The organism is Corallococcus sp. CA053C (assembly GCF_003611675.1).
Classification (GTDB): domain Bacteria; phylum Myxococcota; class Myxococcia; order Myxococcales; family Myxococcaceae; genus Corallococcus.
Map to the genome: position 1 here is coordinate 1 of NZ_RAWA01000009.1, position 57,671 is coordinate 57,671.

Consider the following 57,671-nt stretch of genomic DNA (forward strand, 5'->3'; position numbering starts at 1 on the left):
CCTCCGCGGCACCCATGGCCCACCCCGCCCAGCCGCTCCCGCCGGAGCCTTCCGTCCCCCTGTCGCCGGCGTCCGAAGCCGTCACGCCGCGCTTCCGCTTCCTGCCCGCGGTGAACACGTGGAAGTACCACCTGCTGCTCGCCACGGTGGCCATCCTCATCCTGGGCCCGCTGGGTGGCGTGGCCGCGTCGTACATGAACTTCAGCCTGGGCTTCTTCGTCGCGAGCCAGGTGCTCTCCGGCATCCTCGGCAGCGTCGTCACCTACGGCTACGGCGCGGAGGGCAAGCACGGCGCCAACTACATGCAGACGATGGCCGCGTCGGTGGCCTCGCTGTGCGCCATGTCCGTGCTCATTCAAGCCATGGTGTGGCTGGGCATGCCCCAGCCGCCCGCGTGGCAGCTGATGCTCTTCGTCGGGTGCGTGGGCATGTTCGGCGTGGGCGTGGGCATGCTCTACACGCCGCTGCTCGTGGACCGGCTCCAGCTGGACTACCCGTCCGGATACGCGGTGGCCAACATCCTGCGAGCCCTCACCGACAAGCGCCTGCTCAAGGCCTCCATCGCGAAGCTGGGCGGCGGCACCGGCCTGGGCATCCTCGCGGCGTTGCTCACGGAGAAGGTGGCCCAGGTGGCCGCGCTGAGCGTGAGCACCTCCACGGTGGGCGCCGGCATGGTGGTGGGCAGCCGCATCACCGTTCCCGCGATGTGCATGGGCCTGCTGGGCTTCGCGCTCACGCAGGACCTGCGCGACATCGGTTGGCTGGGGCCCGATGATCCGTACCGGAAGATTGGCTTCCTCATCTCACTCGCGATGATCTGCGGCGCGGCGCTGGTGGACCTGGCGCTGCTCGCGGTGCAGGCGGTGGCGCGCATCCGCGGCCGGGCGCAGGCGCCGGTGGACGACGAGCCCTCGTGGAAGAAGGTCAACGTACCCCGGCTCGTCGCCTGGGTGCTGGGCTGGGGCGCGGCCGTCGTCGTCGTGGCCACGCAGGTGCTGCACCAGCCCGTGGGCTTCATCGTCTTCGGGCTCGCGCTGTCGCTCCTGTTCGTGCTCATCAACGGCATCGCCTACGGCATCAGCGACAACAACCCCATCTCCAGCGCGTTCGTGATGTCCGTGCTGCTGATGTCGCTGTTGGGCCTGAAGGATCCGCTGGTGGGCCTGATGGCGTCCTCCATCCTGCTCATCTCCACGTCGGTGGGCTGTGACATGCAGCAGGACCGCTCCACCGGCTGGCGGCTGGGCACCAACCGCGTGGTGCAGTTCCGCTACCAGGTGCTGGGCATCTTCATGGGCGCGGTGCTGTGCGTGGGCCTGGCGCACGTCTTCATGAGCGCCTACCCGGTGCTGTCCGTGAACCAGCTGGACCATCCCGATACGAAGGTGGGCCAGTGGGGCTCCGCGATGACCTACAAGTTCGTGGGCGCCATCCGCGACCTGGGCACGCTGTCGGACCACAAGGTGAAGGCGCTGTTCATCGGCCTGGGCATCGGCTTCACGCTGGAGGTCCTGCGCAAGGTGGTCCGCCGCCATCCCCGCTACCTGCGCTTCGTGCAGGGCTCGCGCACCGGCTTCGCGGTGGGTTACGCGATGGATTCGGTGGTGCTGGCGAGCCCCTACGCGTCCGCGTTCGGCGGCTTCATCGCGCTGCCAGCGGCGCTGTGGTTCGGCGCGGGTGGCATCCTCACGTCGCTGTTCAACACCGCCGCCAAGCGCTTCGCGCGACCGCCCGCCCCGGGCGAGACAGTCCTCCCGGAGGACATGAGCACCATGTCCCTGGTGGGCGGCGGCCTCATCGCGGGCGAGTCGCTCTTCTACCTCTTCGTGGGCCTGTACGGCCTGCTCGCGCTGCTGGGCTGAAGCCCACCCTGCCCCGGTGCACGGCTTGACTTTCCGTGCGACCGGGAGCACTTCTTGTCCCGTGAACCTCGTCAACACCACCACCGCGACCACGACCACCACCGCTTCGGCGGGAGTGGGAACGGTGCGCGTGTCGGTGGTCTGACGAGCGCACGGTTTCCCGCCCCGCCGAGTTCCGGCCGGGGCGACCGTGCAAGCAGCATTCACGTCCCGTGTCCGGCCCCGGCTTCTTCACCCGACCGACACACGGAGTCACGACGATGCTCGACGAACACGACCACCGCGCGCTGGGCCAGCGCCTCGACCTCTTCCACCTGCAGGAGGAGGCCGCGGGCATGGTGTTCTGGCACCCGCGCGGCCTGATGCTGTACCGACTCCTGGAGGAGCACGTCCGCCAGCGCATGCGCGACGAGGGCTACCAGGAAGTCCGTACGCCGCAGCTGTTCTCCCAGCCGCTGTGGGAGCAGAGCGGCCACTGGGAGAACTTCCGCGAGAACATGTTCTGCCTGCCCGAGGGAGAGCGGCACCTGGCCCTCAAGCCGGTGAGCTGCCCGGGCCACATCCACCTCGTGCAGCGCATGGCGCCCAGCCACCGCGACCTGCCCCTGCGACTGGGGGAGTTCGGGCTGGTGCACCGCAGCGAGCCCAGCGGCGCGATGCACGGGCTGTTCCGCCTGCGCCAGTTCACGCAGGACGACGGCCACATCTTCTGCGCGGAGGAGCAGGTGGAGGCGGAGGTGGTGCGCTTCGTGAAGTCGCTGCGCGCGTTCTACGCGGGCTTCGGCTTCGACCACGTGCAGGTGGCCTTCTCCAGCCGTCCGGCCCAGCGCGCCGGCAGCGACGCGGTGTGGGACCAGGCGGAGGCGTGGCTCCAGTCCGCGGCAAGGCAGGCCGGGCTCCAGTTCGTGGAGCAGCCGGGCCAGGGCGCCTTCTACGGGCCCAAGCTGGAGTTCGTGCTCAACGACAGGCTGGGGCGCGCGTGGCAGTGCGGCACGATCCAGCTGGACCTGGTGCTGCCGGAGCGCTTCGACCTGCGCTACGTCGACACGTCCGGCGCCCGCCTGCGCCCGGTGATGCTTCACCGCGCGCTGTTCGGCAGCCTGGAGCGGTTCATCGGCATCCTGCTCGAGCACCACGGGGGCGCGCTGCCCGCGTGGCTCGCGCCCGAACAGGTGGTCGTGGCATCCGTGGGCGCGGGGGCCGCCGCGTACGCGGAACGACTGGTGGCCCGGTTGAGACAGGCAGGTTGTCGCGCCCGGGCGGACGTGCGGGACGAGTCGCTGTCGCGCAAGGTCGCCAGTGCGCACCAGGACAGCGTTCCCTTCCTGGCGGTGGTGGGCGGCCGTGAAGTGGAGGGAAACAACGTCCGCCTGCGCCAGCGCGACGGTAGTCAGCGCGACCTGCCGTGGGATGAGGCCGTGGCGTGGCTGTCCGCCGCGTGCCAGCCGGCCGTGGCGGGCTGATCAGGAGTGAAGGCCCGGTGTTCCCTTCGCGCGAAGGGGATGCCGGGCCCTTCCGGCGCTCACGAGTAGAGGCTGAGGTGCTCCAGCAGCTCGCCGGGGCGCAGCAGCTTGCCGGGCACCGAGGCGACGTCGTCCATGCTGAGGATGCCCACCGCGTGGTGCTCGTCGTCGACGACGACCAACCGGCGCACGTTCTTGTCCTCCATCAACAGCTCGCCGACATCCAGCGTGTCGTCTTCAGAGCAGGTGATGACGGTGGGGGTCATCGCCTCCCGCACCGGCGTGACGTTGGGGTCCTTTCCCAGGGCCGTGGAGCGCACGGCAATGTCGCGGTCGGTCAGCATGCCCACGAGCTCGCCGTTTTCGGTGACGGGCAGTGCTCCCAGCGAGTGGGCGCGCATGCGTTCCGCGGCGGTGCGCAGGCACTCATCCGCGTCGATGGTCTCCACGTCCTTGTGCATCAGTTCCGAGATCCGCATCGGTACCTCCCCCGGGGGTGACGAGCTCCCACCGTGGAGTAGAACCGCCGTGCCGGGCCCCCTTCGTCGGCCCCGTCCCAGGGCCTGGAAGGCCGTGCCTGGGGGCACCGGAGCGCCGGGCCCCCGCCTGTTCCCCTGCTATATGGTGCGACGGGAAACGCGCCGGGGCATCCAAGGACGCGCTCCAGGCAGCAGCCCGAAACGTGGAGGAGGACCCATGGCGGACAAGCTCAATCTTTCCAATGACGAGTGGCGCAAGCGCCTCACCCCCGAGGAATTCGACGTGCTGCGCCGGCACGGCACCGAGTACCCCGGGACGGGCTGTTTCCTGGCCACCAAGACGCCGGGAACCTACGTGTGCGCGGGATGCAACAACCCCCTGTTCAAGTCCGGGACGAAGTTCGAGTCCGGCACGGGCTGGCCGTCGTTCACCCAGGCGCTGTCCCCGGACTCGCTCACGGAGATCCGCGACGTGTCCCACGGCATGGTGCGCACCGAGGTCCGCTGCGCACGGTGCGACGGACACCTGGGCCACGTGTTCCCGGACGGCCCGGCTCCCACGGGGCTGCGCTACTGCATGAACTCGGTGGCCATGAAGCACATCCCCGAAGGCAGCCCCATCGAGCTGGTCCGCGCCTGAGCAGGTCGCCAGAAGCTCGTTGACACATCCGGCGAGCAAGCGCGGCGCGGACGGCTGCGTCTGAGGTCCAGCGACGCAGGCGCTTCCCCTCAGGAGGCGTGCGGGGCTTCCTGGTCGAAAGAAGAGGCGAAGGGCTGTCGCTGCTCACGAAGCCGGGGGTCCTTGGCCGTGGGCAATGGAGGAGTCAAGCGGCCCACCCTCCACGCAGGTGTGTCCGCGAGCGCCTATGGGTGGAGGCTTGGACTGGAAGCCCCCTTCCGGAGACAAAGCGCCACAACCTGTCCGACAGTCGGACAGGTTGCCCAAGGCCGCACCCGACACGTCCCCTCTGGCGCACTCACCACCAGGGTCGCTGGGGTTGAGCCCAGGGGCGACCTGGAACCGCAGCGCCTCGCGGTCCGGCTCCACGGGAAGGGCCTGCGCATGGGGCCGGGGTACAGCCCCGAGCGCCTCGGTGTCCTCGGCGGCTGGCGCGAGGCCGCCGAGGCCCTGCGCCTCCACGCAAGGGTGTACCTCCAGCGCAGCGTCCTGCTCGGAGGCTGACGCGAGGTCGCCGACGGGGCACGCCCGGGCGCGGTGGGCTTCTGGAGCGACAGTCTGGGGGGCGGGGGCGAAGTCGTCGAGCACGCGCTCATCGCGCGTCCTCAGCAGCGCCGGCAACTGGTGCTGGAGCGCCCGCGTGTCGCGTTCCCGCAGGGCCTCCATCGCACAGCTGGCCCACTGGCGCAGCGGCTCACCGCCCATGAAGGACAGGAGCCGGGCCGCGCCGCCGTGCAACGCCCGCTGCAGCGATTGAATGAGGAGCAGGTGACCGGGACGGGCCGCCGCCTGGGCCGCCAACCGCAGCAACTCGAATTCCAACTGCGCGCACCGGGCACCCGACTCCCAGCGCGCCGCGTCCCAAAGCTTGAAGCAGGCTTCTCCCAGCCTGCCCAGGGCTGCCTCGGAAGCGCTCGCGCAGCAGTCCGCCAGCAGTTCCACCAGCACCTGCCGCTTGAGGCAGAAGTATCCCTCAAGCAGCCACCGACCTTCCGGGGAGCGCGCGTCATGCAGCGCTAGGCCCAGGTTCTCCAGCGTCAGCGATTCGTCCAGCGCCACCGCGCGCGTCTTGCGTCCGGGGTGCTGCACCACCAGGCCCCGCGCCGCCAGCCGTCGCAGCGCCTCACGCACGGTGCCCCGGGATACCCCATAGCGACGTGCCAACTTCTGCTCCGAGCCCAGCTGCCCGCTCTCCGGCAGCCTCTCCAGCGAAATCTCACGCTCGAGTTGCTCCTCCACGTACGCAACCAGCCCTACCCGCTCCATCACCATCGCCCTCCTCGCCCCAGTCGCTCCCACCAAACCAGAGGGGTCTGACATGGACGCGAGGGACACCCGTCCTCGTCTCCTGCCGGGCCGGGGCGGCTGCGGCCTCATGCGGCGCGAACCTGTCCGACAGTCAGACAGGTTGGGCGCGAAGTGCGCCTCCCGAAGGCGCGCGTCCTCGCGGTGGACTTCGGGTCACAGGCGTTGTTGACGAACTCCTGGCGACCTCCTCGCTCTCCCGAAGCAGGACGCGCCTCCTCTGCCTCTGCGAGGATGGGAGGCCATGCGACGACCTCCGGCCGGACTCCGGGTGCTGCTCACCGCGCTGTTGCTCGGCGGTGTTTCCCAGGGGGCCCCACCCCCGAAGGCCGTACCGCCCACGCCATCCCAGGTGACGTGGCTCTATCAGGACCGGCTGGCGTCGCCCTGGGAGGACCTGACGTGGGCTGGCGCGCACGCGATGAGCGCCACCACGCCAGGGGCCTCAGGCAGCCACGCGATCTCCGTGACGCTGGGGCCGTGGGAGGCGCTGTACTTCGGCCACCCGGGCTTCGACGTGTCACCGGAGGACACGCTGGTGCTCAAGGTGAATGGCGGAAAGGACGGCTCGAACGCGGCGGTGCGCGCGCGCGTCGTCATCGGCGCCGAGCAGCCCGTGGGCGTGCCACTGGGCTCCACCTGCGAGGGCGGCGCCATCCCGGCTCGCAAGTGGACGACGTGCCGCGTGTCGTTGGCGAAGCTGCTGCCCGAAGGCCGCACGCGCATCACCGGCTTGTGGCTTCAGGAGGACAGCGGCAGGACGCTGCCGCCCCTCTTCTTCGACGACATCGGCATCGAGCAGGGCCCCAGGCCGGTGAGGCTCACGCTGGAGACGCCCGCGGTCTTCCTGGCTCCGGGCGCCACGCACGTTTTCCGAGCCACCGTGACGAACAGCACGGACACGGAAGTGACGTGGAGCGTGGAGCCCGGAAACGAGCGCGGCACCCTCAGCGCCACCGGCGTCTACACCGCGCCCCGCAAGCCGGGCACGTACCGGGTGATGGTCCGGAGCAAGGCCGACCCGAGCCAGCTGGCCGTGGCCAGCGTGGTGGTGGGCGCATCCCCGGCCGTGAGGGGTTCCCCGGGCCAGGGCGGCAAGTGGGTGTCGGGCTACTACACGGGCTGGAACGCGGACGACTATCCACCGGAGAAGGTGGACTTCAGCGCGCTCACGCACATCCTCGTGGGCCGCGTCACGCCGAAAGCAGACGGCACGCTGAGCACGAAGTTCGACAACGACCGGGGGCCGGAGATCGCCCGCACGCTGTCGAAGCGCGCGCACGCCTCGGGCCGCAAGGCGCTCATCATGGTGGGCGGCTCCGGTGAGCACGACGGCTGGGTGGGCGCCGCCTCCGACGAGAACCGAGCGAAGTTCGTCCGCTCGCTGCTGAAGGCGATGGATGACTTCGGCTACGACGGGCTCGACCTGGATTGGGAGCCCGTGAAGCCGGAGGACCGGCCCCAGTTGCTGGCCCTCGTGAAGGCCCTGCGCGAGGCGCGGCCGACGATGCTCCTCACCTTCCCGCTCCATTGGATCAACACCAACTTCCCCACCGACGCCGACCCCTGGTTCGCGGAGCTGGCGACGCACCTCGACCAGATGAACCTGATGTCCTACGAGATGATTGGCGCGTGGGACGGCTGGAAGTCCTGGCACACGTCCGCGCTGAAGGGCGAACAGGGGCTGCACCCCACGTCCATCGCCTCCAGCCTGGAGCTGTGGGTGAAGGCGGGCATCCCCAAGGCGAAGCTGGGCCTGGGCATCCCCTTCTACGGCCTCGCGTGGCGCCACATCACCGGCCCCTACCAGCCCTTCACCGACTGGTCCGACTACGTGGGCGGGGACAACTCGTTCACCTACAAGAAGATCCTCCGCTATTCGAAGCAGGGCACGTACCACTGGGACGAGAGGGCCCAGGCCAGCTACGTGACCTTCGCGAAGGACAAGTTGGTGGAGGACGGGACGGTGACGTGGATCTCCTACGACAGCCCCCAGGCCATCGCCGCCAAGGGGGCCTTCGTGAAGCAGGAGGGCTACGGCGGCGCCATCATCTGGACCGTGAACCAGGGCTGCATCGACCCGGCTACCGGCGCCAACCCGCTGCTGGACGCGATGAGGGAGGCCTTCCTCCAGTAGCAGGAAGGCCCCTCGGCCTGCTTCACCCCAGCGCGGCGCGGGCGTTGCGGAACATGCGCATCCACGGGCCGTCCTCACCCCACGCCGACGGGGCCCAGGAGTGCTGCACGGTGCGATGCACGCGCTCCGGGTGCGGCATGGTGATGGTGAAGCGCCCGTCCTTCGTGGTGAGCCCCGCGATGCCGTGCGGCGAGCCGTTGGGGTTGGCCGGGTACTTCTTCGCCACCTGTCCGCGGTTGTCCACCCAGCGCGTCGTGACGAGGCCCAGCCCGTTCACGCGCGCGGCCTCCTCGGCGCTGGAGAACTCCGCGCGCCCCTCGCCGTGCGACACGACGATGAGCATCCGGCTGCCCTCCATGCCCCGGTAGAACAGCGAGGGCGACGGGGACACCTCCACCGTGCCCAGACGCGCCTCGAACTGCTCGGACGCATTGCGCACGAAGCGCGGCCACGCCTCCGCGCCGGGGATGAGGTCGCGCAGCTGCGCGAACATCTGGCAGCCGTTGCACGCGCCCAGGCCGAAGCTGTCCGGCCGCGCGAAGAACTCGGAGAACGCGTCGCGCGTGCGCGGGTTGAAGAGGATGGACTTCGCCCAACCGCCGCCCGCGCCCAGCACATCGCCGTAGCTGAAGCCGCCGCACGCCAGCACGCCGTGGAAGTCCTTCAGCGACACGCGGCCCGCCAGCAGGTCGCTCATGTGCACGTCCACCGCGGTGAAGCCCGCGCGGGTGAACGCCGCCGCCATCTCCTGCTGACTGTTGACGCCCTGCTCGCGCAAGACCGCCACGCGGGGCCGCGCGCCCTTGCCAATGAAGGGCGCCGCCACGTCCACCGTGGGGTCGAACGTGAGCACCGGCGACAGGCCCGGGTCTCCCGCGTCGCACTTCGCCGCGTACTCCTCCTCCGCGCAGGTGGGGTTGTCGCGCAGCTTCTGCATCTCGTAGCTGACGCGCGACCAGGTGCGCTTGAGCGACACGGTGTCCTCGGCGAGCAGCTTCTTCTTGCCGTGCCGCACGCGCACCGTCTGCGCCACCGTGGGCCGGCCCAGCTCGTGGACATGCGCGCCCAGGCCGTGCCGGGCGAAGACTTCGCGCACCCGGGCCACGTCGGCCGCGCGCACCTGCACCACCGCGCCCAGCTCCTCGTTGAAGAGGGCCGCCACGGCGTCACCGCCCAGGGGCGCCAGGTCCACGTCCACGCCGCAGTGGCCCGCGAAGGCCATCTCCGTGAGCGTGGCCCAGAGCCCGCCGTCGGAGCGGTCGTGGTAGGCGAGCAGCACGCCCACCGCCTGGAGCTCCTGCACGCCATCGAAGAAGCCCTTGAGGCGCGCCGGGTCGTCCACGTCCGGGCACTCGGGGCCCACCTGCTGGTGGCACTGCGCCAGCACGGAGGCGCCCAGGCGCTGCCGGCCCGCGGCCACGTCCACCAACAGGAGCCGCGTGTCGCCCGCCACATCCACCGGCTGCGGCGTCAGCGCGCGGCGCGCGTCCAGCACCGGCGCGAACGCGGTGATGATGAGCGACAGCGGCGACGTCACGGCCTTCTTCGCGCCGTCGTCCTGCCACTGCGTGCGCATGGACATGGAGTCCTTACCCACCGGGATGGCGATGCCCAGCGCGGGGCACAACTCCATGCCCACCGCGTGCACCGCGGCATAGAGGTTCGCGTCCTCGCCAGGGCTGCCCGCCGCCGCCATCCAGTTGGCGGACAGCTTCACGTCCGACAGCTTCGCGATGCGCGCTGCCGCCAGGTTGGTGAGCGCCTCGCCCACCGCCATCCGCGCGGAGGCCGCCGCGTCGATGAGCGCCAGCGGCGTGCGCTCGCCCAGGGCCATGGCCTCGCCCGTATTGGAGAGGATGGACGACAGCGTCACCGCGCAGTCCGCCACCGGCACCTGCCACGGGCCCACCATCTGGTCGCGCGCGGTGAGGCCGCCCACGGTGCGGTCACCGATGGTGATGAGGAACGACTTGTCCGCCACCGTCGGGTGCGCGAGCACGGCATGCGCCAGGGCCTTCAGGTCCCCGGGGATGTTGAGCGGCGCGTGCCTCAGCGGGCGCGACACGTGCTCGCGGTGCATGCGCGGCGCCTTGCCGAAGAGCACGTCCATGGGCAGCGCGATGGGCGTGTCCCCCAGCTCGCGGTCGCTGAGCGTGAGGACCTCTTCCTGCGTGGCCTCGCCCAGCACGGCGAAGGGGGCGCGCTCGCGCTCGCACAGGGCGGCGAAGCGCGGCAGGTCCTCCGGCGCCACGCCCAGCACGTAGCGCTCCTGCGCCTCGTTGCACCAGATCTCCACCGGCGACATGCCCGGCTCGTCGTTGGGCACGAGGCGCAGCTCCAGCCGGCCGCCCAGGCCGTTGTCGTGCGCCAGTTCCGGCAGCGCGTTGGACAGGCCGCCCGCGCCCACGTCGTGGATGGAGCGCACGGGGTTCGCGTCGCCCAGCATCCAGCACTGGTCGATGACCTCCTGACACCTGCGCTCCATCTCCGCGTTGTCACGCTGCACGGAGGCGAAGTCGAGGTCCGCCGCGCTCGTGCCCTGCGCCATCGAGGACGCCGCGCCGCCGCCCAGGCCAATGAGCATCGCAGGGCCGCCCAGGACAATCAGCTTGTCGCCCGCGCGCAGCAGGGCCTTCTTCACGTGGCCCGCGCGGATGTTGCCCAGGCCGCCCGCCAGCATGATGGGCTTGTGGTAGCCGCGCACCTCCACGCCGTCCGCCGTGGGCACCTGCTGCTCGAAGCTGCGGAAGTAGCCGCACAGGTTGGGCCGGCCGAACTCGTTGTTGAACGCCGCACCGCCCAGCGGGCCGTCAATCATGATGTCCAGCGCGGACACGATGCGGTCCGGCTTGCCGTACGGCACCTCCCACGGCTGCGCATGGCCCGGGATGCGCAGGTGGCTGACGGAGAAGCCCGTGAGCCCCGCCTTCGGCTTCGCGCCGCGCCCGGTGGCGCCCTCGTCGCGGATCTCGCCGCCCGCGCCCGTCGCCGCGCCCGGATACGGGGAGATGGCGGTGGGATGGTTGTGCGTCTCCACCTTCATCATGATGTGCGCGGGCTCGCGCACGGCGCCCCACTCGCGCGCCTCGCCTTGCGGGAAGAAGCGGTCCACCTCGAAGCCCTCGATGACGGCGGAGTTGTCCTTGTACGCGGACAGCACGCCGCCGGGGCTCACGGCGAAGGTGTTCTTGATGGCCTGGAAGAGCGAGCGCTCCTGCTTCTTTCCGTCCAGCGTCCACGACGCATTGAAGATCTTGTGCCGGCAGTGCTCGCTGTTGGCCTGCGCGAACATCATCAGTTCGACGTCGGTGGGGTTGCGCTGGAGCTCCGTGAAGCGCGCGACCAGGTAGTCGATCTCATCCTCCGCCAGCGCCAGGCCCAGCTCGCCGTTGGCCTTCACCAGCGCGGCACGGCCTCCGCCCAGCACGTCCACGCGCGTGAGCGGCCGGGGCGCGTGCGTGGTGAAGAGCACCGCCGCGTCGTCCAGCCGGGGCAGCACCGCCTGCGTCATCCGGTCGTGCAGCACCGCCTCCACGCCCGCGGCTTCGTCCGCCTCCAGCGCGCGCCCGCCGGGGCCGGTGAGGAAGAACGCGATACCGCGCTCCATGCGGCGCACCTTCTCCAGGCCGCAGTGGTGCGCGATGTCCGTCGCCTTCGACGACCAGGGCGACACCGTGCCCGGACGCGGCACGACGAGCAGCAGCGTGCCGGTGCGCTCGCGCTTCGCCGCGTGGGGGCCGTACTCCAGCAGGCGCGAGAGCCGCTCCCCTTCCGCGTCCGTCAGCGGCGCCGACGTGTCCGCGAAGTGGACGTACTCCGAATAGAGGGTGGCCACCGTAGGCACCCGTTCCCGACAGCGGACGAGCAGCTTGGCGAGCCTGAATTCGGAGAGGGCCGGAGCCCCGCGCAGCGTGAGCATGGAGGACCTTGCGAACGGGTGACGGGAGGTAACAGCGGGGCCGTCCTTATCACTGCGCCCCGCGTCACAAGGCCCGGACTTCGCGTCTGGATGGCTGCCCCCCGGCCGGGGTGGGTGCACCGCCGCTGACGTGGGCCTTCATCCGTCCTTGCACTCCCTGTGTTTCGCGAATCACGCTGACAGTCGGTCCTCCATGCTTTGCTTGGAAGGCTTTACAGACATGACTCGTCACAAGGGGTGTTCCATGACGCGCAATACCCGCTGGCTCCTGGCTGGCCTGACGCTCACGTTGTCCGCCTGCGGCGCGGGAGGGCCGGAGGCGCCCGCTTCCCCGCCCTCCAAGGCCGAGGGTGCCTCCAGCCTCCGCGACGTGGAGGCGGCGCTCGGCGCGCTGCCCGGCGCCCAGGTGCTGGACGTCCACGCGGATGGGGTCCCCTCCCTCGTGAAGGGGGAGCTGGGGGCGACGGGCCGCCCCATCACTGGCGCCTCGGCCTGGCAGGCGCATGCGCTGCTGGAGCCCACGCTCACGCGCGTGCTGCCCGCCTTCCGGCTGAAGACGCGGGACCTGGTGCCGGTGGGCATCCACCGGGACGCGCTGGGCCACAGCCACGTGCGCTACGCCCAGACGAAGGCGGGCCTGCCCGTGGTGGGTGAGGAGCTGCTGGTGCACCTGGACGAGGCCGGCCGGGTGTACCTGGTGAACGGCACCGCGCGGGATGGCGAAACGCTTGCGGACGCGGCCCGTATCTCAGCGGACGTGGCGCGGCAGGCGGCCCTGGCGGCGACGCCTGGGGGTCGCACGGCGGAGGCGCCCCGGGAGGTGTTCGTGCGCCCGGCGCCGGACGCGGCGCTGGTGCGGGCCTTCGAGGTGGTGGTGTCCGGCGAGGACGCGGACGGCACGCCCGTGCGCGACCACGTCTTCGTCCACGCCGCGGACGGCACGGAGGTGCTGCGGACGTCGGACATCCACCACGCGCGCAACCGCAAGGTGTGCTCGGTGGGCGGCACGACGAACGGCTGGTGCCGGCTGGAGGGCCAGCTGCCCACGGGGGACGTGGGCATCGACAAGACGTACGACAACCTGGGCCTCTTCTACGACTGCTTCCAGCAGAACTTCGGCCGCGACTCGTATGACGGCGCGGGCGGGCAGCTCCTGGCGAACGTGCACTACGGCTCGCAGTACGCGAACGCCTACTGGAACGGCAACACGCTGGTGTGCGGCGACGGCAACGGCACCTCCGTGGGGCCGCTGTGCGCGGATCCAGACGTCGTCGTGCACGAGTTCACCCACGGCGTGACGGAGCGCACGTCCAACCTCACCTATTCCGGTCAGTCGGGCGCGCTCAACGAGTCCCTGTCGGACATCTTCGCCGCGACGTGCGGAAGCTGGGTGACGGGCACCTGGAGCACCGCGACGGACATCTGGCGCATCGGTGAGCTGGCCTGGACGCCGAGCACGCCCGGGGACGCCCTGCGCTACATGGACAACCCCGCCCTGGACGGCGCGTCGTTGGACTACTACACGCAGATCACCGCCAGCTCGGACGTGCACTACGCCTCCGGGGTGCCGAACCTCGCGTTCAAGCTGCTGTCCACCGGCGGCACGCACCCGCAGGGCAAGTCGACGGTGAACGTGACGGGCATCGGCGTGCAGGCCGCAGGGCGCATCTTCTATTACGCCAACGCAAACCTCTTCACCGCCAGCACCACGCTGCCGCAGGCCAAGACGCTCACGAAGCAGGCCGCGCAGATTTTGGGCTACAGCGCCGCCATCCAGGCCTCCGTGGAGGCCGCGTGGACCGCCGTGGGCGTGGGCGCCGTGACGCCGCCCCCGACGTGCCTCCTGCTCCCGAACGACCTCACGCTCGCGGGCATCTCCGGCGCGTCGGGCTCGCAGCAGTACTACTGCCTGGACGTGCCCGCGAACACGCCGGCCACCATCGCCGTCTCCGGGGGCACCGGGGACGTGGACCTGTACACGCGCTTCGGCACCGCGCCCACCACGGCCGTCTACAACTGCCGGCCCTACCTGGGCGGCAACAACGAGACCTGCACCCTGGCCGCGCAGACCACTGCGGGCCGTCAGTGGATCCTGCTGAACGCCTACTCCGCCTACAGCGGCGTGTCCCTGTCCGTGCACTACTGACAGGCCATGGCCCCCGCCTCCCCCCGTGTCAGCCGGGGTGGAGGTGGGAGCCTCCCCACACCGGGAACTGGCCTCTTGCCGGCCGCTGGGCGAAGAATGCGCCCCCGGGACCTTTCGGCCCCCAGGGGGACACGAGGCCATGCGGGACGAGCGCGTCATCTTCGGCAACACCGTGGACAGCCTGTACCGCAAGACGCTGCTGCCGCACCTGCCGCCAGCGTTGGTGGAGCGGCTGAGAGGCCGGGGCTTGGACCTCAAGGCCCCGCTGCTCGCTGCGTATCCGCTGGCGACGTGGGTGGAGTGCCTGGACGACGTGGGCCGCACCCTCCATCCGGATCAGCCGCTGGACGTCGCTCGGCGCCTGTTGGGCAAGCGGATGATCGAAGGCTACGCGGAGACGTTGATGGGCGGCGCGGTGCTCGCCCTGGCGCGCGTGGTGGGGCCCGTGCGGTCGCTGGAGCGGATGCAGCACAACTTCCGCAGCGGCAACAACTTCACGGAGACGCGCCTCACGGTGCTGGGTCCCACGGCCGCGGACCTCTGGTTCAACGAGCCGGAGCGGATGGAGGGCTTCGCGGAAGGCGTGCTGGAAGAAGGGCTGTTGCGCATCGGCGTGCACGGCCTCACCCTGCACCGCACCCGCCACTCGCCGGATGCCGTCACCTATCACCTGGAGTGGACGGCCCGGCCCTCCTGACCTCGCGACGCCATGTCCTCCATCCTCTCGACGCTGCCCGCCCTCTACCGGGACCTGCTCCCGTCCTTCTTCCAGCAGGAGGCGCCCACCGAGACGAAGGCCACGTGCGCGAAGTGCGCCATGAGCCGCACGTCCGCGCAGTCCACGGTGGAGTCGGTGGACGGGGTGGAGCACCTGTTCCGGCCGGACACCAAGTGCTGCACGTACTACCCGCGCCTGCCCAACTATCTCATCGGCGCGCTGCTGTCGGATGACTCACCGGCGATGGCGGAGGGGCGCCGGCGCATCGAGCAGAAGATCGACAGCCGCATCGGCGTGAGCCCCATGTGGGTGAAGCCGCCGGCGAAGTTCAACCACCTGTACAAGAACTCGCACCAGTTCTTCGGCCGGTCCGCAACGATGCGGTGCCCGTACTACGCGCTGGACACCGGTGGCTGCACCATCTGGGCGTACCGCGAGTCGGTGTGCTCCACGTTCTTCTGCAAGTACGTGGCGGGCGCGGACGGCCGGCGCTTCTGGATGTCGCTGAAGACGTACCTGACGCTGGCGGAGTTCCAGCTGTCGCGCCATGCGCTGCTGCAGCTCATGCCGGAGTTCCTGCTGGACGGCCGGGACAAGGCGGAGGTCGCCAACGGTCCCCTGTCCGTGGAGGACCTGGACGACGCGGCGCCCCCGCCCAAGGTGTACGAGGCGCTGTGGAAGGGGCACGTGGGCAGGGAGAAGGACTTCTTCCGGGCCTGCTACGACGTGGTGCGCACCGTGCCCGTGGACAGCCTGGAGCGGATGCTGGGGCTGGATGGCACCATCGAACTGAAGGTGCTGGAGAAGCTGCACTCCCAGACCACCGCGCCCCAGCTACCGCGCGTGCTGCGCTTCAACCCGGATGCGACGGTGAAGTGGCTGCCGGACGGCAGCGTCGCGCTGGGCTCCTACAGCGAGTTCGACGCGGTGGCGCTCCCCGGCGAGGCGTACGCGCTGCTGGTGGAGTTCACCGGCCAGAAGCCCGTGGAGGCGGTGCGCCAGCACCTGCGCGACCACAAGCAGGCGGACCTGGACGCGGACATCCTGCTGGAGCTGTACCGGCACCGCATCCTGGTGGAGCCGTAGCGGAAGCCGGAGCCCGTCACCGGAGCCCGTCACCGGAGCCCGTCACCAGAGCCCGGCAGGCGCGGCTCAGGGCTGCCCGGCGAAGGCGCCCACCTCGCGCAGCCAGCGCGCCGTGGCCTGGGTGCGCTCCCACGCGGGCGTGGACGCGACCAGGTGCTCCGCGAGCCACGCGCTGAACGCAGGGTCGCCCGCGCGCAGCCACGCGGCGGAGTCGGCCAGCTCATGGGCGGCGGACTCCCAGGCGCGGCGCACCGCGCTGGCAAAGGCCATCAGCTCCGCGATGCAGCGGGTGAAGGCCTCCACGCCCGCGCTCAGCTCGGTGGGGCTGGGGCCTCCGGTGAGGGCCAGCGCGCGCAGGCGTCCCAGGTCCTTGAGCAGGCCCTGCTCCAGCGCGGCGGCGGTGCCCAGCCGGGCCTGCGCGGCACGCTGAAGCAGCTCCACGTCCTCGCTGAGGTGGCGCCAGGCCTCGTCGTCCCCCATGGGGATGCTGCCCCGGCGGCGCAGCCGGACGCCCACGGCCTGCCAGAGGTTGCCGAAGACGAACACCTCCTCGACGCTGCGGCGCACGTGCGGCGGGATGTGATCCAGGAAGTCCACCACGCACGCCCGCGCCTCGCGCAGGAACGCGTCGCCGCGAGGGGCCGCGTCCACCACGCCCCGGGCGAGCTGAAGCACGCGCCACGCCCACTGGAGGGCGCGCTCGGAGGCGGTGAAGAGACACTCCAGGCCGGTGCTCAGGGCACCCGCGGCGTGGCTCGTGTCAGCGAGCGTGGGAGAAGGGATGGGAGGCAGGCCGGAGCTGGAGCGCACTTCGGGCGCGCGGGGAGACGACGTCCCCTCGTCCTCGCTGTCGCGGGGAGGCCCGTGTGGCCCTGGCGCCGTGTACTCACGCCCCATGCATGCTTCTCCAGACCCTGGCTTCGCCGGCGGAAGACCGCTTCCGAGTATCGCACGCCCCTTCCCGACCTCCAGGCCTGGATGAGGGGACGTGCGATGCACCACAAGGCGCCCCTCCCCGGAGCAGGAGGGCCGCCTCGCGATGTCCGGCACCGCGCATCCAACACGCTCAGTGCAGGTTGGGGTTGTGCTTCAGGCGACTGAGCCGGCCGTGCGTCTGCTTCTGCGCCGGCAGCAGCTGCTGGCGCACGAAGGTGCGCGCCTCACCGTGGAGCTTGTCCACGTCGCGGTTGTAGTCCGCCAGGCCGTGGTCCTCGCCCTCTTCCAGCGCGTCGATGGCCCGCTTCTCTCCCAGCAGGTCCGCGCCCGCCTGGACGGCCTTGGCGAAGATGCCCCAGACACCGGAGCCGGAGGCGGGGCTGCCGCCCAGCTTCTCGATGCGCTCCTTGAGGGACGCCACGCGCGCCTCATGGTCGTGGAGGCAGGCCTCCACCTCCGTTTTCGCCACGGGGGTCTCGATGTGCTTCGTCGCGAGCCGGTAGGTCTCCACGGCGGAGATCTCCCCGCGCAGGAAGGAGTTCAGCGTTTCGATTTCGGCGGCGGCGTGGGCCATGGGTTTCTGCTCCTTGAGAGAGGTGAACGGGGTGCGTCCTGGCGCAAAGGTGGTGACCCCGGCCCTTCCGACAACGAAAGCCCCTCTCCTCGTTTGCTGAGCAGGCGCCCGGACGAGCGCTGGGAGGGTGCGGCGCGTCGTGGCAAGCTGCGGGCCTTCATGTGGAACTGGGTGCACCAGCTGGCGGAGTGGGGACGGACGGATGTCCCGTTCGCCGTCGTCACGGTGACGGAGTGCAAGGGCAGCACGCCCGCGGCTCCCGGCGCGAAGCTGCTGGTGCGCGCTGACGGCACCTTCCACGGCACCATTGGCGGCGGTCACCTGGAGCAGCTCGTGCTCCAGGACGCACGCGGGTGCCTGGACAAGGGCGAGGCACGCACGTTCCGCTATCCGCTGGGCGCGAAGCTGGGCCAGTGCTGTGGAGGGGTCGTGGACGTCTTCGTCGAGCCCGTGAACCACGGGCCGCAGCTCTACCTCTTCGGCGCGGGCCACGTGGGCCAGGCCCTGTGCCGCATCCTCGAAGGCACGCCGTTCCGCGTCCACCTGGTGGACGAGCGCGCGGAGTGGGTCCAGTCGCCGCAGGTGCCGGCCTCGGTGGCTCGCCACGAGGAGCCCTGGGACGAGTTCGCCACGAACGCCCCCTGGGATGACCGGCGCACGTATGTGGCGGTGATGACGCACCGGCACGACGTGGATCAGGCCATCATCGACTTCGTCATCCAGAAGCCGGCCCGCTACATCGGCCTCATTGGCAGTGACACCAAGTGGGCCCGCTTCCGGCAGCGGCTGGAGGCGAAGGGCCTGCCCGCCCGGCAGGTGGGCCGTGTCCAGTGCCCCATGGGGCTGCCCATCGGGGGAAAGTCGCCTCAGGAGGTGGCGGTCAGCATCGCGGCGGGGCTGCTCCAGCTCCACCATGGGCTGTCCCCGGAGCCCGGACCTCAGCCGTTGCCCGCGCCCCTGCTATCCTCCGAGGGATGAGCACCCCTTTCGAGTTCCGGCTCAATGGCCAGACCGTCCGGGTCGACGACGCGTCGCCCAACACCACGCTGCTGGACCACCTGCGCTCGCGCGGATTGACGGGCACCAAGCAGGGCTGCGCCGAGGGGGACTGCGGCGCGTGCACCGTGGCGATGGTGGATCAGGACCACCGGGGCCAGAAGAACCTGCGCGCCTTCAACAGCTGCATCGCGCTCCTGCCCATGGTGGCCGGCCGCGAGCTCGTCACCGTGGAGGGAGTGGGCCGGCGCGACGCGCCCCATCCTGTGCAGCAGGCGATGGTGAAGCACTACGGGTCGCAGTGCGGCTTCTGCACCCCGGGCTTCGTCGTCTCCATGGTGGAGGCATACTGCCGCAAGGACGCGGGCTCGCCGGAGGCCGTGGCGGATCAGCTCTGCGGCAACCTCTGCCGCTGCACCGGCTACCGCCCCATCCGCGACGCGATGATGGACGCGCTCGCCACCCGCGACGCGAAGGGTGAAGGGCCAGAGCTCCCGGGCGTGTCGCTGGACGGGCCGCCCTCCCCCGTCCCCCCCCTGCGCTACGAGGCGCGCGACGGACTGTTCCTGCGTCCGGGCACGTTCGAGGACCTGCTCGCGCTGCGCGCCCTGCACCCGGAGGCGATGCTCGTGGCCGGGGCCACCGAGCTGGGCGTGGACATCACCAAGAAGTCGCGCCGCTACCCCTTCCTCATCTCCACCGAGGGCGTGGAGTCCCTGCGCGCCATCCGCCGTGAAGCGGACGGCTGGTACGTGGGCGGCGCCGCGTCGCTGGTGGACGTGGAGGACGCGCTGGGCGAGGAGGTACCGGAGCTCGCGAAGATGCTCAACGTCTTCGCCTCGCGGCAGATCCGCCACCGCGCCACGCTGTCGGGCAACCTCGTCACGGCGTCGCCCATCGGCGACCTGGCGCCGGTGCTGCTAGCGCTGGACGCCCGCCTCGTCCTCGCCTCCGTGCGCGGGGAGCGGACGGTGGCGCTCAGTGACTTCTTCCTCGCCTACCGCAAGACGGCGCTCCAGCCGGACGAGGTCGTCCGCGTCATCGTCGTCCCCCACGCCCCCGCGAAGGACAGCGGGCTCACGCGCCATGCGGACAGCTTCAAGGTGTCCAAGCGCCGCGAGCTGGACATCAGCATCGTCGCGGCGGGCTTCTGCATCGAGACGGACGCCCTGGGCCTCGTGCGCACCGCGAGGCTCGCCTACGGCGGCGTTGCGGCCACCCCCGTGCGCGCGCGCGACACCGAAGCGCTGCTCGTGGGCCACCCGTGGAACGCCGAAGCAGTGGCCCGCGTACGGGCGACGCTGGCGCAGGAGTTCTCCCCCATCACGGACCTGCGCGGCAGCGCGGACTACCGGCGCGGACTGGTGGTGTCGCTGCTGGAGAAGTTCGTCTCCGGCGAGCGCAGCCCCGTGCTGGACGCGCGCCCCCGCTTCGTCACCGGGGAGCCCGCCCCGTCTCCGGAGCCTGCAGAGCCCACGGAGCCCGCGGCGGACACGGGGCGCGAGCTGCGCCACGAGAGCGCGCTGGGCCACGTGACGGGCAGCGCGCAGTACGTGGACGACCTCGCGCAGCGCCGCCCCATGTTCACGGTGTGGCCGGTGATGTCGCCGCACGCGCACGCGCGCATCCTCCGCCGTGACGCCAGCCCCGCGCTGAAGGTACCCGGCGTGGTGAAGGTGCTGCTCGCGGAGGACATCCCGGGCATGAACGACACCGGGCCCATCCGCCACGACGAGCCGCTGCTCGCGAAGGACGAGGTCCTCTTCCACGCCCAGGTGGTGGCGCTCGTCATCGGAGAGACGCCCGAGGCCTGCCGCGAGGGCGCCCGGCAGGTGGTGGTGGACTACGAGCCGCTGCCCGCCGTGCTCACGCTAGACGAGGCGCGCGCGCAGGGCAGCTACCACACCGAGCCGCACGTCATCCGCCGGGGCGACGTGGACAGCGCGCTCGCGTCCAGTCCGCACCGGCTGGGCGGCCAGTTCGAGATGGGCGGCCAGGAGCACTTCTACCTGGAGACGCACGCCGCCTTCGCGGAGCCGGGCGAGGACGGCGACCTCACCGTGACGTCCTCCACCCAGCACCCGTCGGAGGTGCAGGCCGTCATCGCGCACGTGCTTCACCTGCCGCGCAGCCGCGTCGTGGTGAAGGCGCCCCGCATGGGCGGCGGCTTCGGTGGCAAGGAGACTCAAGGCAACGCGCCCGCCGCGCTGGTGGCGTTGGCCGCGGTGCTCACGGGCCGCGCGGTGAAGTGGATGCTGGACCGGGACGTGGACATGGTCGTCACCGGCAAGCGCCACCCGTTCCACGCGGACTGGGAGGTGGGCTTCGACGCCACGGGCCGGCTGCTCGCGCTGCGCGCGGACCTCGTGTCCAACGGCGGCTGGTCGTTGGATCTGTCCGAGTCCATCACCGACCGCGCCCTCTTCCACCTGGACAATGGCTACTACGTGCCGTCGGTGCGCTACACCGGCCGCGTGGCGAAGACGCACCTGGTCTCCAACACCGCCTTCCGGGGCTTCGGCGGGCCGCAGGGCATGCTGGTGATGGAGGACATCCTGGGCCGCATCGCGCGTGTGCTGGGGCTTGCGCCAGAGGCCGTGCGCCAGCGCAACCTCTACGACGGCACCGGCGACACCAACACCACGCACTACGGCCAGGAGCTGGAGGACAACCGGCTGCCGAAGCTGTGGAGCGACCTGCTGGAGTCATCCGACTTCGCGAAGCGCCGCGCGCAGGTGGATGACTTCAACGCGAAGAGCCCCCGCATCAAACGCGGCCTCGCCATCACGCCCATGAAGTTCGGCATCTCCTTCACCGCCACCTTCCTCAACCAGGCGGGCGCGCTGGTGCACGTCTACCGCGACGGCTCCGTGCTGCTGTCGCACGGCGGCACGGAGATGGGCCAGGGGCTGCACACCAAGATGCAAGGCGTGGCCATGCGCGAACTGGGCCTGTCCGCGGACCGCGTGCGCGTGGCGCAGACGGCCACCGACAAGGTGCCCAACACGTCCGCGACGGCGGCCTCCAGCGGCTCGGACCTCAACGGCGCGGCGGTGCGCGAGGCGTGCATCACCCTGCGCGAGCGACTGGCGCCGGTGGCCGCGCGGATGCTCGTGCAGCGGCACGGGCAGGCGGTGTCCCCGGACGCGCTGGTGTTCCAGGACGGGCACATCGCGGCGGCGTCACTTCCCGGCCAGGGGCTGCCCTTCGCGGACGTGGTGGAGGAGGCGTACCGCGACCGCGTGGGCCTGTCCGTCACGGGCTACTACCGCACGCCGGGCATCGGCTACGACCGGGTGAAGGGGCGGGGCAAGCCCTTCCTCTACTTCGCCTACGGCGCGGCGGTGAGCGAGGTGGAGGTGGACGGCGACACGGGCATGAAGCGCGTGGTGCGCTCGGACCTGCTGGAGGACGTGGGCGACTCGCTCAACCCCGGCGTGGACCGGGGCCAGGTGGAGGGCGGCTTCGTGCAGGGCCTGGGGTGGCTCACCGGCGAGGAGCTGAAGTGGGACGCGAAGGGGCGGCTGCTCACGCACTCGGCCAGCACCTACGCGGTGCCCGCCTTCAGCGACGCGCCCATCGACCTGCGCGTGGCGTTCATGGAGCGGGCGGAGCAGCAGGGCACCATCCACGGCAGCAAGGCCGTGGGAGAGCCCCCGCTGATGCTGGCCCTGTCCGTGAGGGAGGCGCTGCGCGACGCGGTGGCCGCCTTCGGACAGCCGGGCGGCGACGTGGAGCTGCCGTCGCCCGCCACTCACGAGGCGCTCTTCCTCTCCATCCAGAAGCGGCGCGCCCGGGAGGTCCACGTTCCGGTTCTGGACGCCGCGCGCGAGGTGGCGTGAGCCCGGCCCGGGTGCGGCAACATGCCACGGCATGTCCACCCGGACCGTGCGTTAGACAGGGGCACCTCTCAAGGAAGCCCCCATGCCCTCCGTGCTCCGCTCCTGCGTCCTCGCTCCGCTGGCCCTCGTCGGCGTCCTCGGCTGTGGTGAAGACGCGCCTCCAGCCCCCCTGCGGGTGGACATCCCCGTCACCGCGCGCGTGGGACTCCTGCCCTTCGCCTGTGGAACCGTCTACACGGACGTCGGGACGACGAAGACGACCTACGAGCCGATGGACTTCCGCGTCTACGTCCACGACGTGCGGCTGGTGACGTCGGGCGGACAGGAGGTGCCCGTCACGCTGGAGGACGACGGCGTGTGGCAGCACGACGGTGTGGTGCTGCTGGACTTCGCGAACAAGGACGGCCTGTGCACCCAGGGCACGGCGGGGACGAACGTGTCCATCAAGGGCACGGTGCCCCCGGACACCTACGCGGGCCTGCGCTTCAAGCTGGGCGTGCCGGAGTCGTTGAACCACGGAGATGTGTCCACCGCGCCCGCGCCGCTGGGGGACACCGGCCTGTTCTGGAGCTGGCGCTCCGGCTACCTCTTCACGCGCATCGAGGGCCGCACCGCCGGCCTGCCGGAACACGTCATGCACCTGGGCAGCACCGACTGTGCGCCCCCCCCCGAGGGCCAGACGAACGGCACCGCGGGGTGCACGTACAACAACCGTCCGGAGGTGGTGCTGGACGGCTTCACCGTGGGGGCGAACCAGGTGGTGCTGGACCTGGGCGCCCTCTTCGCCGGCTCCAACCTGGACGTGAACGCGAGCGGGCCCAACACGGCCGTGGGCTGCATGTCGTCCCAGGGCGACGTGGACTGCGCGCCGCTCTTCGAGCGCCTGGGGCTCGCGTTCGGAGCGCAGGCCGCGAACCCCGCGGCGCAGTCCTTCATCCGGGCTGAATAGGAGCACGCCACCGTGGCACGACGACGATGGCAGCCGTGGGGGTGTCTGGCGGTGGCGCTGCTGGCCGTGGGCTGCGGTGAGCCCGCGCCCACCGGACCCGCTCCGTACGACTGGAAGCTGCCGGCGGGCTTCCCCACGCCGCGCGTGCCGGAGGACAACCCGATGTCGGAGGCGAAGGTGCGGTTGGGCCGCGGCCTCTTCTACGACCCGCGCCTGTCCTTCAACGGCACGCAGTCCTGTGGCTCCTGCCACGAGCAGGCCCGCGCCTTCACGGACGGGCGCACGCACGCGGTGGGCAGCACGGGCCAGACGCACCGCCGCAACGGGCAGGGGCTGGCCAACGTGGCGTATGCGACGAGCCTCACGTGGGCCAACTCCGCGCTCCTCACGTTGGAGTCACAGGTGCTGACGCCGCTGTTCGGCAAGGAGCCGGTGGAGCTGGGGTTCGCGGATCAACAGGAGGTGCTGCTCGAACGGCTCCGGTCGGATCCGGAGCTGTCGGCGCGCTTCGCGGAGGCGTTCCCCGCCGAGTCCCCGCCGGTGTCGCTCGCCACGCTGACGCGGGCGCTGTCGGCCTTCGAGCGGACCCTGCTCTCCGGCACGTCGCCGTATGATCGCTATCTGCAGGGAGGCGCGGTGGACGCGCTGAGCCCCGCCGCCAAGCGAGGCCTGGAGCTGTTCCTGTCCGAGCGCATGGAGTGCGACCACTGCCACTCCGGCTTCAACTTCCAGGACGCCACGGCGCACGAAGCCACGCCGGAGCCCATCCTCCCATTCCACAACACGGGCCTCTACAACGAGGACGGCCGGGGCGCGTACCCGGCCACGGACCCCGGCCTCATCGAGCTGACGGGCCGGCCGGAGGACATGGGACGCTTCCGCGCACCGTCGCTGCGCAACGTGGCCGTCACCGCGCCGTACATGCACGACGGCAGCCTGGCGACGCTCTCCGACGTGCTGGACCACTACGCGGCGGGAGGCCTCGCGCGGACCCGGAACAACGGCGCGGCGAGCCCCCTGCAGAGCGCCTTCGTACGAGGCTTCACGCTGACGCCCGACGAGAAGGCGGACGTCATCGCGTTCCTGGAGTCGCTCACGGACACGGAGTTCCTGGGCGACCCGCGCTTCGCGGATCCGAACGCCGCGCCGTGAGCCCGGGCCGCCGCTAACGCACGGGCGGCTTCAAGTCCTCCGGCAGCCGGTCACCCGGGGGACGCTCCAACGTCCCGGGACGCTCCATACCGGAGGGGGCCTGCACGCCCGCGTCGGTGGTGGACGGAGGCGAAACGGGGGGCTTGTCCGAACAGGCGGCAAGGGCCCCGACAACCATCACGAAGAGCAGATGGCGCATGGTCGCGGTCTCCCGGCCCATGTCAGTACTTCACCCAGATGACCGTGCCCGGATGGATCTCCTTGAGCGGCTGCATGCCGGGCTCCTTCTCGATGAGCGCCTGCGTGGCGGGGTTGAAGCTGTACGCCTGCGCGCCGGACCAGACGATGAGCGCGTCCTTGAACACCGTGAGGTCGTGCACGTGCTCCTCCACCGTGTACTGATTCCAGCCCGGAAGCCGCGCGGGCAGCAGGTAGAGTGACGGGGCCGGGTTCTCCGCGGGCGCCGTGCCCGCGTCCCCGTCGTGGCTGTGCTCGCCGGCCGTGCCCGTCCAGCCCACCGTCGTCTCCACACCCGCGGGCGTGCGACACGTCTGCTCGGTGGGGAAGAACACCGGGGTGAACGGCCGCGAGGGCAGCTTCGCGCGCAGGCCGAAGTGGTAGTAGTGCGAGTCCGCCGCCTTCACGTCCCCCGCGGCCTTCGTCCACGTCACCGCCGTCACGTTGCCGGCCCCGTCCTTCTCCACCTCCGCCTTGCCGAACGTGGAGTCCACCGGACGCACGCCCGTGACGCCCTCCGGGATGCGCACCTTCACCCGGTACGTGTCCGCGCCGTCACACCCGTGGCCCACGGTGAAGTCGGCATCGAAGGACGCGCCCGCATGGGGCGGCGTGGGGCCCGCGACCGTCACATGCGCGAAGGCGACGGTGGAGAACAGCGAACCCGCGACGACACACACCGGACCCAGGGGAAGCTTCATCGGCCGACTCCAGACGCCAAAGAGAGGGCTCGCAGATAGCAGCCCTGTCCCAGGACCCCGGGTGCGGTCAATTGCCGCAGCGTCCACCTCCGACACCCCAGGCCACGGCCATGTCGGACGCTTCTCCTATCCTCCACGTTGAAGTCACAACCACCTGAATGCGTGGAATCCATTTCTCACAGGCAATTCACAGTCACTTCGTTCGTGAAGACGGAAGCGTCCGCATGCCTGGCGGGCCAACGGACGCGGACCCACACACGGAGCGTGTTCCCGCGACACGATCCGATGTGTCACGTTTCCAGTGAAAAAGAGAGTTGTTCCGCGAGCAGGGATGTCCCCGGGTTCCGACCTTGGGGGTTATGTGAATGTTCCCCCATTCGCGGCAGAAGAGTCTGGCGGCCCTGACCCTCCCTGAATTCCGTCATCATGAAATCAAGCCCCCGACCCCAGCCCCTGAAAGGCGAACTCCGCCCGTGCGCGAAGCGCGGCGGTGCTTCAAGGGGTGGGGGGGATTGCTCACACGCGCGCCAGACGATACATGCGCGACACATCGCCCTTCACGGTCGGTGCAGCTTGAGACCGACCTCTTGAACACCCGTTTCGCCGGGCGAGAACTGCCCCCCGGCCCCTGAATCCGCAGCTCCGTGCTTCCCGTGCACGGAAAGCCCCCGTCGCATCCCAGGAGTCGCGTCCATGCCCAGCGGCACGTCGTCCGGCCCTTCCCCGGCCTCCGCCCTTTCGTTTTCCACGCTGGTGGAATTGCTGCGCGTCCGAGCCCAGACCCAGGGAGACCGGCGCGGCTTTACGTTCCTGCTGGACGGCGAGACGGACGAAGCGCACCTGACGTACGCGGAGCTGGACCAGAAGGCCCGCGCCATCGCGGCGGCGCTCCAGGCACGCGGCGCCCAGGGGCAGCGGGCGCTGCTCTTGTATCCGCCCGGGCTGGACTACATCGCCGGGTTCTTCGGCTGTCTGTACGCGGGCGTCATCGCGGTCCCCATCTATCCACCCGACCCCATGCGTCTGGCGCGCACGCTGCCGCGCCTCCTGGCCATCAGCCAGGACGCGCAGGCCACCGTCGCCCTCACCACCGACTTCATCTATGGCATGGGGGAGATGCTCTTCGAGCAGGCGCCGGAGCTGCGGGAGCTGCACTGGATCGCCACCGACACGCTGGACGCGGAGGTCGCCGAAGGGTGGCGCGACCCGGGCGTGGCCACCGACACGCGGGTGTTCCTCCAGTACACGTCCGGCTCCACGTCGTCGCCCAAGGGCGTGGTGCTCACGCACGGCAACCTGCTGCACAACTCGAAGCTGATCCACTCCTGCTTCGGTCACTCCACCGAGAGCCAGGGCGTCATCTGGCTGCCGCCGTACCACGACATGGGCCTCATCGGAGGCATCATCCAGCCGCTGTACGGCGGCTTCCCGGTGACGCTGTTCTCGCCGGTGGACTTCTTGAAGCGCCCCATGCGCTGGCTGGAGGCCATCTCCCGCTACAAGGCCACGACGAGCGGCGGGCCCAACTTCGCGTTCGACCTGTGCGTGCGCAAGTCCACGCCGGAGGAGCGCGCGAAGCTGGACCTGAGCCAGTGGGACCTGGCCTTCAACGGCGCGGAGCCCATCATGCCGGACACGCTCCGGCGCTTCGCGGAGGCCTTCGGTCCGCAGGGCTTCCGCTCGGAGGCCATCTATCCCTGCTACGGCCTCGCGGAGGGCACGCTCATCGCCTCTGGCGGTGACAAGCGCGAGCTGCCCATCCAGCGCACCGTGGACGCGGGCGCGCTGAAGGACAACCGCGTGGTGGCGGCGGAACCCACGCACAAGGGCGCCCAGACGCTGGTGGGCTCCGGCCGCAACCTCACGGACCAGCGGCTCGTCATCGCGCACCCGGAGACGGGCAGACCGCTGCCGGCAGGCCAGGTGGGTGAGATCCGCGTCGCGGGGCCCAGCATCGCCCAGGGCTACTGGGGCCGTCCGGAACAGACGCAGGCCACGTTCCAGCAGCCGCTCACCGGCACGGATGATCCGACGACGTTCCTGCGCACGGGCGACCTGGGCTTCCTGGACGGCGGCGAGCTGTTCGTCACCGGCCGCCTGAAGGACCTCATCATCATCCGCGGGCGCAACCACTACCCGCAGGACATCGAGCGCACGGTGGAGTCCAGCCACCCCGCCATCCGTCCCGGCTGCACGGCGGCCTTCTCCATCGAGCAGGACGACGAGGAGCGCCTCATCGTCGTGACGGAGGTGGACCGCCGCGCGGTGGAGCGCGACGGTGTGGACCTGGAGTCGCTGTCGCAGGGCATCCGGCAGGCCGTCGCGGCAGGGCACGACCTGCAGGCCCAGGGTGTGGTGCTGCTCGGGCCGGGCGCCATCCCGAAGACGTCCAGCGGGAAGATCCAGCGCTTCGCCACCCGCGCGGAGTACACCGCCGACACGCTGGAGGCGCTGCACAAGAGCATCCTCGCCGCGCCCGTGGCGCCCGTGGCCGCTGTCCCGGAGACCGCCGTGACGGAGGCGCCCGCCGCGCCGGTGGGCCCCGACGTCAGCATGCTGGTGAAGATGCTGGCGGTGGTGCAGGACCCCACCGCGCGCCGCGCGATGGTGGCCGTGTTCCTCCAGGAGCAGGCCGCGCAGGTGCTGCGGCTGCCCACCGCGCAGGTGGACGTGCAGAAGCCGCTGCATGCCTACGGCGTGGACTCGCTGATGGCGGTGGACTTCAAGAGCGCCGTGGACGCGGGGTTGGGCATCGACCTGCCGCTGTCGGACGTGCTCCAGGGCGTGTCGCTGTCGAAGCTCGCGGAAGCCGTGGTGACGCTGCTGTCGGCGCCCCGCTCGGAGCAGGCGTCGGGCCCGGTGGCGGCGGCCACCGCCAAGGGGGATGCGCCCCTGTCCGGCGGCCAGCAGGCCCTGTGGTTCATGCACCAGCTGGCACCGGACAGCGCGGCCTACCACGTGCCCGTCGCGGTGCGCGTGCGCGCCGGGCTGGACGCGAACGCCCTCCAGGGCGCCTTCGAGGCGCTGGTGGCCCGCCACCCCGCCCTGCGCACCACGTTCGTGATGGCGGCCACCGGCCCCGTGCAGCACGTGCACGCGGACCTGCCGCTGGACTTCGTCGCCACCGACGCGAAGGGCTGGAGCGAGGCGCAGGTGACGGAGCACCTGGCCGCCGAGGCCCGCCGTCCGTTCGACCTGGAGAAGGGCCCGCTCCTGCGCGTGCGCCTCGTGTCGCGCGCGGCGGAGGACCACGCGCTGCTCATCGCCATGCACCACATCGTCACCGACTTCTGGTCGCTGGCGGTGATGGCGGAGGAGCTGGACGCGCTCTACCCCGCGCTGCGGCTGGGCAAGCGGCCCACGCTCGCGGCGCCCGCGCGCACCTACGCGGACTACGCACGCTGGCAGGCGGAGATGCTCGCCGGGGCGCGCGGCCAGGCGTTGGAGAAGTACTGGCGCGAGCAGCTCTCCGGGACGCTGCCGGTGCTGGACCTGCCCACGGACCACCCCCGTCCCCCGGCGCAGACGTTCAACGGCCGGGTGCACACGAGTCGGCTCGACGCGGGCATCACCGCCGCGGTGAAGTCGCTGGCGCGCGACCACGGCGCCACGCCCAACATGGTGCTCCAGACGGCCTTCCAGGCCCTGCTGCACCGCTACACCGGCCAGCAGGACTTCACGCTCGGCGTGGTGAGCGCGGGCCGCGGACGCGCGGAGCTGGCGGGCATCACCGGCTACTTCGTCAACCCGCTGGTGGTGCGCACGCGGCCGTCTCCCATGCTGTCCTTCACGGACTACCTGGCCCAGACGCGCCAGACGATGCTGGGCGCGCTGGAGCACCAGGACTACCCGTTCAGCGCGCTCGTGGACCGGCTGCAGCCGGTGCGCGACCAGAGCCGCTCGCCGCTGTTCCAGGTGATGTTCGTCTACCAGCGCGCGTCCAAGCTGGATGAGCGCGGCCTCACGCCCTTCGCCCTGGACATCCCGGGCGCGCGCTCCACCGTCGCGGGCCTGCCCATTGAATCCCTGGTGCTGGAGCACGGCGGCGCGCAGTTCGACCTCACGCTCACCATGGGCGAGGCGGACGGAGAGCTCGTCGCGTCCTTCGAGTACAACACCGACCTCTTCGAGGCCGGCACCATCGAGCGGATGGCCGGGCACCTGCGCACGCTGCTGGCCGGCGTCGCGGCGCAGCCCCGCTCCACGCTCGCGCGGCTGCCGCTGCTCACCTCCGGGGAGCAGCACCAGCTGCTCGAAGGCTGGCGTGGCCCGCGCATCACGCTTGGCGACACGGACATGCTGCCCGCGCTCTTCGCGGCGCAGGTGGCGCGCACGCCGGACCACGTGGCGGTCCTCTTCAAGGACGCGCAGCTCACCTACCGCGAGCTGGGTGAACGCTCCGCGCAGCTGGCCGCGTGGCTCAAGGCGGCGGGCGTGAAGCCGGGCGACATCGTGGGCCTCTGCCTGGAGCGCTCCGTGGAGACGCTGGTGTCGGTGCTGGCCGTGATGGCCGCGGGCGCCGCCTACGTCCCCATTGATCCCGCCTACCCCTCCGAGCGCGTGGCCTTCATCCTGGCCGACACGCAGGCACAGGTGTTGCTCACGCAGTCCTGGCTCCAGCGCACGCTGCCCACGGGGACGACGGCGCGCACGCTGTTCGTGGATCAGCCGCTGGACAGCGCGCTCTCCACCGAGCCCGCCGCGACGGTGCGCGCCGGGGACCTGGCGTGCCTCGTCTACACCTCCGGCTCCACCGGTCAGCCCAAGGGCGTGATGCTGGAGCACGGGGGCCTGGCGAACCTGGTGCGCTCGTTCGTGGAGTCGTATGCGCCCACGGCGAAGGACCGGATGCTGCCGCTCACGTCGGTGGCCTCCGCGAGCTTCGTGGGTGAAATCCTCCCGCTCCTGTGCACGGGCGGCGCGCTGGTGCTGCCCACCGAGGATGAGATCCTCGACCAGGAGAAGCTCTTCCAGCTCATCACCCGCCACACCGTCACCATCGTGAGCACGGTGCCCGCGGTCATCGCGGGGCTCAACGCGCGCCTGGACGAACTGCCGCCCCTGCGGCTGGTGCTCTCCGGCGGCGAGGCGCTGGTGGCCAGCGACGTGGAGAAGCTGCTCGCCACCACGCCGGTGGTGAACGGCTACGGCCTCACGGAGACGACGGTGTGCACGACCTACCACCGCATGGCGGTGGAGGACCTCCAGGGCCACGCGTGGGTGCCCATTGGCCGGCCCATCATCAACACGGACGTCTACGTGCTGGACGCGGAGCGCAACCTGCTGCCCGTGGGCGCCACCGGCGAGCTGTACGTGGGCGGCCTGGGGCTCGCGCGCGGGTACTGGCAGCGGCCGGAGCTGACCTCCGAGCGCTTCGTCGCGCACCCGTTCCGCTCGGGCGAGCGCCTGTACCGCACCGGCGACCGCGCGCGCTGGCTGCCGGACGGGGTGCTGACGTTCCTGTCCCGCGCCGATGATCAGGTGAAGATCCGCGGCTTCCGCATCGAGCTGGGAGAGGTGGAGGCCGCCGTGCGCCGCCACCCCGCCGTGCGCGACGCGTTCCTGATGGCGCGCGAGGACTCACCCGGGGACAAGCGGCTCGTGGCGTACCTGGTGTTCTCCGAGCCTGGGGCAGGCACTGAGCCCGTGCCCACGCACACGGACCTCAACACCTTCCTCGCGGAGGCGCTGCCGCCGTACATGCTGCCGTCCGCGTACGTGCCGCTGGCCGCGCTGCCGCTGTCCACCAACGGCAAGGTGGACACCAAGGCGCTGCCCGCGCCGGAAGGGGCCCGGCTGGCCTCCGCCGCGGCCTACGCGCCGCCGCAGAGCGCGGTGGAGCGCAGCGTGGCCACCATCTGGCAGGCGGTGCTGAAGGTGGATCGCGTGGGCCTGAACGACAACTTCTTCGAGCTCGGCGGCAACTCGCTGCTCATCGCGCAGGCGCACCGCCGGCTGCGTGAGGAGTTGGGCGCGAACCTCGCGTTGGTGGACATGTTCAAGTTCACCACCGTGAGCGCGCTCGCCCAGCACCTGGCGAACAAGGGCGAGGACTCCGGCGCGGCGTCGCAGAAGATCAAGGACGAGGCGGAGCGTCGCCGGGCCGCCCAGGCGCGGCGTCAGCAGACGCGCGGCCGTGGCAAGTAACGACTTTCTGGCATCTCGGTTTCGAAGGATGGCTCCATGAGCACTGACACCCTCTCCGAAGTGGAAGGCATCGCGGTCATCGGTCTGGGCGGACGTCTGCCCGGCGCGAAGACCATCGCCGAGTTCTGGAAGAACCTCACCGGCGGCGTGGAGAGCATCACCTTCTTCACCGACGAGGAGCTCATCGCCGAGGGCGCGGACCCGGCCATGGTGCGCGCGCCCAACTACGTGAAGGCGCGCGGCACGCTGGGCGACACGGATCAGTTCGACGCGGCCTTCTTCGGCATGAACCCGCGCGAGGCCGCGCTGATGGATCCGCAGCACCGCGTCTTCCTGGAGTGCGCGTGGGAGGCGATGGAGAGCTCCGGCTACAGCCCGGAGCGCCAGCCCGGCCGCGTGGGCGTGTTCGGCGGCATGAGCATGAACACGTACCTGCTCTCCAACCTGTACTCGCACCTGGCGCACGTCGCGTCGGTGGAGAGCCTCCAGGCGTCCATCGGCAACGACAAGGACAGCCTGACGACGGAGGTGGCGTACCGGATGGACCTCAAGGGGCCCGCCGTCACGGTGCAGTCCTCGTCCTCCACGTCGCTCACCTGCATCCACTACGCCTGCCAGAGCCTGCTGTCGTTCGAGTGCGACATGGCGCTGGCCGGCGGCGTGTCCATCCACTTCCCGGAGAAGGCGGGCTACCTCTACCACGAGGGTGGCACCACGGCGCCGGACGGCCACTGCCACACCTTCGACGCTGAGGCGGAGGGCTTCGTCGCCGGCCACGGCGCGGCGGTGGTCGCGCTCAAGCGCCTGTCGGACGCGCTCAAGGACGGGGACACCGTCTACGCCGTCGTTCGCGGCTCGGCGGTGAACAACGACGGCTCGCAGAAGGTCAGCTACATGGCCCCGGCCGTCGCGGGGCAGGCGGAGGTCATCGCGCTGGCGCAGGCGGTGGCGAACGTGGAGCCGGACACCATCGGCTACGTGGAGGCGCATGGCACCGCGACCAAGGTGGGTGACCCCATCGAGGTGGCGGCGCTCACGCAGGCCTTCCGCCAGGGCACGGACAAGAAGAACTTCTGCGCGCTGGGGTCGGTGAAGAGCAACATCGGCCACCTGGACTCGGCCGCGGGCGCGGTGGGCTTCATCAAGGCGGCGCTGTCGCTGCACCACAAGAAGATCGTCCCCAGCCTCAACTTCAAGACGCCCAACCCGGCGTGCGACTTCCCCAACAGCCCGTTCTACGTGAACACGGAGCTGCGCGACTTCCCCAAGGGCGCCACCCCGCGCCGCGCGGGCGTCACGTCGCTGGGCATGGGCGGCACCAACGCGCACGCCATCCTGGAGGAGGCCCCGGAGCTCCCCGCCACCGACAAGCCCCGGCGCCCCGCGCAGGTGGTGCTGCTGTCGGCGCGCACGGAGGCCTCGCTGGAGGTGGCCACGGACCGGCTGGCGGCGCACCTGCGTGAGCACCCGGACACGGACCTCGCGGACGTGGCGTACACGCTCCAGCTGGGGCGCAAGCGCTTCGGCAAGCGCCGTGCGGTGGTGGCGCGCACGACGGCGGACCTGGCGGCGGCGCTCGCGGAGCGCACCCCGGGTCGCGTGTTCAGCGGCAGCGCGGAGAACAGCGGCCGTCCGGTGATGTTCCTCTTCTCCGGGCAGGGCTCGCAGTACGTGGACATGGGCAAGGGCCTGTACGCGCAGGAGCCCGTCTTCAAGGCCCAGGTGGACACCTGCGCGGAGAAGCTCAAGCCGCACCTGGGCCTGGACCTGCGCACGGTGCTCTACCCGTCCGCGGAGTCGCGCGAGATGGCGTCGGAGCGCCTCAAGCAGACGGGCCTCACCCAGCCGGCGCTGTTCGTCATCGAGTACGCGCTCGCGAAGCTGTGGGAGTCGTGGGGCGTGACGCCGCACGCGATGCTGGGGCACAGCATCGGTGAGTACGTGGCCGCGTGCCTCGCGGGCGTCTTCACCCTGGACGACGCGCTGGCGCTGGTCGCCGCGCGCGGCCGGCTGATGCAGTCGCTGCCCGCGGGCAGCATGCTCGCGGTGTCGCTGCCGGAAGAGCACGTGACGCCCATGCTGCCTCCGGGCCTGTCCGTGGCGGCGGTGAACAGCCCGTCCACCTGCGTCGTCGCCGGCCCCACGCCGCTGGTGGACGCGTTCGTGGAGACGCTCAACCTGCAGGGCCTGAACAGCTCGCGGCTACACACGTCGCACGCGTTCCACTCCGCGATGATGGACCCCATCCTGGACGCCTTCCGCGAGGCGGTGCGCAAGGTGGCCCGGCAGACACCGAAGAAGCCCTACCTGTCCAACGTCACCGGCACCTGGGTGACGTCCGAGCAGGCCACGAGCCCCGACTACTGGGCGAAGCACCTGCGCGGCGCGGTGCGCTTCGCGGACGGCGTGGCGGAGCTGCTGAAGGAGTCGGACGCCATCCTGCTGGAGGTGGGCCCGGGCAACACGCTCGCCACCCTGGCGCGGCAGCACCCCGACAAGGGCGCGCGGCATGCGCTGCTCAACTCGCTGCGCCACCCGAAGGAGCAGCACGACGACCTGGACCACGGGCTGGGCACGCTGGGCCGGCTGTGGCTGGAGGGCGTGGAGCCGGACTGGGATGCGTTCCGGGGCGAGGAGCGCCGCCGTCGCATCGCGCTGCCCACCTCTCCCTTCGAGCGGCAGCGTCACTGGGTGGATCCGCGCAAGGACACCGCGGCTGTCGACGGCGAGCGCGCCGAGTGGGTGTCCGCGGATCAGAAGCAGCCCGTGGCCCGCTGGTTCTACCTGCCGTCGTGGCAGCGCGCCCTGCCGCCCCCGAAGAGCGCCTGGAGCGAGAAGAAGGCCACGTGGTGGCTGTTCCTCCCGGACGAGGACGCCACGGGCTCCGGTGAAGGCCTGGGCGCGCGGCTCGCGCTGAAGCTGGGCGAGGCCGGTCAGGACGTCGTGCGCATCACGCCGGGCGTCGCGACGGCGAAGCGCGACGAGCACCACTGGACGCTCGCGCTGGGGGGTGAGGGCACGCTGCTGGAGGCGCTCACCGCGCAGGGCCGCGCGCCGGACCACGTCCTGCACCTGGGCACGCTGGCTGTCGGCGACGCGCAGGGCGAGGCGGGCTTCGAGTCCGCGCTCGGCAAGGGCTTCCTCGGGCTGATGGGGCTGGCGCAGGCGCTGGGGCGTCAGCCCGGCACGCGGCCGGTGTCGCTGGTCGCCGTCACGAACCGCATGCAGGCGCTGGGTGAAGAGGCGCCCAACCCGGAGCTGGCCACGGTGCTGGGCCCGGTGCGCGTGATTCCGCAGGAGTACGGGCACCTGTCCGCCAAGGCCGTGGACCTGCGCCTGCCTCCCGCGGGCAGCTGGCAGGAGACGGCGCTCGTGGAGTCGCTGCTGTCCGAGGCCGCGACGCCGTCCAAGCTGGAGAACGTCATCGCCTACCGTGGCGGCGCCCGCTGGGTGCAGACGTTCGAGTCGGTGCCGGCGGACGCGCCCCGCGCCGCGCAGATTCCGCTGCGCGAGGGCGGCGTGTACCTGCTCATCGGCGGGTTCGGCACGCTGGGCTTCGCGCATGCGAAGTCGCTCGCGAAGCGGGTGAAGGCGAAGCTCGTCATCGCTGGCCGCACGGGCCTGCCGGAGCGTGCGCAGTGGGACGCGCACCTCGCGGCGAACCCGGAGCACAACCCCGTGGCCCGCCGCATCCAGCAGGTGCTGGAGCTGGAGGCGCTGGGCGCTCAGGTCCATGTCGTCAGCGCGGACGCGGCCAACAAGGTCCAGCTCCAGGCGGCGGTGGACGCGGCGGTGTCGCGCTTCGGCGCGCTGCACGGCGTGGTGTTCGCGGCGGGTGACGTGGGCCAGGCGCTCTTCCGGGCCATCCCGGACACCCGGCCGGAGGACGTGCGCGACACCTTCCACGGCCGCGTGCGCGGGCTGTACGCGCTGGAGGAGGCGCTGCGCGGACGCTCGCTGGACTTCTGCCTGCTGTCGTCGTCGCTGGCGGCGGTGCTGGGCGGCCTGGGGCTGGCGTCGTACGCGGCGGCCACGTCGTTCATGGATGCCTTCGCCACGAAGCAGTCCCAGACGACGCCGGTGCCGTGGATGAGCGTGGGCTGGGACGCGTGGAAGTTCGAGTCCCACGCCGAGGGCACGCAGAGCCCGTTCGGCGCGCTGGCCATCACGCTCTCCGAGGGCGAGGACGCCTTCGAGCAGCTGTTCCAGCTGGGCGCCGTGTCCCACGTGGCGGTGTCCACGAGCAACCTGCGCGCCCGCGCTCGCAAGTGGGCGCAGCCGGCGGCCACGGCGGAGTCAGCGGCGGCGGCGAAGCAGGAGGCGGGCTCGTCCCTGGGCACCACGCCCCGGCCCACGCTCCAGAACGCCTACGTGCCTCCGCGCGACGCGCTGGAGGAGAAGATCGCCCACCTGTGGGAGACGACGCTCGGCATCGCGCAGGTGGGCGTGCACGACAACTTCTTCGAGCTGGGTGGCAACTCGCTCGTGGGCGTGAAGTTGATTGCCCGCGTGCGTGAGCAGTTCGGCGTCGCGCTGCCGGCCGTCACGCTCTACGAGGGCCCCACGGTGGGCGCGCTGGCGAAGCTGCTCAAGGCCGCCACCGGCGCCGAGGACCCGGACGCCGTGCCCGAAGACGCCGAGGCGCTCAGCCGCGGAGAGCGCCGCCGCGCGCGCCGCGCGAACCGCCGGGGCGATGGCGCCTCCGACGAGGAGCCGTAAGCCCCCCTGCTGGCCCCACCCTTTCGCTGACCCGAAGAGCACACCCCATGTCCGCTGACACGAACATCGACGCGCAGGCCATCGCCATCGTCGGCATGGCCGGACGCTTCCCCGGCGCCCCTGACCTGGACACCTTCTGGCGCAACCTGCGCGAAGGCGTGGAGTCCATCCACCCCGTGCCCGACGCGGAGCTGGAGAAGCTGGGCGTGGACCCCGTCCTGCGCAAGGACCCGCGCCACGTGAAGGCCAGCGCGGCGCTGGAGGGCATGGAGCTGTTCGACGCGGGCTTCTTCGGCTTCACGCCCCGCGAGGCGGAGCTGATGGATCCGCAGCACCGCGTCTTCCTGGAGTGCGCGTGGGAGGCGCTGGAGAAGGCGGGCCACACGCCGGAGGGCTTCGACGGCTCCATCGGCGTGTTCGCGGGCGCGTCCACGAACACGTACCTCGTGTTCCATCTGGTCCCCAACTTCGACCAGCTGAGCGGCATGGATCAGGTGCAGGTGGACGTGAGCAACGGCGGCGACTTCCTCGCCACCCGCGTCGCGTACAAGCTCAACCTGCGCGGGCCCAGCTACTCCATCACCAGCGCGTGCTCCACGTCGCTCGTGGCCACGCACGCGGCCTGCCAGAGCCTGCTCAACGAGGAGTGCGACGTCGCGCTCGCGGGCGGCGTCTCCGTGCACGTGAAGCACCCGGAGGGCTACCCCTACGTGCCCGGCGGCATCGTGTCCCCGGACGGCCACTGCCGCGCGTTCGACGCGAAGGCGGAGGGCACGGTGTTCGGCAGCGGCGTGGGCGTGGTGGTGCTCAAGCGGCTGGCGGACGCGCTCGCGGACGGCGACCACATCCACGCCATCATCAAGGGCTCCGCCATCAACAACGACGGCGCCATGAAGGTGGGCTTCACCGCCCCCAGCGTGGAGGGCCAGGCCACCGTCATCAGCGAGGCCCTGGGCGCCGCGGGCGTGGCGCCGGAGAGCATCGGCTACCTGGAAGCGCACGGAACCGGCACGAAGATGGGTGACCCCATCGAGGTGCGCGCGCTCAACAAGGCGTTCAAGTTCCGCTCCGCCGCCGCCAAGGCGAATCCCCCGAAGATTCCGGTGGGCTCGCTCAAGAGCAACATCGGACACCTGGCGAACGCGGCCGGCGTGTCCAGCCTCATCAAGGCCGTGCTGACGCTGGAGCACCGCCAGATTCCGCCCAGCCTCCACGTGACGGAGGTGAACCCGGAGATTCCGTTCGCGGGCGGCCCCTTCTTCGTCAACACGAAGCTCACCGACTGGCAGGCGAACCCCAAGCACCCGCGCCGCGCGGGCGTCAGCTCCTTCGGCGTGGGCGGCACCAACGCGCACGTCGTGCTGGAGGAGGCCCCCACGCTGCCCCCGTCCGGCGCCTCGCGGCCCGCGCAACTCGTGGTGCTGTCCGCCAAGAGCGACGCGGCGCTGGACGCGGCCACGCGCAACCTCGCCGCGCACCTGAAGGCGCACCCCGAGCAGGCGCTGGCGGACGTGGCCTTCACGCTCCAGACGGGCCGGCAGGCGATGGCGAAGCGGCGCGTGCTCATCTGCCGCGACCGGGACGACGCCCTGGCCGCGCTGGAGGTGGAGGGCAGCCCCCGCCTGTGGACGCAGGCGCCCGACGTGCAGGAGCGGCCGGTGGCCTTCCTGTTCCCCGGCCAGGGCTCGCAGTACGTGGGCATGGCGCGCGACCTGTACGCGTCCGAGCCCACGTTCAAGAAGCACCTGGACGCGTGCGCGGAGAAGCTGACGCCGCACCTGGGCCTGGACCTGCGCACGGTGCTCTTCCCGGAGGCCTCGAAGGCGGAGGCCGCGACGCAGGCCCTGTCGCGCACGGAGCTGACGCAGCCCGCGCTCTTCGTCGTCGAGTACGCGCTCGCGAAGCTGTGGATGGCCTGGGGCGTGAAGCCCTCCGCGATGATGGGACACAGCATCGGTGAGTACGTGGCCGCGTGCCTCGCGGGCGTGTTCTCGCTGGAGGACGCGCTGGCGCTGGTCGCCGCGCGCGGCAAGCTGATGCAGGGGCTGCCCGCGGGCGCGATGCTGTCCGCGCGCCTGGAGGAGTCCGCGCTCAAGCCGCTGCTCACGGGCGGGCTCGCCGTGGCGGCCGTCAACGCGCCGGGCTTCACCGTCGTGGCCGGTCCCACCGACGCGGTGGACGCGCTCCAGGCGAAGCTGGAAGCCCAGGGCGTGGAGGTGTCGCGGCTGCACACGTCGCACGCGTTCCACTCCGCGATGATGGACCCCATCCTCGCGCCCTTCACCGAGCGCGTGCGCCAGGTGAAGCTCAACGCCCCCACCCTGCCCTTCCTGTCCAACGTGACGGGCACCTGGATTGAGGCCGGGCAGGCGACCGACCCGGGCTACTGGGCCACGCACCTGCGGCAGGCGGTGCGCTTCTCCGCGGGGCTTCAGGAGCTGGGGCGCAAGTGGCCGCAGGCGGCCTTCCTGGAGGTCGGCCCGGGCACGGTGCTGGCGACACTGGCCAAGCAGCAGCCGGGCGCGGAAGGACGCGTCCTGGTCAGCACCACGCGCCACCCGCGCGAGCAGACGCCGGACCTCCCGGTGCTGCTGGGCGCGCTGGGCCGGCTGTGGCTGGGCGGCGTGTCGGTGGACTGGAAGGGCTTCGCGGGCCACGAGCAGCGCCGCCGCGTGCCGCTGCCCACCTACCCCTTCCAGCGCGAGCGCTACTGGATCGAAGCGAAGCCCCTGGGCACGGCAGGCTCGGCCCGCACGGACGCACCCGCGTCGCTGACGAAGCGCGCGGACGTGGCGGACTGGTTCTACGCGCCGTCGTGGAAGCTCGCGCCGCTGCCTCGCGCGAAGGCGCAGGACGCGCAAGAAGGCGGCTGGCTGGTGTTCGCGGACGACACCGGCGTGGCGGACGCGCTCGCGCCGAAGCTGGGCGGGACCGTCTACCGGGTGGTGCCGGGAACGAAGTTCGAGCAGCGCCCGGATGGCACGTACACGGTGGATCCGAAGCACCTCCAGGACTACTGCTCGCTGATGGACGCGCTGAAGAAGCAGGGCCGCGCGTTCGCGAACGTGGTGCACCTGTGGAGCCTGTCGCGCGAGCCCGCCTCGCAGGCGACGACGCTGGAGCTTGGCTTCCACAGCCAGCTCTTCCTCGCCCGCGCGCTGGGAGAGGCGGGCCACCTCGAGCCGCTCACCTGGTCCGTGGTGACGAGCCGCTCGGCGCGCGTGGAGCAGTCGGACGCGCGGCTGCCGGAGCAGGCGCTGCTCGTGGGTCCGACGCGCGTGCTGCCGCAGGAGTACCCGCACCTCGCCTGCCGCTTCGTGGACGTGGTGCCCGGCGACGCGGGTGCGGTGGCGGACCGGCTGGCGGCGGAGCTGCGCGCGGAGGTGCGTGACGCGGTGGTGGCCCTGCGCGGTCGTCAGCGCTGGGTGCAGACCTTCGAGCCCGTGCGCCTGGAGGCCGGCGCGGACGTGCTGCGCGACGGCGGCGTGTACCTCATCACCGACGGCCTCACCGGCATCGGCCATGCGCTCGCGTCCGAGCTGGCGACGGTGCACCACGCGAAGCTGACGCTGGTGGAGACGACGGACTTCCCCAGCCGGGGCCAGTGGGCCGCCTGGGTGGAGAAGCACGGCGTGGACGACGCGGTGAGCCGCCGCATCCAGCGCGCCCAGGCCCTGGAGCGCACGGGCGTGGAGCTGCTGGTGGTCCCCGCGGCCCTCACCGACGTGGAGTCCATGCGCGGCGTGGTGGACACGACGACGGCGCGCTTCGGCCGCATCGACGGCGTCATCCACGCGGCGGGCGGCATGCAGGGCGCCACCCTGGGCACCATCGCGGAGACGGGGCCGGACAAGGTGGACTGGCACTTCCGCCCGCAGGTGCACGGCGTGCGCGTGCTGCAGCAGGTGCTGCCCGCGGAAGGCCCCGCCTTCTGCCTCCTCGTGTCGTCGCTGTCGTCGGTGCTGGGCGGCCTGGGCCAGGTCGCGCAGGCGTCCGCCAGCGCCTTCATGGATGCCTTCGCGGAAGGGCTCAGCGAGACGTCCGCCTACCCGTGGCTCAGCGTGGACTGGGACGCGTGGCAGTTCGAGGATGACCGCGCCATGGCGGAGCTCAGCCCCGCGCTGGCCCGCTTCGCCATCCAGCCCGCGGAGGGCCTGGAGGCGCTGCACCGCGCGCTCGCGCACGGAGAGGGAGGCCGGCTCGCGGTCTCCACCGGCGACCTCACCGCGCGCCGCCGCCAGGGCCCGCGCCCCACGAAGGCGGATGCGAAGGGGAAGCAGGACGCCTCGCGCGGCAAGCACGCGCGGCCGTCCATCCTCACGCCCTACCTGGCGCCTCGCACGGAGCTGGAGAAGACCGTGGCGGGCATCTGGGAGCAGGTGCTGGGCATCGACGGCATCGGCATCCACGACAACTTCTTCGAGCTGGGCGGACACTCGCTGCTGGCCACGCAGCTGCGCAATCACATCCACGCGGTGCTGAAGGTGGACCTGTCACTGCGCGGCCTCTTCGAGACGCCCACCGTGGCGGGCGTCGCCGGGCGCGTGGAGCAGGAGTTGGGCAAGCGCTCCACCGCGACGGAGAAGCCCATCGCGGAGCGCCTGCGCACCGCGTTCCCCACCGAGCGCCCCGCCCTGCTGACGGAGTACCTGCGCCACCACATCTCCGAAGGCCTGCGCATCCCGCTGGAGCAGCTCCCCGCCGACGGCAGCCTCAAGGGCTATGACCTGCACGCCCTGGGCGCGGAGCTGGAGTACGACCTGCGGCAGGACTTCAAGTTCCAGCTCTACCCGCACGAGGTGCAGGCGCACCCGTCCATCCCGGAGCTGTCGAAGTACCTGCTGGTGGAGATGGACCGGCTGACGGATCCGCAGCGCTTCGCGGAAGGCAAGCCGCTGTCGGACTACCCGCTCAAGCCCTACCGGGCCCAGGGCACCGGAAAGGCGCGCACCAACACGGCGAAGAAGAACCCGCCGATGGTGTTCGTGCACTCCAGCCCCCGCGCGGGCTCCACGCTGTTCCGCGTGATGCTCGCGGGACACCCCCGGCTGTTCTGCCCGCCGGAGGTGAACCTGCTGTTCTTCGAGAGCATGCGCGAGTGGCGCGAGAACATCGGCTTCGGCAGCGAGATGGAGTGGACCACGGGCGGTCTGCAGTGGGCCTTCATGGAGCTGGAGAAGCTGGACTCGGCCGCGGGCGCCGGCCTGGTGGACCGGCTGGTCGCGGACGACGTCTCCGCGCAGGAGGTCTACCGCCGCCTGCAGGAGAAGTCCGCGCCCCGGCTGCTCGTGGACAAGACGCCCACGTACGCCATGGACGTGGAGACGCTCCAGCGCGCGGAGCAGATGTTCGACGGCAACAAGTACATCTACCTCTACCGGCACCCGCTGCCGGTGATGGAGTCCATCCTCCGGATGCGTTTTGACCGGCTCTTCGCCGCCGGCCTCTTCGGCGACGCGGACGTGGACCCCTACGTGGTGGCGGAGACGGTGTGGGCGCTGTCCAACCGCAACCTGCTCAACTTCTTCGACGGTATCGGCCGTGAGCGCTGCCACTGGGTCGCGTACGAGGACCTGGTCGCGGACCCCACGAAGGTGATGACGGGCGTGTGCGACTTCCTGGGCCTGTCCTTCGACGAGCGCATGGTGCAGCCGTACGACGGCAAGAAGGACCGGATGATGGGCGGCCTGGGCGACCCCAACATCCTCCAGCACCAGGGCATCGAGAAGAAGCTGGGCGAGTCCTGGAAGCGCATCAAGTGGCCCCGCGCCTTCGACGCGTCCACCCACGCGGTGATCGAACGCCTGGGCTACTCCGTGGAGGGCGCGACGCCCGCCGCGGTGCCCGCCGCCGCGACGCTGTCGGCCCCCGCGCCAAAGCAGAAGCTCACGCCCGCGGAGGCGGAGAAGCTGCTGGAGAACATGGATCAGCTGTCGGACGAGCAGGTGGCGGAGCTGCTCGCGGTGATGGAAGACGCGGGCGGCGCGGGTGGCGGCGGCGGCAGCAGTGACGAGGAAGCAGCCTGACATGGCGTTGACGCCCGAAGAGAAGCGAGCCCGGCTGGCGCAGCTCCTGAAGGACAAGACGCGCCCCGCCGCGAAGCAGGCGCCCCTGTCCTTCGCGCAGGAGCGGATGTGGTTCCTGGACAAGTGGAGCCCCGGCAGCGCGGCGTTCCACATGCCCACCGCGGTGCGCCTGTCCGGCACCGTGGACGTGGAGGCGCTGCGCCGCGCCCTGGCCGTGCTGGTGGAGCGGCACGACACGCTGCGCACCACCTTCCAGGAGCGCGAAGGCCGCGCGATGCAGATCATCGCGCCCACCGGAGAGGTGTCGCTGGAGGTGATGGACCTCCAGGGACTGCCGGAGTCCGAGCGCGAGGCGGAGGCCCAGCGGCGCGTCGTCTCGCTCGCGCAGCAGCCCTTCCAGTTGGAGCAGGGCCCGCTGTTGCGCACGGTGCTGATGATCCTGGGCGGCGGTGAGCAGGTGTTGCTGGTGGATCAGCACCACATCGTCTCCGACGGCTGGTCCATGGGCGTGCTCGTGCACGAACTGGCCATGTCGTACCGGGCGTGCCTGGAGGGCCAGCCCCCGCCGCTGAACCCGCTGCCCTTGCAGTACGCGGACTGGGCGGCGTGGCAGCGCGACTGGCTCCAGGGCGCGGAGCTGGAGCGTCAGCTTGCGTACTGGAAGGGAAGGCTCAACCCGCACGCGCTGCTGGAGCTGCCCGCGGACAAGCCGCGTCCGGCGCTGATGAGCTCCAAGGGCGCGCGGCAGGTGATGCACCTGTCCCCCGCCCTCACCCAGGCGCTCAAGGCGCTGGGCCAGCGCGAGGGCCGCACGCTCTTCGTCACCCTGCTGTCCGCCTTCAACGTCCTGCTGTCGCGCTACACCGGCCAGGAGGACATCGTGGTGGGCACGCCCATCGCGGGCCGTCCGCGCGCGGAGGTGGAAGGGCTCATCGGCCTGTTCGTGAACATGCTGGCGCTGCGCTCGGACCTGTCCGGCCGGCCGTCCTTCCGCGAGCTGATGGGCCGCGTGCACGAGTCCACGCTGGACGCGTACGCGCACCAGGACATCCCCTTCGAGCGGCTGGTGGACGCGCTCAAGCCGGAGCGCCACCTCAGCCACACGCCCATCTTCCAGGTGATGTTCGTCCTCCAGAACGCGCCCATGCCGGCCCTGGAGGCCCCGGGCGTGGTGATGGAGGCGAAGCCGGTGGACACCGGCACGACGAAGTACGACCTGTCCCTGCTGCTGGTGGACCTGCCGCAGGGCCTGCGCGTCATCGCCGAGTACAGCACCGACCTCTTCGAGCCGGCCACCGCCGAGCGCCTGCTCGGGCACTACCAGACGCTGCTGGAAGGCATTGTCGCGCAGCCGGACCTGTCCATCTCCAGCCTGCCGCTGCTGCCCGAGGGCGAGCGCCACCGCGTGCTGAAGGCGTGGAACGACACCGCCGTCACCCACCCGGCGGAGGCCACGCTGACGTCGCTCATCGAAGCGCAGGTGGCGCGCACGCCGGACGCGGTGGCCCTGGAGTTCGAGGGCACGCGCCTCACCTACCGGGAGCTGGACGCTCGCGCGAACCAGCTGGCACACGCCCTGCGCAAGCATGGCGTGGGGCCGGAGGTCCGCGTGGGCCTCTGCGTGGAGCGCTCGCTGGAGATGGTGGTGGGCCTGCTGGGCACGCTCAAGGCCGGTGGAGCCTACGTGCCGTTGGACCCGGGCTATCCGCAGGAGCGCCTGGGCTGGATGCTGGAGGACGCGCGGCCTCCCGTGCTGCTCGTGCAGGAGCGGCTTTTGTCGCGCCTGCCGCCGTCCCCGGGCACGCAGGTGGTGTCGCTGGACACAGGCTGGGCGGAGATCGCCCGCGAGCCCACCACCGCGCCCGCGCCGCTCGCGACGCCGGATGCGCTGGCGTACATCATCTTCACGTCCGGCAGCACCGGCCGCCCCAAGGGCGCGATGAACGCGCACGGCCCGGTGGTCAACCGCCTCTTGTGGATGCAGTCCGCGTACCGGCTCACGCCCGACGACGTGGTGCTCCAGAAGACGCCCTTCAGCTTCGACGTGTCGGTGTGGGAGTTCTTCTGGCCGCTGATGACGGGCGCGAAGCTCGTGGTCGCGAAGCCCGGTGGGCACCAGGATCCCGCGTACCTTGCTGGGTTGATCAACTCCGCGGCCGTGACGACGCTGCACTTCGTGCCCTCCATGCTCCAGGCGTTCCTGGACGAGCCGGGCGTCGAGGGCTGCACGTCGCTCAAGCGCGTGGTGTGCAGCGGTGAGGCGCTGCCCCTGGAGCTGAAGGAGCTGTGCCTGCGCAAGCTGCCGGGCGCCGGGTTGCACAACCTGTATGGCCCCACCGAGGCCGCGGTGGACGTCACGTTCCACGCGTGCCAGCCGAACGACGGGCGCCGCTCGGTGCCCATCGGGCGGCCAGTGGACAACACGCAGATTCGCATCCTGGACGCGGAGCTGCAGCCGGTGCCGCAGGGCGCGGCGGGCGAGCTGTACATCGGCGGCGTGCAGGTGGGGCGCGGCTACCTGGCGCGGCCTTCGCTCACCGCCGAGCGCTTCATCCCCGACCCGTACGCGACGACGCCGGGCGCGCGCCTGTACCGCACGGGCGACGTGGCGCGGTGGCTGCCCGACGGTGAAGTCGAGTACCTGGGTCGCGCGGACTTCCAGGTGAAGATCCGCGGCCTGCGCATCGAGCTGGGCGAAATCGAAGCCTCGCTGGAGAAGCACCCGTCGGTGCGGCAGGCGGTGGTGCTCGCGCGCGAGGACCGGCCAGGCCAGAAGCGACTCGTCGCGTACGTCACCGGCAGGGAGTCCACGCCGGAGGCGGGCGTGCTGCGCGCCTTCCTGCTGGAGCGGCTGCCCGAGTACATGGTGCCGTCCAACGTGGTGGTGCTGGAGCGCATGCCGCTCAGCCCCAACGGCAAGGCGGACCGCAAGGCGCTGCCGGCGCCGGAGCTGGGGGGCGCGGATCCGTCGCGGCCCTTCGTGGCGCCGGGGACGGCCATCGAGCAGCAGATCGCCCAGGCGTGGAAGGACCTGCTCCACGTGGAGCGGGTGGGCCTGGACGACCCCTTCTTCGAACTGGGTGGCAACTCGCTGCTCGCCCTCCAGCTCCACCGGCGGTTGACGGCGGAGCTGGGCGTGCAGCTGGCACTCACGGACCTCTTCCAGTACCCCACCGTGCGGGCACTGGCGACGCGGCTGTCGCGTCGGGAGGAGCAGCCCTCGGAGGACGCGGCGCAGTCGGGCCGCTCCCGTGCCGAGGCGCGGCGCACGGTCAACCGACGCGCGGCGGGTTCGCGCGGCCGGGCTGAGACGACGGACGGAGACGCGGATGAGTGACGCAGTGGGTGGTGGCGAAGAGCGCATCGCAATCGTCGGCCTGTCCGGCCGCTTTCCGGGGGCCCGGGACCTGGAGGGGTTCTGGGAGATGTTGAGGCGCGGAGGCGATGCACGCCGCGTCCCCACGGACGCGGAGCTGGACGAGGCGGGCGTGCCCCCCGCCCTGCGTGCGCACCCCCAGTGGGTGCGCTCCAGCTACGTGCTGGACGGCGCGACGGACTTCGACGCGGGCCTCTTCGGCTACAGCCCGCGCGAGGCGGAGCTGATGGACCCGCAGCAGCGCATCTTCATGGAGTGCGCGTGGGAGTCGTTGGACCACGCCGGCTATGACCCGGGCCGCTTCAAGGGCGCGGTGGCCGTCTACGCCAGCGTGAGCCTGAGCTCGTACCTGCTGCGCGCGCTGATGCGGCAGCCAGACCTGATGGACGCGACGGGTTCGTTCGGCCTGATGCTGGCCAACGACAAGGACTACGTGGCGACGCGCGTGTCCCACCGGCTGGGCCTCCGGGGCCCCTCGGCGACGGTGCAGACGGCGTGCTCCAGCTCGCTGGTGGCGCTCCACCTGGCGTGCCAGAGCCTGCTGTCGGGCGAGAGCGACATGGCGCTCGCGGGCGGCAGCTCCGTGTCCTTTCCGCAGACGGCGGGCTACCTCTACCAGGAGGGGATGATCTTCTCGCCGGACGGCTACTGCCGCGCGTTCGACGCGAAGGCCCACGGCACCGTGCGCGGCGCAGGCGCGGCGGTGGTGGTGCTCAAGCGGCTGTCGGATGCCGTGAAGGACGGCGACACCATCCACGGCGTACTGCTGGGCACGGCGGTGAACAACGACGGCGCGGGCAAGGTGGGCTTCACCGCCCCCAGCGTGGAAGGCCAGGCCGCCGTCATCGCGGAGGCGCTCGCCATCGCGGGCGTCACGCCCGGGGACATCCAGTACGTGGAGGCCCACGCCACGGGCACCCCGCTGGGCGACCCGATTGAAGTGGCCGCGCTGAACCAGGCCTTCGGTGGCAAGGAGACGGGCACGCAGCGCGTGGCGCTGGGCTCGCTCAAGGCGGCCATCGGCCACCTGGACGCGGCGGCCGGCATCGCGGGCGTCGTGAAGACGGTGCTCGCGCTGGAGCACGGCGAGCTTCCCGCGAGCCCCCACTTCCGGCAGGCCAACCCCGTCATCGACTTCGACGGCGGGCCTTTCTTCGTGCCCTCGGAGCCCCGGCCGTGGAAGTCCCCGGACGGGCCGCGCCGCGCGGGCGTGAGCGCCTTTGGCATTGGCGGCACCAACGCGCACGTCGTGCTGGAGGAGGCCCCGAAGGCGCCGGCCCCCGCGCCGTCGCGCCGCGCGTGGCACGTGCTGCCGCTGTCCGGCCGCACGCCCGCCGCGCTGGAAGAGGCGACGACGCGGCTGGCCGCGTACCTGGACGCGCACCCCACGCTGCCGCTGGCGGACGTGGCCTACACGCTCCAGGTGGGCCGCCACGCGCACGAGCACCGCCGGGCCGTGGTGTGCCGCGACACCGCGGACGCCCGGGCCGCGCTGCGCGACGCGCGCCGGTTGCTCGGAGGCTCGGGCACCAACACGCGCCGGCCGGTGGTGTTCCTCTTCTCCGGCCAGGGTTCGCAGTACGTGGACATGGGCCGGGGCCTGTATGAGCAGGAGCCCGCCTTCCGCGCGGAGGTGGACGCCTGCGCGCAGAAGCTCCAGCCGCACCTGGGGCTGGACCTGCGCACCGTGCTCTACCCGTCCGCGGACGCACGCGAGCAGGCCACCGAGCAGTTGCGCAAGACGTCCCTGACGCAGCCCGCGCTGTTCGTCATCGAGTACGCGCTCGCGAAGCTGTGGGCGTCGTGGGGCGTGACGCCGCAGGCGATGGTGGGCCACAGCATTGGCGAGTACGTGGCCGCGTGCCTCGCGGGTGTCTTCACCCTGGACGATGCGCTGGCGCTCGTCGCCACGCGGGGCCGCCTGATGCAGTCGCTGCCCGCGGGCGCGATGCTGTCCGTGCGGATGACGCCGGAGGCCGTGAAGCCGCTGATGGACGCGCGCCTCTCCGTGGCCGCCGTCAACGCGCCGGGCTTCACCGTCGTGGCCGGTCCCACCGACGCGGTGGACGCGCTCCAGGCGAAGCTCGCGGCGCAGGGCGTGGAGGTGTCGCGGCTGCACACGTCGCACGCGTTCCACTCCCCGATGATGGACCCCATCGTGGAGGAGTTCCGGCAGGCGGTGGCCAAGGTCGCTCGCAAGGCGCCGAAGGACCTCTACCTGTCCAACGTCACCGGCACGCACGTCACCGCCGAGGACGCCGTCAGCCCCGCGTACTGGGCCCGCCACCTGCGGGACGCCGTGCGCTTCCAGGACTCCGCGACGCAGCTGCTCGCGGATCCGGAGCACGTCTTCCTGGAGGTCGGACCGGGCAACTCGCTGGCGACGCTCGTGCGCAAGAACGCTCCGGAGGGGACCTTCCCGGCCATCCTCACGTCGCTGCCCGCGCCGCGCGACGCCCAGCAGGACGCGCTCGCGCACGCCACGGACGCTGCCGCGCGGCTGTGGCTCGCGGGCGCGAAGACGAACCTCTCCCGCGTCTACAAGGGCGAGGCCCGCCGCCGCATCCCCCTGCCCGCCTACCCCTTCCAGCGCGAGCGCTACGACCTGCTCAAGGGCGCGCCGTCCGCGCTGCCCCGCGCCACGGCCACGGCGACCGGGTCCGCGTTGAGCACGACGGCCCAGGGCGTGGAGCTGTCCGTGCCCACGTGGCCGCGCACGCAGGCCTCGCCCCAGGTCCCGTCGCTCGCGGGCCAGCGCTGGCTGGTGCTGGAGTCGGACACGCCGGTGGCCGCGCGCGTGACGGAGCGCCTGCGGCTCGCGGGCGCGGACGTGGTGTCGCTCGTCGCCAGCTCGGGGACGGGCACGTCGGATCCGGTGGCGAAGTGCTTCGCCGTGGATCCCTCCCAGCCTGAAGCCCTGACCGAACACCTGGAGCGCCTGCGTGGCGAGGGCTGGGCGCCTGAACACGTCGCGTACCTGTGGCCGCTGGTGAAGGAACCCCGCGACCTGGACGCGGGCCTCGGGCTGTCCTTCCACGGCCTGCTCGCGCTGGCGAAGACGCTGGGCCCGGGCGCCGCGAAGGCACCGGTGACGCTGGACGTGGTGACCACCGGCGCGCAGGACGTCACGGGCGAGGAGCCCCTGGTGCCCTGGCAGTCCGCCGCCGTGGGCGCCAGCCGCGTGCTGCCGCAGGAGTACCCGGGCCTCACGGTGCGCACCGTGGACGTCACCCTCCCCACGCCGGACGCGTCCGCTTCCGGTCCGTGGCTGGAGCGGCTGGTGACGGAGCTGTCCTCCGGCCGCGAGCCGGTGGTCGCGCTGCGCGGCCCGTACCGCCACGTGGAGTCGTTCGAGCCCGTGGCCGTGCCGTCGGCATCGGCGGCGCTGAAGTCCGGCGGGGTCTACGTCATCGTCGGAGGCCTGGGGCGCGTGGGCTTCGCGCTCGCGGAGCAGCTCACCCAGGCGGTGAAGCCGAAGCTCGTCCTGCTGTCGCGCCGCGCGCTACCCGCTCCCAACGAGTGGGACGCGTGGCGCGCGGGCCATGACGCCCAGGACGCCACGTCCCGGATCATCGAGCGCGTGCGGTCGCTGGAGCAGGCGGGCGCGCAGGTGCTGGCGCTGCGCGCGGACGCGGGCGTGGCGGGTCAGTTGGACAAGGCGCTCCAGCTCGCGGAGTCGAAGTTCGGCCGCATCGACGGCGTCTTCTACGCGGCGGGTGACGGCGGCATGGCCACGCGCATCTCCGTGGCCGAGTCCTCACCGGAGGCCGCCGCGCCCCTGCTGTCGGGCCGGTTCGGAGGGCTGTCGCAGCTCGCCGAGGCGCTGGCGTCGCGCAGCCCCGACTTCGTCGTGGTGCAGTCGTCGCTCACCGTCGTGCTGGGCGGCATGGCCGTCAGCGCGGTGGCGGCGGCCCACGCCGGCATGGACGCGGTGGTGGCGCGCCAGGGCCGCGGCGGCGGCACCCGCTGGTACGCCGTGGACTGGGACGTGTGGGGCGTGGGCGAGGGCTTCCGTCCCGACGCCGTCATCTCCCCCTCGGAGGGCTTCCGCCTCCTGCGCGCGCTGCTCTCCCAGCCCACCGGTGGGCGCTACCTCGCGACGCTCGGCTCGCTGGCCGCGCGGCTCCAGGTGGCGCGCGAGGGCGCGGCGGCACCGCGTCCCGGGGCGGCGTCTGGCGGCAAGCATCCCCGGCCGCCGCTGGCCAACGCCTTCGTCGCTCCGCGCGACGAGACGGAGGAGCGCGTCGCGGGGCTGTGGCAGGAGCTGCTGGGCCTGGAGACGGTGGGCATCACCGACAACTTCTTCGAGCTGGGAGGCCACTCGCTGCTGGGCGTGCAGCTCTTGTCGCGCATCCGCGAGGCCTTCCAGGTGGAGCTGTCCATGCGCGCCCTCTTCGAGTCCCCCACCGTGGAGGTGATGACGGTGGCCATCGTCGAAGCGAGCGCCAGCCAGCTTGATCCCGAGGCCCTGGAAGCCATGCTCGCGGAGCTGGAGCAGGGCTGAAGTCCGCTGTTGGAATGCCCGGGCCCGCGCGCCCTCCCGTAGTACCGTGCGCGGGCCCCTGACTCTCCTGCCCCCAGGAGAAAAGAGACGTGGAATGAGCCTCACTCAACGCCTGACCATCACCCAGCCCATGCGGGTCTTCTGGCTCACCTGGTTCGGTCAGCTCATCTCGCTCATCGGCTCCGGCCTCACCGCGTTCGGCGTGGGCGCGAAGATCTTCCTGGATACGCGCTCCACCACGCAGTTCGCGCTGCTGTCCTTCTTCGCCGTCGCGCCCATGCTGGTGCTGTCGCCGCTCGCGGGCGCGCTGGTGGACCGGTGGGACCGCCGCCGCGCCATGCTGCTGGCGGACCTGGGCAATGGCTTCAGCACCCTGCTCATCTTCGGCATGGTGCTCGCGAGCAACCGGGGCCTGTTTGAAATCGAGCCCTGGCACTTCTACCTGCCCGTCTCCATCGGCTCGTGCTTCGGCGCCTTCCGCTGGCCGGCCTTCTTCGCCACGGTGTCGCTGCTCGTGCCCAAGCAGCACCTGGGCCGCGCCAACGCGATGGCGGAGGTGGCCAGCGGCGCAAGCCAGATCCTCTCCCCCATCGTCGCGGGCGCGCTCATCGAGAAGGTGGGCCTCATCGGCGTGCTGTCGGTGGACGTCTTCAGCTTCAGCTTCGCCGTCATCACGCTGCTGATGGTGCGCTTCCCCCGCCCCATCGCCACCGCCGAGGGCCAGCGGGGCAAGGGGTCGCTGAAGGAAGAGGTCAAGCAGGGGTGGACCTTCATCCGCGCGCGGCCGGGCCTCTTGAGCCTGCTGGCCTTCACCGTCGTGGCCACGCTGTGCATGGACCTGGTGATGCTGCTCATCACCCCGCTGGTGCTGGCCTTCACGGACATCTCCACGCTGGGCATCATCGCGTCGGTGGCGGGCGCGGGCGCGCTCGTGGGCGCCGTCTTCATGGGGGTGTGGGGCGGGCCCAAGAACCAGCTCGTGGGCATCCTCGGCTTCCAGGTGCTGTCGGGCCTGGTGCTCTTCATGGCCGCGCCCGTGCCCAGCGTCCCGCTGGTGGCCACCGCCGCCGCGCTCTACCTGTTCACCATGCCGCCGATGCTGGCCTCCAGCCAGTCCATCTGGCAGCGCAAGATTCCGGCGGACCTCCAGGGCCGCGCCTCCGCGGTGAAGCGCATGGTGCTCCTGAGCGTGCCGCCCGTGGTGGCCCTGATGGCGGGCCCGCTCGCGGACGGCCTCTTCGAGCCGGCCATGGCCCCCGGCGGCGCGCTCGCCGGCAGCATGGGGCGCCTGCTGGGCGTGGGCCCGGGGCGCGGCATCGCCGTCATCTTCATCGTGCTGGGCCTGCTGACGCTCGCCAACGTGGCGGTGGGGTGGATGAACCCGCGCCTGCGCAACCTGGACCGCGAGCTGCCGGACGCCCTGCCGGACGTGCCCGCCACCTCGGTGGATGCCGCGGGCAACACCGTCCCGAACGCCCTCCCGAACGCCACCAGCGCCGGAGCCTCCGCCTCATGAGTGCCTTCTCCCAGGTCCTGCGCTTGCTGCGCATGCTGCCGTCCGCCATGGCCGTGGCCACGCCCGGCCTGGGCCCGTGGCTCGCCCGTCGCCGGTGGCCGCGCGCCGACGGCACCCTCACCCTGCCCGGGCTGCACGGCAAGGTGGAGGTGGTGCGCGACACGTGGGGCGTGCCGCACCTCTACGCGCAGGACGACCACGACCTGTTCTTCGCGCAGGGCTACGTGCACGGGCAGGACCGGCTGTGGCAGCTGGAGATGGGCCGCCGGCTGGTGGACGGCCGGCTCGCGAGCCTCCTGGGGCCCGCCGTGGTGCCGGTGGACAAGATGCTGCTGACGCTGGGCCTGCGCCACATGGCGGAGAAGTCCTGGCAGCAGGTGGACCCGGAGGCCCGCGCCATCCTGGAGGCGTACAGCGCGGGCCTCAACGCGCGCATCGCCGCGGAGCCGCTGCCGTACGAGTTCACCGTCATGGACGCGAAGCCCGCGCCCTGGACGCCCATGGACACGCTCGTGCGCGGCAACCTGCTGGCGCTGATGCTGGGCGGCAACTACCGCCTGGAGCTGTTGCGCGCGCGGCTGGTGGAGACCGCCGGCGAGGAGGTGGCCAACGCGCTGCTACCGCAGAACGCGCCGGAGACGCCGCTCATCGTCCCGAAGGAAGCGCGCCTGCCCGGCCTGAAGAACGTGAAGACGATGTCCGGCCTGGACGGCATGGACGCGGTGCTGGGCGACCCGAACATCGTCTCCGGCAGCAACAACTGGGTGGTGCACGGCAAGCGCACCGAGAGCGGCAAGCCGCTGCTCGCCAACGACGTGCACATCGGCCTGGGGCTGCCGTCCACCTGGTACGAGAACGGCCTGCACGGCGGCCGCTTCGACCACGTGGGCTTCTCCCTGCCCGGCGTGCCGCTGCTCATCATCGGGCACAACGGGAAGATCGCCTGGGGCATGTCCAACCTGGGGCCGGACACCCAGGACTTCTACATCGAGAAGCTGGACGACCCGAAGGCGCCGAAGAAGTACCTCTTCCAGGACACGTGGCACGACCTGGAGGTGCGCCGCGAGGAGATCCCCGTCAAGGGCGGCGCGCCCGTGGTGCTGGAGGTGAAGAGCACGCGCCACGGCCCGCTGATGAACGCGGTGCTGGGCGACGAGATGAAGGACAGCGAGCCCATGTCGCTCCGCTGGGCGCACACCGAATGCCAGCCGCTCATCAACTCCGTGCTGCGCCTCAACCTGGCGACGGACTGGGAGTCCTTCCGCGGCGCGATGAAGCTGTGGGAGGGCCCGGGCCAGAACTTCGTGTACGCGGACACGGCCGGCAACATCGGCTACCAGGCGTCGGGGAAGATCCCCATCCGGCAGGGCCACCAGGGCCTGGTCCCCATGCCGGGCTGGACGGGCGAAGCCGAGTGGACGTCCTTCATCCCGTTCGAAGAGCTGCCCGCGTCGTTCAACCCGCCCGCGGGCTACGCCGCCACCGCGAACAACAAAATCACCAGCGACGACTACCCGTACCTCATCGCGCACAACTGGTTCCCCGGCTACCGGGCCAAGCGCATCACCGACCTGATTGAGGCGGGCACGAAGCACACGGTGGAGGACATGCGGCGCATCCAGGCGGAGACGTACTCGCTGCCCGCGGAAGTGCTGCGCCCCTACTTCCTGTCGGTGGCCGCGGGCGACGCGCAGCAGCAGCAGGCGGTGGCCGCGCTCCAGGCGTGGGACCTGCGCTTCGAGCCGGACCGCGTGGGCGCCACGGTGTTCCAGGCCTGGTACATCGAGGTGCTGCGCAAGCTGCTCCAGCACAAGCTGGGGCCAGAGCTGGTGCAGCGCTACCTGCTGGGCCAGTACGAGCGGCACGGCAGCCTCCACATGCCCTTCGTCATCGGCCTGATGTCCCAGCCGGAGAGCCCCTGGTGGGATGACCCGAAGACGCCCGCGAAGGAGACGCGCGACGATATCCTCCGCGCGGCCCTGGCGGACGCCACCGCGTGGCTGGTGAAGACCTACGGCGCGGATCCGCAGGGCTGGGCGTGGGGCAAGGTGCACACGCTCACGTACGTGCACCAGCCGCTGGGCGGGCCCGCGAGCCCCGGCCCGGTGCGCCGCGCCTTCAACACCCGCACGCTGCCGGCCCGGGGTGACAACTACTCGGTGGACGGCGCGTCGTTCCTGTGGAGCCACCCGTTCAACGTCGTCCACGGCACCGCGCTGCGGATGATCATCGACCTGGCGGATGTGTCCCGCTCCGTGTCCGTGCACGCGCCGGGGCAGACGGAACACCTGTTCCACCCGCACCGTGACGACATGCTGGACTTGAGCCGCGAGGTGAAGTTCCACCCGATGCTCTTCACGCGGGACGCGGTGGAGCAGCACCGCAAGGCGACGCTGACATTGGCGCCGGCCGTCGCGCTCGCGAAATAAAACAACCCGGACAAGAAGGCCGTCACTCCCCCCGGAGCGACGGGCCTCCTGGCCCGGGTTCGTTGCTTCTGGCTCCAGCGAGCGCTGGCACTCGTGTTCGCGTCGAGTTCCCCCTCAGAAACTCGGCGCTTCCCCCTTCTACGTGCCAACCCCTGCTGACTCCCCCCGTTTCCCGTGCGTCCCCTGGTGGGCTAAGAAGTCCCCCGACTCCTTGACTCACCGTGTCGCCCGAGCGGGCCCCCCTGCTTCCCGTGCTGCGATGAAGAGACAGTACCGGGACCCCCTTTTCCGGGCTGTGAAGCGGCCCACAGGACAGGTGTGAAGGCGTTCACATCTATCGGACTTGTCCGTTCGGTCTGGATGGGAGCCTTCCCTACCTGTAGCCAGGGAATCCGGGCACAATGGTGCCCCCCCCATGTCCTACGCGCAGCTGCTGGCCGAAATCCCCATGTTCGAAAGCCTCGGCCGCGAGGATCTGGAGACCATGTCGTCGCTGCTCCAGCCCCGCCGCTTCGCCCGGGGGGAGGTCATCTTCCACCGGGGGGACGTGGGGACGGCGCTGTTCATCATCCGGCGGGGACAGGTGGCCATCCGGTTGAGCTCCAGCGAGGGGCGCGAAATCACCCTGGCGCTGTTGGACCGGGGGGACGCCTTCGGGGAGCTGTCGCTGCTGGACGGCGAGTCGCGCTCCACGGACGCGCTGGCGCGCGAGGAGGCGCACCTGCTCACGCTCCAGCGCGACGACTTCCGCCGCTACCTGGAGACGCGGCCGCAGGTGAGCCTGGCGCTGCTGGCGAACCTGAGCCGGCTGGTGCGGCGCACCACGCAGCATGTCTACGACTCGGCCTTCCTGGACGCGCGCTCGCGGCTGGTGCGGGTGCTGCTGGAGCTGGCGAAGTCGCAGGGGCGCCCGAGCCCCGAGGGGCTGGTCATCAGCCCGAAGCTCACCCAGTCGGAGCTGGCCAACCTCTGCGGCGTCACCCGCGAGAGCGTGAACAAGTGGCTGCGCTACTACGTGCGCGAGGGGATGCTCAGCTTCGAGGGCGGGCAGATCATCCTCCTCCAGCCGGAGCGCCTGGGTCAGGACGCGGAGTAGCCTGGCGGCCGTCAGCCGCCTTCGGGCGGCTCCCACTTCACGCGGAAGAGGGACAGGGGCTCCTCGCGGCCCTTCACCGTCACGGAGGCCAGCGGCTCCAGGGCGAAGGCGTCCGGCACCAGGAGGGCGCGCGTGGAGTCGGTGAGGAGCACCTCGTCCGGGCCCGCGACGCCGCACACGCGGCTGGCCACGTTGGTGGCATCCCCCACGGTGGCGTACTGGAGGTAGCGCTCCGAGCCGATGTTGCCCGCCGCCACCGGGCCGGAGTTGAGGCCGATGTGGACGTGGATTTCGGGCACGCCCTCCGCGCGCCAGCGGGCGTTGAGCGCCTGGAGCGCGCGCTGCATCTCCACCGCCGCGCTCACGGCGCGCTCCGCGTCGTCGGGCCGGGCGAAGGGGGCGCCCCACACCGCCATCAGCGCGTCGCCGATGTACTTCTCCAGCGTGCCCTCGTGGCGGAAGACGATGTCCGCCATCACCGGGAAGTACGCGTTGAGCATGTCCACCACCTGCCGGGGCTGGAGGCGGGAGGACATGGCGGTGAAGCCGGTGATGTCGGAGAAGAGGATGGTGACGTTCGCCTCGCGCACCTCCAGCGGCACGCCGCGCAGGGCCTTGAGCTGGCGCACGACGTCGGGCGGGAAGAAGCGCTGGTAGGCGTTGCGCAGCACGGCCTCCTCCTCCAGCCGCCGCGCCAGGTGCGCGTGGTCCAGGGCGATGGCGGCCTGGTTGGCGAAGGCGGTGAGGAACTCCAGGTCCTCGTCGGTGAAGAGGCCGCCCTGCTTGAGGCTGTCCAGGTACAGCACGCCCAGCACCGAGTCGCGCGTGCGCAGGGGCACGCACAGCGAGGCGCGGATGGACTGGCGGAAGACGGAGTCCGCGCCCGCGAGCCGCGCGTCGTCGCGCGCGTCGGTGAAGAGGGCCGCCACGCCGCGCGAGTGCACGTAGTCCACGATGTGCTGGCTGTAGAAGCGCTCCGGCAGCGTCCCGCCCTGCGCGCCCCGGGCCACACGCGGCACCAGCTCCCCGCTGTCCCGGTCCGTCAGCAGCACCGCCGCCCGGTCCACCGCCCAGATCTGGAAGACGAGCTGGACGACGCGCTCCAGCAGCCCGTCCACCGGGCCCGGCGACGACAAGATCTGCCCCACCTTGAGGAGCACCTGGAGCTTGTCGCGGGTGCGGTCCGGCGAGCGCGTGTCGAGCAGCGACTCCATGGGCCCGCCGGAGAAGCGCGTCTCCAGGGGCTGGGTGCGCAGCGGGCCCCAGCCGTCCGGCAGCGGCGTGTCCGGGGACACGAGCTGGAAGGACACCTCGCCGCAGCGGAAGGACTGGCCGTGGCCCAGCTCCTGGCGCGTCACGCGGTGCGGGCCCACGAAGGTGCCGTTCTTGCTCTCCAGGTCCACCAGCACCACGCGCCCGCCCTGGCGCTCCAGCCTCGCGTGGCGCCGGGACAGGCTGGGGTGCGGCACGCGGATGCCGTTCTCCTCCGTGCGGCCGATGGTGGTGGTGCCCTCCGGCAGCATCACCACCCGTTCGTCCACCTGGCCTGGGTTCAGGATGAGGCGCATGCGCTCCCGCTCAGGAGGACGTGGACCAGGAGGGCTTCTTGTCCGTGAAGGTCACGGTGGCCGTCACCTGCGGCGCCGTGCCGTCCGAGGAGGACGCCGACGCGCTGGCGTGCCGGGCCACCACCTCCCGCACGACGAGCGCGGGCGCGTCCTGCCCGGACAGGCGCCGCTCACCCGCGGGGCGGCAGTCGAACGCGTCCGCGAGCCGTGAGGCCAGGGCCTCGCTCACCAGCACCTGGTCTCGCGTGGCCACGGTGGCGAGCCTCGCCGCGGTGTTCACCACGTCGCCCAGCACCGTGTGGTCCAGGCGTCCCCGGCCCGCAGCGCCCACGTTGCCGGACACCACCGGGCCGGTGTCCACGCCCATGCAGACGCCGTGCGCGTACGGGGAGCTGTCGCCCCCGCTCCACGCGAGCGCCTGGAGCCGCTGCTTCACCGCGAGGCAGGCGTCCAGCGCGCGCGCCACGTGCGCCTCGCCCTGGAAGACGGCCATCACCGCGTCGCCCAGGAACTTGTCCACCACGCCGCCGCGCGTCTCCAGCTCCGGGAGGATGACCTCGAAGTTGGCGTTGAGCCGGCGCAGCGCGGACTCCGGCGGGTGCTGGCGGGTGACGGCGGTGAAGCCCGCCACGTCGAGGAAGACCACCGTGGCGTCCACCTGCTCGCCCGCGAGCGCGCCGGGGCCCCGCACCAGGGGCAGCACGCGCTCCACGATGCCGCCGTGCACGAACATGCGCAAAAGCGCGTTCTCCTCCGTGGAGCGCACCGCGCGGCGCAGCTCCGCCACGTGGCGCACCGTCTTGGCCAGCGTGGACTCCAGGTCGTCCAGGTCCACCGGCTTCACGAGGAAGTCGAACGCGCCCCGGTTCATCGCCGTGCGCAGGTTGGGCAGGTCGCCGTACGCGGAGACGATGACCACCTTCACCAGCGGATCCACTTCCCCCACGCGCGACAGGAAGGTGAGCCCGTCCATGCGCGGCATGTTGATGTCGCACAGCACCGCGTGCGTGTCCGGGTGCTGGCGCAGCACCTCCAGCGCCTCTTCTCCGTCGCGCGCGAAGACGAAGGTGTAGATGCCCTCGCGCACGTGCTTGCGGAAGCGCTGGCGC

The 57,671-nt window shown here is 71.4% G+C and carries 28 protein-coding genes (1 of these 28 running past the window's edge); 19 read left to right on the plus strand and 9 right to left on the minus strand.

Features of this window, described 5'->3' with window-relative positions:
* The first annotated feature begins 14 nt into the window (after positions 1–14).
* Complete coding sequence (locus D7V97_RS02480; RefSeq protein ID WP_120608961.1) at positions 15–1,862, plus strand: OPT/YSL family transporter; 1,848 nt, start codon at positions 15–17, stop codon at positions 1,860–1,862.
* A gap of 260 nt (positions 1,863–2,122) precedes the next feature.
* Positions 2,123–3,325, plus strand: coding sequence for a threonine--tRNA ligase (gene thrS / locus D7V97_RS02485; protein WP_120608962.1), 1,203 nt, complete (start codon positions 2,123–2,125; stop codon positions 3,323–3,325).
* A gap of 59 nt (positions 3,326–3,384) precedes the next feature.
* Here thrS and D7V97_RS02490 read toward each other — a convergent pair whose 3' ends face one another.
* The gene (locus D7V97_RS02490) at positions 3,385–3,804 is read right to left on the minus strand and encodes a CBS domain-containing protein (RefSeq protein WP_120608963.1); all 420 of its coding nucleotides are present in this window, start codon (positions 3,802–3,804) and stop codon (positions 3,385–3,387) included.
* Between the two features lie 217 nt (positions 3,805–4,021).
* Here D7V97_RS02490 and msrB point away from each other — a divergent pair, with 217 nt between their 5' ends.
* Positions 4,022–4,444, plus strand: coding sequence for a peptide-methionine (R)-S-oxide reductase MsrB (gene msrB / locus D7V97_RS02495; RefSeq protein WP_120608964.1), 423 nt, complete (start codon positions 4,022–4,024; stop codon positions 4,442–4,444).
* Positions 4,445–4,588: 144 nt separating this feature from the next.
* On the opposite strand, the gene D7V97_RS02500 is transcribed toward msrB, so the two are convergent.
* Positions 4,589–5,755, minus strand: a complete 1,167-nt coding sequence (locus D7V97_RS02500) for a FadR/GntR family transcriptional regulator (RefSeq protein ID WP_120608965.1) — start codon at positions 5,753–5,755, stop codon at positions 4,589–4,591.
* 277 nt (positions 5,756–6,032) lie between these two features.
* Between D7V97_RS02500 and D7V97_RS02505 the strand changes: the two genes are divergently transcribed.
* Entirely contained in the window at positions 6,033–7,925 is a 1,893-nt protein-coding gene (locus D7V97_RS02505) for a glycoside hydrolase family 18 protein (RefSeq protein ID WP_120608966.1), read from the plus strand.
* Between the two features lie 22 nt (positions 7,926–7,947).
* Here the strand turns inward: D7V97_RS02505 and purL are convergent, their stop codons facing one another.
* Positions 7,948–11,844, minus strand: coding sequence for a phosphoribosylformylglycinamidine synthase (gene purL / locus D7V97_RS02510; protein ID WP_120608967.1), 3,897 nt, complete (start codon positions 11,842–11,844; stop codon positions 7,948–7,950).
* Between the two features lie 244 nt (positions 11,845–12,088).
* Between purL and D7V97_RS02515 the strand changes: the two genes are divergently transcribed.
* The 3 genes from D7V97_RS02515 (at position 12,089) to D7V97_RS02525 (ending at position 15,794) form a co-directional block, all read left to right on the plus strand.
* On the plus strand, positions 12,089–13,990 hold the full coding sequence (locus D7V97_RS02515; RefSeq protein WP_120608988.1) for a M4 family metallopeptidase: 1,902 nt from the start codon (positions 12,089–12,091) through the stop codon (positions 13,988–13,990).
* Between the two features lie 139 nt (positions 13,991–14,129).
* On the plus strand, positions 14,130–14,687 hold the full coding sequence (locus tag D7V97_RS02520; RefSeq protein WP_120608968.1) for a DUF2378 family protein: 558 nt from the start codon (positions 14,130–14,132) through the stop codon (positions 14,685–14,687).
* 12 nt (positions 14,688–14,699) lie between these two features.
* Positions 14,700–15,794, plus strand: coding sequence for a hypothetical protein (locus D7V97_RS02525; RefSeq protein WP_120608969.1), 1,095 nt, complete (start codon positions 14,700–14,702; stop codon positions 15,792–15,794).
* A 66-nt stretch (positions 15,795–15,860) separates the two neighbouring features.
* On the opposite strand, the gene D7V97_RS02530 is transcribed toward D7V97_RS02525, so the two are convergent.
* Complete coding sequence (locus tag D7V97_RS02530; RefSeq protein ID WP_147444658.1) at positions 15,861–16,691, minus strand: hypothetical protein; 831 nt, start codon at positions 16,689–16,691, stop codon at positions 15,861–15,863.
* 169 nt (positions 16,692–16,860) lie between these two features.
* Positions 16,861–17,304, minus strand: a complete 444-nt coding sequence (locus tag D7V97_RS02535) for a DUF2383 domain-containing protein (protein ID WP_120608971.1) — start codon at positions 17,302–17,304, stop codon at positions 16,861–16,863.
* Positions 17,305–17,397: 93 nt separating this feature from the next.
* Here D7V97_RS02535 and xdhC point away from each other — a divergent pair, with 93 nt between their 5' ends.
* The 4 genes from xdhC (at position 17,398) to D7V97_RS02555 (ending at position 24,243) form a co-directional block, all read left to right on the plus strand.
* The gene (gene xdhC, locus D7V97_RS02540) at positions 17,398–18,282 is read left to right on the plus strand and encodes a xanthine dehydrogenase accessory protein XdhC (RefSeq protein ID WP_233582471.1); all 885 of its coding nucleotides are present in this window, start codon (positions 17,398–17,400) and stop codon (positions 18,280–18,282) included.
* Complete coding sequence (gene xdhB / locus D7V97_RS02545; protein WP_120608972.1) at positions 18,279–22,142, plus strand: xanthine dehydrogenase molybdopterin binding subunit; 3,864 nt, start codon at positions 18,279–18,281, stop codon at positions 22,140–22,142. The genes xdhC and xdhB overlap by 4 nt, the downstream gene beginning before the upstream one ends.
* Before the next feature lie 82 nt (positions 22,143–22,224).
* Complete coding sequence (locus D7V97_RS02550) at positions 22,225–23,091, plus strand: MbnP family copper-binding protein (protein WP_120608973.1); 867 nt, start codon at positions 22,225–22,227, stop codon at positions 23,089–23,091.
* Positions 23,092–23,103: 12 nt separating this feature from the next.
* Positions 23,104–24,243 carry a methanobactin export MATE transporter MbnM gene (locus D7V97_RS02555; protein ID WP_120608974.1) on the plus strand — a complete coding sequence of 380 codons (1,140 nt, stop codon included), beginning with the start codon at positions 23,104–23,106 and terminating at the stop codon, positions 24,241–24,243.
* A 13-nt stretch (positions 24,244–24,256) separates the two neighbouring features.
* On the opposite strand, the gene D7V97_RS02560 is transcribed toward D7V97_RS02555, so the two are convergent.
* Complete coding sequence (locus D7V97_RS02560; RefSeq protein WP_120608975.1) at positions 24,257–24,463, minus strand: hypothetical protein; 207 nt, start codon at positions 24,461–24,463, stop codon at positions 24,257–24,259.
* 1 nt (position 24,464) lies between these two features.
* Positions 24,465–25,181, minus strand: a complete 717-nt coding sequence (locus tag D7V97_RS02565) for a YcnI family protein (RefSeq protein WP_120608976.1) — start codon at positions 25,179–25,181, stop codon at positions 24,465–24,467.
* 693 nt (positions 25,182–25,874) lie between these two features.
* On the opposite strand from D7V97_RS02565, the gene D7V97_RS02570 reads away from it, so the two are divergent.
* The 8 genes from D7V97_RS02570 (at position 25,875) to D7V97_RS02605 (ending at position 54,994) form a co-directional block, all read left to right on the plus strand.
* On the plus strand, positions 25,875–31,328 hold the full coding sequence (locus D7V97_RS02570; RefSeq protein WP_120608977.1) for a non-ribosomal peptide synthetase: 5,454 nt from the start codon (positions 25,875–25,877) through the stop codon (positions 31,326–31,328).
* A gap of 36 nt (positions 31,329–31,364) precedes the next feature.
* Positions 31,365–36,047 (plus strand): type I polyketide synthase, encoded by a 4,683-nt coding sequence (locus tag D7V97_RS02575; protein WP_120608978.1) that lies wholly within the window; start codon positions 31,365–31,367, stop codon positions 36,045–36,047.
* Between the two features lie 47 nt (positions 36,048–36,094).
* Complete coding sequence (locus D7V97_RS02580) at positions 36,095–42,073, plus strand: type I polyketide synthase (RefSeq protein WP_120608979.1); 5,979 nt, start codon at positions 36,095–36,097, stop codon at positions 42,071–42,073.
* Between the two features lies 1 nt (position 42,074).
* The gene (locus tag D7V97_RS02585) at positions 42,075–45,410 is read left to right on the plus strand and encodes a non-ribosomal peptide synthetase (protein WP_233582472.1); all 3,336 of its coding nucleotides are present in this window, start codon (positions 42,075–42,077) and stop codon (positions 45,408–45,410) included.
* On the plus strand, positions 45,403–49,953 hold the full coding sequence (locus D7V97_RS02590; RefSeq protein ID WP_120608980.1) for a type I polyketide synthase: 4,551 nt from the start codon (positions 45,403–45,405) through the stop codon (positions 49,951–49,953). Before D7V97_RS02585 ends, D7V97_RS02590 begins: the two co-directional genes overlap by 8 nt.
* Positions 49,954–50,047: 94 nt before the next feature.
* Positions 50,048–51,469 (plus strand): MFS transporter, encoded by a 1,422-nt coding sequence (locus D7V97_RS02595; protein WP_120608981.1) that lies wholly within the window; start codon positions 50,048–50,050, stop codon positions 51,467–51,469.
* Positions 51,466–53,898, plus strand: coding sequence for a penicillin acylase family protein (locus D7V97_RS02600; RefSeq protein ID WP_120608982.1), 2,433 nt, complete (start codon positions 51,466–51,468; stop codon positions 53,896–53,898). Before D7V97_RS02595 ends, D7V97_RS02600 begins: the two co-directional genes overlap by 4 nt.
* Before the next feature lie 415 nt (positions 53,899–54,313).
* Complete coding sequence (locus D7V97_RS02605) at positions 54,314–54,994, plus strand: Crp/Fnr family transcriptional regulator (protein ID WP_120608983.1); 681 nt, start codon at positions 54,314–54,316, stop codon at positions 54,992–54,994.
* An 11-nt stretch (positions 54,995–55,005) separates the two neighbouring features.
* Here D7V97_RS02605 and D7V97_RS02610 read toward each other — a convergent pair whose 3' ends face one another.
* Both D7V97_RS02610 and D7V97_RS02615 read right to left on the minus strand, forming a co-directional pair.
* Entirely contained in the window at positions 55,006–56,562 is a 1,557-nt protein-coding gene (locus tag D7V97_RS02610; RefSeq protein WP_120608984.1) for an adenylate/guanylate cyclase domain-containing protein, read from the minus strand.
* 10 nt (positions 56,563–56,572) lie between these two features.
* Positions 56,573–57,671, minus strand: partial view of a protein kinase gene (locus D7V97_RS02615; protein ID WP_120608985.1) — the 3' portion only. The gene runs 908 nt beyond the window's last position; the window shows 1,099 of its 2,007 coding nt (coding positions 909–2,007); its start codon lies off the right edge, out of view; its stop codon occupies positions 56,573–56,575.

Coding starts and splice junctions, on each gene's coding strand:
- D7V97_RS02530 (WP_147444658.1), bottom strand. CDS start 16,691: ATGGGGCGTGAGTACACGGCGCCAGGGCCACACGGGCCTCCCCGCGAC.
- D7V97_RS02590 (WP_120608980.1), top strand. CDS start 45,403: ATGAGTGACGCAGTGGGTGGTGGCGAAGAGCGCATCGCAATCGTCGGC.
- D7V97_RS02575 (WP_120608978.1), top strand. CDS start 31,365: ATGAGCACTGACACCCTCTCCGAAGTGGAAGGCATCGCGGTCATCGGT.
- D7V97_RS02580 (WP_120608979.1), top strand. CDS start 36,095: ATGTCCGCTGACACGAACATCGACGCGCAGGCCATCGCCATCGTCGGC.
- D7V97_RS02610 (WP_120608984.1), bottom strand. CDS start 56,562: ATGCGCCTCATCCTGAACCCAGGCCAGGTGGACGAACGGGTGGTGATG.
- D7V97_RS02565 (WP_120608976.1), bottom strand. CDS start 25,181: ATGAAGCTTCCCCTGGGTCCGGTGTGTGTCGTCGCGGGTTCGCTGTTC.
- D7V97_RS02480 (WP_120608961.1), top strand. CDS start 15: ATGGCCCACCCCGCCCAGCCGCTCCCGCCGGAGCCTTCCGTCCCCCTG.
- D7V97_RS02505 (WP_120608966.1), top strand. CDS start 6,033: ATGCGACGACCTCCGGCCGGACTCCGGGTGCTGCTCACCGCGCTGTTG.
- thrS (WP_120608962.1), top strand. CDS start 2,123: ATGCTCGACGAACACGACCACCGCGCGCTGGGCCAGCGCCTCGACCTC.
- D7V97_RS02490 (WP_120608963.1), bottom strand. CDS start 3,804: ATGCGGATCTCGGAACTGATGCACAAGGACGTGGAGACCATCGACGCG.
- D7V97_RS02550 (WP_120608973.1), top strand. CDS start 22,225: ATGCCCTCCGTGCTCCGCTCCTGCGTCCTCGCTCCGCTGGCCCTCGTC.
- D7V97_RS02520 (WP_120608968.1), top strand. CDS start 14,130: ATGCGGGACGAGCGCGTCATCTTCGGCAACACCGTGGACAGCCTGTAC.
- purL (WP_120608967.1), bottom strand. CDS start 11,844: ATGCTCACGCTGCGCGGGGCTCCGGCCCTCTCCGAATTCAGGCTCGCC.
- D7V97_RS02525 (WP_120608969.1), top strand. CDS start 14,700: ATGTCCTCCATCCTCTCGACGCTGCCCGCCCTCTACCGGGACCTGCTC.
- D7V97_RS02515 (WP_120608988.1), top strand. CDS start 12,089: ATGACGCGCAATACCCGCTGGCTCCTGGCTGGCCTGACGCTCACGTTG.
- D7V97_RS02560 (WP_120608975.1), bottom strand. CDS start 24,463: ATGGGCCGGGAGACCGCGACCATGCGCCATCTGCTCTTCGTGATGGTT.
- D7V97_RS02500 (WP_120608965.1), bottom strand. CDS start 5,755: ATGGTGATGGAGCGGGTAGGGCTGGTTGCGTACGTGGAGGAGCAACTC.
- xdhB (WP_120608972.1), top strand. CDS start 18,279: ATGAGCACCCCTTTCGAGTTCCGGCTCAATGGCCAGACCGTCCGGGTC.
- D7V97_RS02585 (WP_233582472.1), top strand. CDS start 42,075: ATGGCGTTGACGCCCGAAGAGAAGCGAGCCCGGCTGGCGCAGCTCCTG.
- msrB (WP_120608964.1), top strand. CDS start 4,022: ATGGCGGACAAGCTCAATCTTTCCAATGACGAGTGGCGCAAGCGCCTC.
- D7V97_RS02600 (WP_120608982.1), top strand. CDS start 51,466: ATGAGTGCCTTCTCCCAGGTCCTGCGCTTGCTGCGCATGCTGCCGTCC.
- D7V97_RS02605 (WP_120608983.1), top strand. CDS start 54,314: ATGTCCTACGCGCAGCTGCTGGCCGAAATCCCCATGTTCGAAAGCCTC.
- D7V97_RS02535 (WP_120608971.1), bottom strand. CDS start 17,304: ATGGCCCACGCCGCCGCCGAAATCGAAACGCTGAACTCCTTCCTGCGC.
- D7V97_RS02595 (WP_120608981.1), top strand. CDS start 50,048: ATGAGCCTCACTCAACGCCTGACCATCACCCAGCCCATGCGGGTCTTC.
- D7V97_RS02570 (WP_120608977.1), top strand. CDS start 25,875: ATGCCCAGCGGCACGTCGTCCGGCCCTTCCCCGGCCTCCGCCCTTTCG.